This window comes from Saccharicrinis sp. 156 (assembly GCF_050589685.1).
Taxonomy (GTDB): Bacteria; Bacteroidota; Bacteroidia; order Bacteroidales; family Marinilabiliaceae; genus Saccharicrinis.
In genome coordinates this window covers 115,344-173,014 of the sequence record NZ_JBNGOS010000005.1, presented here as the reverse complement: position 1 = coordinate 173,014, position 57,671 = coordinate 115,344, and the positions used below count along the sequence as shown (strand labels likewise).

Below are 57,671 nucleotides of genomic sequence, written 5' to 3'. Positions count from 1 at the left end.
GCCACTCCTGCTGCAATGGGTGCAAATATTCCGTTTAAAATCCCCACACCTACTGCAACAAATGCACCGAGTTTTTGCAAAGCACACCACAGAATGGCAGGTTTTTGCGGGTACGGGCTATAAATGGCATGTATCATCAAGCCGCCAAACAGGGTCATAAACATGCCAACAATGGCAAAAAAATGCGACGACGCTTCTGTAATTTCTCCTTGAATGATGTTTAGAACAGTTTGGGGCGATAACATTTGCACCAAACCGGAAAGTATGGTGGCAATGGAAATTATGATAACGACAAGGTTTAAATATCTACGCATGTGTTTTAATTTATTTTCATTGATCATATTGCCTGTGCTTTATTTCTATCGCTCTTTTAGAATGATCTAAATAATTGCACCGGCCACGCCTGTTTCATGGGCTTGTTTTAATTTAATGTCTGTTCGGAAAAAGTAAATCGCCATGGTGACCCACTGTAATGTCCAAATGCTTACCCTAATTCTATTGAGATTCATCCATTGATTTAAAACTATTTTAAGCCGCACCGGATCATCAACTCCTGCTGCCATCTCTTGGTTGTATTCAAAAATAAAATAGATGGTGAGGAGTGTGGCCAGAATCACCAATGTTAAAACAATGATGGGATACCATTTCAGGCTTGTTTTCCATTCTCCAAAAATAAATATGGCACAGCACAGCATCATCAGCATGGTCATGTACGTAAAAAAATCGGTGGCGGCCTGCACCTGCGGAACAAACTGCATATAGTAATTGTCCGGGGTTAATTCCGGTGCAGCAGGAAATGAGAATAAGACCAACGACCAGCCGGTCCCAAAATACATGGAAACACAGGCAAATAATACCACTTTGTTTAATGTCAGTAACTTTTTCATACGCTTGAAATTAGATAAGAGACTGATAAATAATAGTCGCCAAACACGAATGCTCAGAATTTTTTCTTATTAAATCCCTCCATGGAGGAATGTATACTTTAATGTATTGAACGCACAATAATCATAAGGTTGCATCCGTAAAAATAGGAAAGCACTGATATCCCAGGCAGCTTATAATTAACTTCCTACTGTCGATACAGCAGACGTTGTGCTATATAATTACAGTTGTGCTCTCCCCAGTTATTGACCCACTGCCGGTTATATCTTGAAATTATTATAATCCATTGACGGCGGTTCTAGCCAATCCTCGCTTAGCCCGAGATGGAAAATGCTTTCGAGTCCCTCGGGCATGCTTTTGGGAGGTTCATCATAAGTCATAAACCAGCAATCGAAATGATCATCGAGTATGCCGTTGGCCTGAGGCATAAACATGGTAAAAAACGGATCAGGATTAACATCAATATTCCGCAGGAACGACACCTTAGGATGGTCGCCAATAAACAGGTTGGCCTTTGCTTTGCCAAATAGGTTTACGCCTGCCTTTGAATTAAAATAAATGTAGGAAGCCATCAACATATTTCTGAAACGGCAATAATTGACGGTGCCCACTTTCAGCTTTAACGAGGATGACCTGGGACGGATAATCTCAATGCGAAAGGCAAAGTGTCCATCCTTTTCGTACTGACTGCTGACCATGTGGTCATCTATCTTAAAATCGAGATTGGCTTTGTGTTTGGGCATCCCCCAGATTCCTTTGCCACCTTTTACCGATATTTCGGAGCTAACAGGTAAGTCCAATATATACTGCCCCGTGCCATAGGTTTTCATCATCATGGCATTAAGGATGGGCGGAGCTGGTTTTTTACCATGCGTGCATCCAATGGCTATGCTGTACTCGATATACTTACCGATACTGGTATCCAAATAATTGATTACAGTTATCAGGAGCGCCGCTCTTCCGTTGGGCAACTTTAGGGCATGAATTTCATTTCCGGGCAGCAAGGCATTAGCCTTTTCCCAATCACAGGAAAACCCGGCCATCAGTGCAGGAGAATTTTTTGCACTCACCGGCAACTTATATGGGATATCGTCCACCAGGGCATATCGCCCTTCGTATCGCTTTATTCGTTTTGGTACTGCCATAGTTAATTTTTATTTAGTTCCTCAATCATAAGCGGAAAAACTTCCGCGGGGGCATCCTTGCCCCAAAAAACATCCAAATGACTATACTTATCAAGTATGTACAGCTTGTGATATCCGGGATGTATTTTTTCCAGATATTTAAAAGTATTTCTTTGGCTGTCGGGCAAAAAACAAAGGTTTTGCTTTCCCCCAAAGAGTATTATCCTTGCGTCGCTTTTTATGGGCTCGTCCACGTAGGTAGTTTGCTTTTTAGCCGGATCTACCGACATGAGTGCGCCTTTGTGAATACACATTTTAATATGTTCAAAAAATGAAACGGGTACCTCGGCAAACTCATGCTGAATCCAGTCCATCGTTTTTTCATCCAGATTCTCAAGTCGCCACAAGGCAGGAAACCCGGCACCATAGGTAAAGCTCACAAACTTGCCCACCGGTGTATCTCTTTCCCAATGTGTGGCAGAAACCATGAAACGGAGAATTTTTGATTTAAAATCAGGCGCATGAAGTCCCCAGGCAGGGTTAAGATATTTGTAAAAAAGCTTTATAAACGGCAGCAAATAATTAATCTTGAAAATGGAAAATTTAGGGACAACAGGATGAAGTGAAACGGCATTGCTTATGATGGTTTTCACCTGTGGAACCAGACCCAGGGCCACCGATATCATAAAGCTGGTGCTTCCCTGACAATGAATAATGGCCTTCATTTCCTGCCTGCCCGTTAATTCCATAATCTTTTGAACTGCCGCGGGGTGATCATTCAGCGCTGCCTGATCCAAATCCCATTGGTTCGGCTGTAAGTCGATACTCGCTCGCCAATTCTCGAGCCACACATCATAGCCCTCCTGCGCCAATTGAGTAACAAGATTATCTTTGATAGGAGGATTAAAAATATCCGCACGCACACCGGCACCATGCACCAAAAGCACCGGACCTCTGGAGGTATTGTTATGAATAAGGTGTTTTAAATTGCACTTTACCCCATCGTATGCATCGAACTCTATTGTTTCAAAATGATGATTCATTGGTTATAATCTCATTAAATTGCATGAACAGTCAGCAACATAACCGTTAATGTACACGCATGATGTTGGCACACGTTATAAGCATTAACTGCTAAAGATTAAATCATCTGGGGTTTATAGGAAATGTCAGGCTCCTTCGTTTCGTAACATTCGCCACTTGAAAGAAGCAAGGAACATCCCTAAAACGAGTCTAAAACTCAACAATTTGCAGAATATAATGATTAATTGAATGAATGTCAATGATTGTATTTCGTACGTATTAAAATAATTGACCAATCAATGAAAGTTGCATATATCATCAACCAAAGAGAAATACCAATCCTTACCTATACCGGCATGTTATGTTGTCTGCAAGTTAGTTGCAAAACTTTAAATGATGAATTAGGCTCTTTTCTTTAATGGTTCATCACTTACTCAAATTTCATCCATAGAAACAAGCTATTTATGTCTATGTAAATTATGTTTACGTAATACCGTGTTGACAGATGGAATCAAACGTCGTAACTTACCATATATGGTATCCATTTATTCAGATATCATTTGTCGACCCAACTTGGTCATACGGAATGACCTAAAGCATATTACTTTTCAACTATATATGACATAACTACCTACAAATATAACTGTAAGTGGTATAATTATTTAAGCGATCCTCCAGACAAGCTTAACAAACTCACATTTACTAACTTAAAATTTAAAAGTCATGCGATTTATTTTAAGAGGAAACCTTTACGGATTGCTTTGCCGCGAAAACAGAATTCCGGTAAAGAACACTATTGTACGACTTTATCGCTACAATAACCAAGATGCAGTGGTTGCAGCTACCAATGCGCTTCCCAAGGAATTATTTCAAATTTACTCCAAAGCTGAGGTGAGCGAAAAATCGAATGATTTGCTTGCCGAAACCAAAACCGATGAAAATGGCATGTACACATTCGATCTGGATGGGAACAAACTCAAGTATGATGGGGGACCTGTTGAAATTATACTTTACTACCCCGATGTTCCTGATTATGGCCAAGCCAACCAGAAGCCTCATAAGAACTTTAAAGAATTTGGTGTCCGTCTCAACATTTTCCAGCCCGGCTGGAGACAAACCAACGACAATAACTTGTACGCCACCTTTAATTATATTATCAGCACTAAAAACTGGTGCTACATTTTGTCTCTACATGACTTATGGTTTATATTCGGACAACTCACCGTTTGCCAAACCAACACTCCCATTCCCGGCGTTACGGTAACTGCAATGGACGATGATGTGATAAGCGATGATGAACTGGGAAGTGCGGTCACCAACTCAAACGGACAATTTATTATTGTTTATACTTCAAAAAAATTTAAAAAAACTTTCCTTTCACCATTGATCAATGTAGAAACACCATTGTTCCCATGGGGCAACGGTCCAGATGTATATTTCAAATATGCGACCTCTGCAGGAGAGTTTCACAAGGAGCCCTCATCGAGGGGCAGGATGAAAGATAGGGAAAACGTTGGCAATTGTTTCTGTGTAAATCTGTGTTTGGAAGAAGGGCCGCTTGATCCTCCTGAAACTGACGTAATTCCCGGTTTTTTCAAGATTGGACAAAACAGGGCATACCATATCCTGAATAACATTGACTCTACTACAGGCAGAACCATGGGTAAAGCAGTCGCAGGATGGAACGACCTTGCGTTTTTTTCTAACCTGAGTTTACTGGGCAGTTTAAACAAAAAAATCAACAGCAAACCGCTTGAATATAAATTCCAATATGAAGAATGGAATGCTCCGGGTGGCGCTGTGGTAACCCCATGGACTGATATTATGAAGCCCGACATCGCCAATACGGTAATTGGTTACACACAAGAACTTACCGGCGACATATTTAACCCCATAAAAATCACCGATTACGCGATACACCCTCATCCAGGTGAGATGGAGGTATTTTTTGATGCTTCTGACACTTGGGTTAAGGTACCACAGCTGAGTAACTTTGTGGTAAATACGAACGGGTTGCTGATTAACCTGATTTCTTCGAAACTAATGAGCGGGACAGTGAATATGGCGGGTCTTGTTCCGGGCAATAATGCGGCAAGCGTACAACCTTTGCAAAAGAATCGCTACTTCAAATTGCGCATGATTAAACGGGAAGAAGGAAATGCAGCCACGGAAACCATTGCGGGCACTTCCAAAGAGATCGCCCTGTTTAACTTGTTATACTCAGGAGTTCCACAGCGCGGATCGTGGTTGCCAGGCACTTCAACAGAACGAGGTGTAGCCTGTTTGGACATTAAAGAAATGACCGGTAGCGGATGTGTTAAAATAACAAATTCATTAACTGTTAAATACACTGCCGCTAATCCAAACCTTGGAAATGTGAGAGTTACTATGTCAGGTCCCGGTGGCCCGCACGTATTCCCGGCAATAGCGCACGATACAGCCGGAGAAGAAGCACACGGGGAAGTGGCTTACAGCGGAAGTGTGGCAGCATTACCCAATTGTGCATACATAGTATATGTACATGCCGATCTGAAACTTACAAATGGAGAATGGACACACCATGACATTTGGGATCATATGGCGTTCTGTAAATAGGAGATTTAACCCGCAATATTATAGGCTAGAAATTAGAGGTTAATCGTTAAAGGTTAACCTCTATTGCTTTTCATAACCCCAGGTTTGTTATTCGGAAATGGCCAATCTGCCCCCAAGGGTGACGAAAGTTTAGAATTTCGATGATGGCCATGTGCTTTTTTCCATCAATTATTTTTGTTGGGTTTCGTGTGGTAAGGTATCGTGAAATTAAATATTGAGCCAATGCCTTCTTCACTTTCTACCCAAATTTTGCCGCCAAGCATTTCCACATAGGCTTTGCTAATCGATAATCCTAAACCTGCGCCTTGTCGAGCCACATTATTGGATATATCAGTTTGAATAAAACGGTCAAATATGGCTTGACACCAGTCTTTGGGGATCCCGATACCGGTATCTTTTACATAAAATTGTATTTGCTTTAGCGAACCCGTCAATTTATACCCAAATTCTATTGAGCCTGCAGATGTAAATTTAATGGCATTTTTAACGAGGTTGGTAAGAATGGCAAATATTTTTTCTCTATCGGTTGTAATGAAGGCATCTATTGTCGGCAAACTGGTTTTTAACGAAAACTCTATTTTTTTGGCTTCAACCTCTGGTTTAAAAAAAGTATAAATATATTCGCACTGCTCGTTGATATTCGTTTCTTTGATATCATATTTCATAAGTCCAGCCTCAATTTTTGAAATATCAATGATATCGTTGATGATACTTAGCATACGGACGCCACTTTGCTCAATTATACGGATGTACTCTTGCTGTTTATGTACAGTCAACTTCTGCGTTCTGAGTATTTCAGCAAAGCCAAGAATACCGTTCATTGGGGTTCTGATTTCGTGACTCATATTGGCAAGAAAAGCTGATTTTAACCTTTCGTTTTCTTCCGCTTGGAGCAATTCTTTTTCTGTCTGTTTTAGTTTGGTAAGGTCAATGTCGATGCAGAACAATTCTTGTTTCCGTCCGGGTATATTAATGATAGAGTGGTTTGAAAAAACCGATACACGTGAGCCGTCCTTTCTTAACAGTGACAATTCGGCCGCAGGAATGGGTTGTCCTGACACGGCCATCTCCTTTATCGCCTTATTTACAAAATCTTTCAATTCGGGCGGTATAATTAAATCCACCACATTCTTGCCAATCGCCTCTTGGGCACTGTATCCATATAATTTCTCAGATGCTCGATTCCAGTATTGTGTTGTGCCATCAGGGCCGTACCCTTGCACGGATATGTTTTCTATATCTTGCAATAAACACCGGAATCGTGCCTCGCTTTGCCTTAAAGCCTCTTCCATTCTATTGCGTTTGGCTATATCTTTTTGATATAAAGCCTTTAAGGCATTATTCTCTCGCTTCAATGCCTGTAACTCTTTAATTAGTTCTGGATCGCTTTTATCTAATTCAATCATGATATCTGCTATTTAATACCGATATTATTTATGGGTTTGGTTAATGAATTGGCACTTGTTCCTGTTACCTATTAAGTTGGATATGGTTTTTATCTCTCATATAATACGTTCACTTAACTTTATAAAACAACTTATACAAAGGATAACAAATCTTTTTATAATTCCTTTTTAGGGAATTGTCATAAGTTATTCTTTGTTGCTTAAATAAAATTCAAGTTTTTGATGGGTTTTAATATATTGAAATTAGAATAAATCCCCAAGTAATACGATAGCTATATATAGCTGATTACTGTGTTATTATGCAACATTTTTTACGGCATCTTTGTCGCGTTAAGCACCTCATTATTTTTTGGCAGGTTTTATCGCATACCGATTACTTCCATATACTGTCTCTGTCTTTAATCGGCTGCTTTGTTTTGATATATGACACTATTCCGTTGACATAACCCCATTTTCGTTCTTTTAACTTGTATAGATGAATGTTAAACCGAATTCTGTCATTAGGAATTTTAAAAATTCAATTGCCAGCGGGCATAAGTCATCTCCGTTGCTAGCGGGATTGAAAATCGTAGATTGCCGTATTTAACCCTCAATATGTATTAGAAAATCTGTGACACACTGAAATTGCTTCAAAACAATACACTTCGTTACCTCACTTCATGGCACCAAAACGATGCTATGCCTTATTTCAGTAAAATCCTGTTTTATTGATCCTAACACATCTGCAACAAAGTTCTATGCATAATCCGGGATTAAGTATTGCATATATTTTGTTATTCGAATTGGAATTTTTAGATAAAGTCTATTGGCCTGTTTGGGTTAAGCAAAAAAAAAAGAAGGCCAACACGACCTTCCTTTTTTTTGCCCATAAGAGAGCTATTCTAATATTGTTTTGTTTCCACTAAACTAAACCAGATAAATAATTATTTACATTTTCCGCCGCCTCTTTACCTTTTTGGATGGCTGTAACCACCAAGCTGGCACCGTTGTGCGAATCGCCCGCCGCAAATACCTTATCAACGCTTGTTTGATAATTGTTATTTATTTTCAAGTTACCTCTTTGATCGGTTTCAATAGCCAATTCTTCCACTACACCTCTGTGTATGGCATGCACAAACCCCATGGATAGGAATACCAGGTCCACATCGATGATTTGTTCCGATCCGGCCACTTCGTTCATTTTCCAGGACCCTTTCTCATCCTTGGTCCATTCTACCTCCACGAGCTCCACTTTTTTAAGGCTACCGTTTGAACCGATAAATTTTTTGGTTGACAAGCTCCATTTACGCTCACAACCTTCTTCGTGCGAAGTGGATGTTTTAAGCGTTGTAGGCCAGTAAGGCCATGGATTTCCGGCAGCCCTTTCCTCCGGTGGTTTAGGCAGAATCTCGATTTGGGTTACACTCCTGGCCTTTTGGCGGTTCGAAGTTCCTACACAATCGGAACCTGTATCACCGCCTCCAATCACCAATACATTCTTACCCTTGGCATCAATACGGTCTTTAACTGCAACTTTCGCACCCCGGTTTACCCTATTTTGTTGTGTAAGAAAATCCATCGCAAAATGAACCCCTTTTAATTCTCGCCCTTCAACAGGTAAATCACGTGGTTGCATAGCTCCAATAGCCAGTACTACCGCATCAAAATCGTTCAATAACTTCGAACCTTTCACATCAAAACCAACATATTGATTGGTTTTAAACTTGATCCCTTCCTGCTGAAACAATTCGAGACGACGATCAATAATTTTTTTGTTCAGCTTAAAGTCAGGGATACCGAAGCGTAACAGGCCACCAATGGCTTCGTCCTTCTCGAATACAGTTACCGTATGTCCCATTTGGTTTAACACATCGGCTGTAGACAAGCCTGCAGGTCCCGAACCAATTACCGCCACTTTTTTTCCGGTGCGCACCTTAGGGATACGAGGCAGAATATAACCTTCTGCAAATGCTTTTTCAACTACCGAAGCTTCGTTTTCGCGGATAGTTACCGATTCCTTGTGAATAGCTAACACACATGATTTCTCACATGGATTGGGACAAATACGTCCCGTAAACTCAGGAAAACTATTGGTTGAATGTAATATATCGCTTGCGAGTTTCCAATCTCCCTTATAAATGGCATCTTGCCATTCCGGAATTTTGCTTCCTACAGGACAAGCCCAGTGACAAAAAGGAATACCACAATCCATACATCTGGATGCCTGCAGTTTTCGATCCTGTTCGTTGAGCGTTTGTTCCACTTCACCATAATCATCAGTACGCTCAGCTACGGGGCGGTAGCCACTCTCCTTTCGTGCTACCTCAATAAAACCTTTTGGATTACCCATATTTATATTTTTTTGAAAAGTTAGTCCAACTGGCCCGCACCCATCATTGAGTACCGGCATGTTTCCGGACTTCCTTCTTTATTCAAGACTTTTGAAAAATTATTATTCGTTTACGAAAGGAGCATCCTCCGTTTCCTTAAGCTTTTGCTCAAGCTCTTTTATTTTAAGCTCCTGAAGTACTTTCTTGTACTCAAAAGGTATAACTTTAATAAACTTTGGCAAATATTTGTTCCAGTTCACCAAAATATCCTGGGCTTTTTCGCTATTGGTGTGCAGCAGGTGCTTATTCAACAAAAACTGAAGTTCTTGCACATCTGCGGCGTCTTCAACCGGCGACAACTCCACCAAGCCTTTATTACAGTAGTATTCGAAATTACCTTCTTCATCCAGCACGTACGCAATACCTCCGCTCATACCTGCGGCAAAGTTTCTACCCGTTTTACCGATAACGACTACTCTACCTCCAGTCATGTATTCACAACAGTGGTCTCCCACTCCCTCAACAACAGCAGAAGCTCCAGAGTTTCGTACACAGAATCGCTCACCGGCCACACCTCGTACATACACACTACCGGACGTGGCTCCATAAAGAACCGTGTTACCAATGATGATATTTTCTTCAGGTTTAAACGTCGATCCTGCCGGTGGAATTACCATAATCTTACCGCCTGAAAGTCCTTTACCGAGATAGTCATTGGCATCTCCTTCCAGCTTAAACGCTAATCCTTTGCTTAGGAAAGCCCCAAAGCTTTGCCCTGCTGAACCGCTAAACTTACAGTTGATGGTGTTTTTAGGCAAGCCTTCTTCACCATATCGCTTACTGACTTCGCCTGATAACATAGAACCAACAGTACGGTCCGTGTTTCCTATTTCTTTGGCAATCCACACTTTAGATTGATTCAACAATGCCGGTTGTGCCTCTTCAATCAACTGCCAATCCATCACTTCATCAATACCATGCTTTTGCACCGATGTATGATGTAAAGGATAGATCTTGGCTTCGTCAGGGAAATGAAGCAGTCTGCTCATATCAATCCCCTTGGTTTTCCAGTTTCCAACTGTCGGATCTTGCTCCATCAAGTCGGTACGTCCGATCACCTCGTCCAATGATTTGTATCCTAACTGTGCCAGATATTCACGAACCTCCTCGGCAATAAAGTTCATGTAGTTAACCACATACTTGTATTTACCTATGAATCGTTTTCTTAACTCAGTATTTTGGGTTGCGATACCCGCAGGACACGTATTCAAATGACACTTTCGCATCATTATACATCCTAAAGTTATTAATGCTGAAGTGGCAAAACCGAATTCCTCAGCGCCAAGAATAGCCATTTTAATGACATCCAATCCTGTTTTTAGCTGACCGTCGGTTTGTAATTTAACCCTACCTCTGAGGTTGTTCATTACCAAAGTCTGCTGGGTCTCAGCCAAACCTACCTCGACCGGCATACCTGCGTGTTTTACAGAACTTGTTGGGGAGGCACCTGTTCCTCCCTCGGTTCCTGCAATCACAATCAGGTCGGCATGGGCTTTGGCCACACCGGCAGCAATTGTTCCTACTCCCGTCTCCGAAACTAACTTAACGCTCACATTCGCTGATGGGTTAGTACATTTCAGGTCGAATATCAACTGGGCCAAATCCTCAATTGAATAAATATCGTGATGGGGAGGAGGCGAAATCAGTGTAATACCCGGGGTCGAATTTCTCAACTTGGCAATAATCTTGTCTACTTTAAATCCCGGCAGCTGACCGCCTTCACCTGGCTTAGCGCCCTGTGCTACTTTGATTTGAAGCTCATCGGCATTCACCAGGTAATTATTGGTTACGCCAAACCTTCCCGAAGCCACCTGTTTGATGGAACTGCGCGCATTCGACTTAAACCTTTCCGCATCTTCGCCACCTTCCCCGGTGTTACTTCTTCCACCTACTTCGTTCATGGCCTTTGCCAATGCGGTATGTGCTTCCTTAGAGATTGAACCGTAGCTCATGGCTCCTGTTACAAACCTCTTGGTTATTTTTTCAACCGACTCAACCTCACTGATATCAATTGGCTGACGGTCTTTTAGTTTTAATAAGCCACGTAAGAACAGAGGGTTTTTATTGTCCTCATCTACAATCTTACTGAACTCTTTAAATTTACTGTAGTCTCCATTAGTTGTTGACCATTGCAACAAGCCAATGGTTTCAGGGTTCCATCCGTGTTTTTCGCCATATTTGCGATAAGCGTAGCTACCTGTGCTGTTCAACAACTCATTAGCAGCTGCCTCCCCATAGGCTTTTTCGTGGAACATTTCCGCCTCACGTGCCAACTCCTCAAATCCTACACCTCCAATTTTAGACGACGTTCCGGTAAAATACTTATCAATGATTTCCTGAGAAATACCTACAGCCTCAAAGATTTGTGCTCCATGATAACTTCTCAAGGTAGAGATACCCATTTTAGAAAGGATTTTCAATAATCCTTTGTCTACCGCCTTGATATAGTTTTCCCGTGCTTCGGCATAACCCATATTAATTTCGCCCTTCTTCACCAAATCGTCAATTGCAGCAAAACTCAAATATGGGTTGATAACACTTGCCCCAAAACCCAGCAACAAGGCATAATGCATTACTTCACGGGCTTCGCCGGTTTCCACCACAAGTCCGGTCTGCATTCGTTTTTTTGTCTTAATTAAATGGTGGTGTACTGCAGCTACGGCTAGCAACGACGGTACAGGTGCCATATCTTTATCGATTTTTCTATCCGATAAAATAACAAAGTTCTTTTTATCGTCAACTGCTTTTTCAGCCGCAGAACACATGGCTTCAATCGCTTTTTTCATTCCATCCCCACCCTCTTTTACAGGGTAAAGCATTGGAATAGTCACCTGTGTAAACTCTTCTCTTCGGTAGTCCTTAATCTTACCCAAATCGGTATTGGTAACAATGGGACTTTCGAACTTGATCAGACGACAGTGCGAAGGTGTATACTCCAGAATATTTTTAGAAGCAGAGCCAATATAGTTGGTCAATGCCATTACCAATCCTTCGCGTATTGGGTCAATAGGCGGGTTGGTAACCTGCGCAAACAACTGACGGAAATAGTTGAATAACCTTTGAGGTTTTTCCGACATGGCGGCTATAGGGGTATCGTTACCCATCGAAGTAATCGGTTCCATGCCGGTTTGCGCCATGGGTGTAATCAAGGTTTCAACATCTTCCTTGGAATAACCGAATGTTTTTAAGTAGGTATTAAAATTATCGATGGATGATTTAACCCTTTGTTTAACTTCTATATCTTTAAGACGAATACGATTTTCTTTCAACCAGTTCTCAAATGGATATTTTTGAGAAATCTGTGCTTTGATTTCCTGGTCAGGAATAATGATGCCCAACTTCGTATCTACCAACAGTAGTTTTCCCGGCTTTAAGCGACCTTTTTCCTTAATTTCTTCCGCAGCAAAAGTCTGCACGCCCACTTCAGAACCCATAATAATCATATCGTTCTTTGTAATCACATAACGTGATGGGCGTAAACCGTTCCTATCCAGGGTACCTCCAATGTAACGTCCATCGGAAAAAACGATGGATGCAGGACCATCCCAAGGTTCCATAATTGTGGAATGGAACTCATAATATGCCTTTAGACTTTTGGGTATCGGGTTTTTGTCGTTCCATGACTCCGGAATAAGCATACTTAATGCTTGTGGCAAACTCCTTCCGGTCAGGAACAAGAATTCCAATACGTTATCCAGTGAGGCGGAATCACTTTTGCCCGGCTCAATTACCGGGAAAATCTTTTTCAAATCTTCTCCAAAAAGATCGGATTTCAACAGGGACTCGCGTGCTTGCATCCACAAACGGTTACCCTTAATGGTGTTAATTTCACCATTGTGCGCCATAATGCGGAAAGGTTGAGCCAAATCCCATGCCGGGAAAGTATTGGTACTAAACCTGGAGTGAACCAATGAGATGGCACTCTTCAGTTTTGGATTTTGAAGATCCAGGAAATAGGCACCTACCTGGTCAGGTGTTAACATCCCTTTATAAATAAATATCTTGCTAGATAAAGACGGAATGTAAAAGGCCTCTTTTTCTTTCAGTTCCGATTCCCTGATCTTTCTTTCAGTTACCTTACGGGCAATATAAAGCTTACGTTCCAGTTTATTCTGTTCGTAATTGCCTTTCACAAAAACCTGGCGAATTCTGGGCTCGGTTCTTTTTGCAATTTCCCCTATCACACTGCCATCTACCGGAACATCACGATATCCAATCAGCTCCAGCCCCTCTTCCAGTAAGCTGGCATTCAATATTTCCTGACAAAGTAACGCTACCCTGTTTTCTTCGGGCAAGAATAACAATCCCGTACCATACTTACCTGGTTCCGGTAATTCAAAACCTAGTGAACTACAAAATTCATGCGGCACTTGTATCAATATTCCGGCTCCATCACCGGATTTATTATCTGAACTTTCTGCACCCCTGTGCGTCATGTTAACCAACACCTCAAGACCCCTGTTGACAATATCATGCGACTGTTGTCCTTTGATATTTGCCACAAAACCTATCCCACAGTTATCATGCTCATTGGCAGGGTCGTACAACCCTATTGCCTTTGGAAATCTCTTTTGCATCATATCTACATATTAATAAAGAAGGAATAATACTGAAACCTGATCCACCAAGCGTAGCAGTCAATCTCCCATTTCAATCATCTCCCTGGCTCTTGTCAAACCATTAGACACTAACCCTTATAAGATGACAATTATAATTTTTTCAACATATTTACTTTGAAAACGAAGCAAAAATAGCATTTTCGATTATATATTCCAAGATGCGACCTATAATATACGTTAAAAGATGACTTATTTGATGCATTTTACATGACATTTGTCATGCGGTAGATAAAAAAGCTAGGCGTTAACCACTGAATTACTAGCTGTTACCAATATGTGTATAAAATACAGAATGTGTGCATATATATTCATTCTGTTTTTTGTTGGAAACGAAGATAGTTGGCAGTTCTATTCGTAATCGGGATCAATCTTACTCAGACAAACTAATTCGACATCAACTCAAAGTGTACCGTAAAGATATGAACAACCAGGAATGACAACCAATACTTTCGTAAAATCACTCCAATAATAATTAATAATAATAATAATAATAAGCGCGGCAGATTAACTTGCAGATAGATAAACATCATCACTTTTGCCCTAACAATAGACGCATCGTCCGACACGAGTGTGAAAAGGTCAAATAAAATTATTGGGATGACAAGGTTACCATTTATATCACTTTTTCTTTACCTACCTCAATTTAAAACATAAAGCTATAACTATTAATGCGTTTTTACTTTCAGATCGTTACTTTTTATAGGGTATAATTTACTTTTTTACATCTTTTAATAAAATTACCCCCTAAATTATTTGGGTAGAATTAAAAAAAACCACATTTTTGTAGCGTAACTATTGAAAAACGATACCCCAACAAGGAAAAAGTTCCTTTTATATAATGATCACCCCAACAACAACACCCCTTCGTTTTTCCAGAATTACAAATTATATGTGTAACCTATATTAATACCTATTAAAATGAAAAAAGTAATTTTATTTTTTGCCGTTGTTTTAGCTTTTGGAGCAACAACATTGAAGGCACAAGAAGAATCTTCTAAAGTAGAAATCACAGGTTCTGTAGATACTTATTTTAAGTATGACTTTTCTGGTGAAAGCCAAATTCCAACCTCTTTTGCGGACGAGCAAAATTCAATTTCAATTGGTATGATTGATTTAGGATTCGCCAAAACAGTTGGCAAAGCAAGTTTCTACGGAGAATTATCTTTTGGCCCTAGAAGCGCACAATCTATTCCAATGGACGGTGGTATCAACATCCAAAATCTTTATGTTAGTTATGCATTAAGCGATGCTGTTTCATTAACAGGGGGTTATATGGGTACTTTTGTAGGATATGAAGTTATCTCTCCTGCTGCTAACTTTAACTACTCAACTTCTTACCTGTTCTCAGCCGGACCGTTTCAAAATGCAGGTTTTAAAATGGACTGGGCTATTGCCGATGGAGTTGGTTTGATGGTAGGATTATTTAATGACTGGAACGTGTATCAGGAAATAGATGGCATTTCGGATTTTGGGGCTCAACTTTCACTTTCTCCAGTTGAAGGATGGGACGCTTACATTAACTTTTTAACTGGTCCTGATTCAGGCACTATTTTAGACCTAACTACAGGGTATCAGATTACTGACGATTTTTACCTGGGATTAAATGCTGCTGATTTTTCTGCAGCAGAAGGAGATGGCGGATATACAGGATTCGCACTATACCCACAATATAGCTTTTCAGACAAAGTTGCTTTAGGTTATAGAGCTGAGTATTTTAAGGAAAAAGAAGTGGCTGAGTCATGGATGGTAGGTACGGAAAGTGTATTTTCTAGCACGCTCACATTAAACTTCTACGAAGGACCCTTTACTTTCTCTTCTGAGATTAGATTAGATTCTGCAAAAGATGAGATCTTCAGCAAAGAAAATGGTGATCCTACCAAATCAGCTACACAATTCTTATTAGCTGCTATTTATTCATTCTAAAAAAAGACTTTAAAATTTAAAAGAAGGTGAGGTAGTTGCTTTTGCGCTCATTTCTCAATACTTGAAAACCAAGCGATTGTTCTCTCCAATATGCGTTAAATTAAAGAAAGGGTAATTTTTCCTCCTTTTGTTTCCAATGCAAAACAATTGTTTCACCTTCTTTTGTTAAAAATATAAATAGTTCAAATAACTATAATAAAATTATCATGAAAAAAATTGAAGCTATTATCAGATTAACACGATACGAAAATGTAAAAAAGGCCCTTGAGGAGCAAGACATTACTTTCTTTTCGTACTGGGATGTTAGAGGTACCGGAACCGCCAGGGAAGGTCACTTATACAGAGGTACCGTTTATGACACAAGTATTATCGAGCGTCGCCTGATTTCTATTATCGTACGCGATGAAAACCTGGACAAAACAGTACAAGCACTGATGTCTGCTGCCAGAAGCGGCGAAATAGGTGACGGTAGAATATTCGTAACCGAGGTTGAAGAAACTTACAGAATTCGCACTGGCGAATCCGGACCGGAAACACTTTATATCAAGTAAACAACCTATTATTAATCTGATTTAAAAAACATTAAAAGACAAATATTATGGATGCAAACGCAGCTTTAGATATATTATGGATACTGGTAGCTGGTATTTTAGTATTTTTTATGCAGGCAGGATTTGCCTTGGTTGAGGCAGGTTTTACAAGGGCCAAAAACGTAGGAAACATTATCATGAAAAACTTCATGGACTTTTCTTTTGGCTCATTGTTGTTCTGGATCATCGGTTACAGTATCATGTACGGTGGCGAAGGTGCTTTCTTTGGCGCTTTCGACTTGTTCTACAACGTTGATGGCGACTACCACAACCTCTTCTTTCAAACAGTTTTTGCTGCAACTGCCGCAACAATTGTATCAGGGGCCATGGCCGAACGAACAAAATTTAGTACTTACCTGATATATTCTGTTGTTATTACAGGTATCATCTATCCTATCTCAGGACACTGGGTTTGGGGAGGTGGATGGCTATCTACTTTGGAAACACCATTCCATGACTTCGCCGGTTCAACTGTTGTTCACTCTGTGGGTGGATGGATGGCCTTGGCAGGAGCCTGGACCATAGGCCCTCGTCTTGGCAAATACAATGGCGGCACGAATGCCATACCTGGTCACAACATGGTATTAGGTGCACTTGGTGTATTCATTCTTTGGTTGGGATGGTTTGGATTTAACCCCGGATCACAATTAGCTATCAGCGGTGATAATGCCAATGCAGTAGCAAAAATATTTATTACAACAAACTTAGCCGCAGCAGCTGGTGCTGTTGTTACCATGTTTGTAACTTGGTTCCGTTACGGAAAACCAGACCTTTCTATGACACTGAACGGCGCCTTAGCCGGTTTGGTTGGAATTACCGCGGGTTGTGATATTGTAAGCCCGGGTGGAGCCGCTATTATCGGTGCTCTTGCAGGTCTTATTGTAGTATTCTCTATCGAATTTCTAGATAAGAAACTAAGAGTGGATGATCCCGTAGGTGCTATTTCAGTGCACGGTGTATGTGGTGCCCTAGGTACATTACTTGTAGGCTTACTTGCTACAGACGGTGGTCTTTTGTATGGTGGCGGTGCCTCTTTATTGATAAGTCAGGCCATCGGTGTTCTTGTAATTGGCGCATGGGCCTTCGGTTTAGGTTTAATCTTATTCCAGGTACTTAAAGCAACAATTGGACTTAGAGTTTCTGAGCAAGAAGAAAGAGAAGGTCTTGATATACATGAGCACGGGCAGAGTTCTTACAATTAATCTTTGGAACAAAGCACAGTTTAAATTAGCACATAACCATAGCTTTTAAATACTTGATGTTAGCAGCCGGGAATTTTCCGGCTGCTTTTTTTATGCGCTGACTTACCATTTTTCGATTGTAATTCATACTGATTTACAACTTACAAAGCGTTAAATCCGGATTATGCATTAGAAACTTCGTCGTGAACATTGAAAGTGCAATAGAACAAGGCTTTACTGAAACGAGGCATAACTTGTCCCGATTACTTTTGGGAGCATCGTTATGGTGAGTTGAAGTGAAGCAGCGGAGTATCTTGTTTTAGGGTACTTCAATATTCATTATTCGAATCAAGGGTTAGAATAAAAGTTCCACCCATTCAGGGTTGTGATTCCATTGCCTTTTTTCCCTGGGTTTCACCCAGGGTTATTCAAGGTTTAACCACTACGTGGTTGATTTATATGAATTCTTATATCAACAAAGATATAATCAAGCCTCATAAAAAACTCCGAATGGGGTTTAATATGAATAACCGCGGGTGAAACCCGTGGATTCATAATCATGTAGACCGGGTACCCTGAAAGGGTTCAACTCTTCGAATTCATTACATATCTATATTAATTCAGGATACACCCTGTATCTTTTCCACTTTTTCGAACAGAAGCCTGCGGCAACGAAACATCAAAATTAAGATTATTGAACTTTCAAACATAATTCCCTATATTACCACTCTCTAATTAATTACGGAAAAAAATCTTTAATTTTTCTTAAATCAAAAAACAAATGTCGCTTACACTTGTTTTTTCATGACAAATAATCAAACAAGTGATGAAGAAAATTATCGACTTCTACTTAAATGGCTTTAAAAATTTACCCGATTGGGCCAGGTCCATGTGGTTTATTATTCTGATAAAACTGTTTATCATTTTTGTAGTGTTTAAGGTTTTCTTCTTTCAGAACAAGTTAAAAAAAGATTTTAACACAGACACTGAAAGGGCAGATCACGTTATTGAACAAATTACAACACCGTAAAATATTTTTAAATGTTAGAATCTGTAGACTTATCATTGGTCAATTGGTCCAGAGCTCAATTTGCATTGACGGCCATGTACCATTGGATTTTTGTGCCGTTGACACTTGGGTTGGGACTCATCATCGCTTTTATGGAGACCATCTACGTTAAAACCGGCCATCCCGAATGGAAGAGAATCACCAAATTCTGGATGAAACTGTTTGGGATCAACTTCGCTATTGGCGTGGCTACCGGAATTATCCTCGAGTTTGAGTTCGGAACCAACTGGAGTAATTACTCCTGGTTTGTGGGGGACATTTTTGGTGCGCCTCTTGCCATTGAAGGCATTATGGCTTTTTTTATGGAAAGCACCTTTATTGCCGTTATGTTTTTTGGATGGGGGAAAGTGAGCAAAAAATTCCACCTTACCGCCACATGGTTAACAGCTATCGGCGCAAACCTTTCGGCAGTGTGGATATTGGTGGCCAATGCCTGGATGCAGGATCCTCAAGGAATGAAATTTAATCCTGACACGGCGCGTAACGAGATGATTAACTTTTGGGATATTTTTCTCTCTCAAAGTGCCGTAACCAAATTTTTACATACCACAACTTCAGGTTTTGTTCTAGCCGCTATTTTTGTGGTGGGCGTTAGCGCTTGGTTTTTACTCAAAAAAAGGGAAATACTTTTTGCCAAAAGAAGCATTGTTGTTGCGGCCACCTTTGGCGTTATTTCCTCGATCATGCTGATTGCGTCAGGTGATAGCTCAGCCCGCGAAATGGCCGAAAAACAACCCATGAAATTTGCTGCCATGGAGGCACTATACGAGGGTACAACCAACGCTCCTTTGATTGCTATCGGAATTATTGGAGACCCCCAGGACGACCCGATGGACAGCACGGCAAAAGAAGATTTCAGGATCAAAATAGAAATTCCAAACATGCTTTCTTATATGGCCTTTTTAAAACCGGATGCTTATGTTGCAGGAATAAAAGACTTAATCCTGGGCAACGAATCAAGAGGCATCATGTCCTATAAAGAAAAGATCCGACGCGGTTACGAAGCGCAACAAACCCTTGTCGCCTATAAAAAGGCACAAAAGGAAAATAGCCCAACGCTGGCCGACTTAAGGGCTAAATTTGACAACGACGAATGGATTAACAATTATTTTAAATACTTCGGGTACGGAAGCTATTACGATCCAGATCCGGTTCAACTAGAGAAAAACGCTTTTAAAATGATACCTCCCATTTCGCTTACTTTTTACGCTTTTCATATAATGGTTATTTTGGGCGGGCATTTTCTTATATTATTTATTATTATCCTGTGGCTATTATTCAAAAACAAACTGGAGAGCAATAAAATAGTGCTTTGGACTGCCGTATGGACCATCCCTTTGGTTTACATCGCTTCCGAGGCGGGGTGGGTAGTTGCCGAGGTAGGCCGGCAGCCTTGGGTTATCCAGGATTTAATGACAACCGCCCAGGCAGTTTCGCAGATTGACTCAAGTTCAGTGATGATCACCTTTTTCCTGTTTGCCATCACCTTTACCGCATTGTTGATTGCCGAAATAAAAATATTGACCAAACAAATTAAATTAGGACCTAAAAAAGAAAGGAGACTTCAGTAATGTTCGAAGAATTATCGCACTTAGCACTACAGCAATATTGGTGGTTCCTGGTTTCGTTATTGGGGGCCATCCTGGTATTCCTGATGTTTGTCCAGGGTGGGCAGACTTTGATATCCGCCCTAGGTAAATCCAAGGATGAAAAAACCATTTTGGTGAACGCTCTTGGACGCAAATGGGAATTTACGTTCACCACACTCGTTACCTTCGGAGGGGCGTTTTTTGCATCCTTCCCGTTATTTTACAGCACCAGTTTTGGAGGTGCCTACTGGGTTTGGATGATCATCCTATTTGCTTTTATTATTCAGGCCATTTCATACGAGTTCCGCAACAGACCCGGCAATGTGTACGGCCCTAAAACTTATGAAACCTTTCTGTTCATCAACGGCTTGATCGGCACCATATTTATAGGAACAGCAGTATCTACGTTCTTTACCGGCTCTAATTTCTCGGTAAATGAATACAATCAATCAAAATGGGACAATGGCTTTCACGGTCTTGAGGCTGCCTTGAACCTACATAATTTATCTCTCGGGTTCACTGTTTTCTTTTTGGCCAGAGTATTGGCCATTCTTTATTTTATGAATGCTGTGGATCAGAAAGAAATATTAGAACGGGCCAAAAAGCAGCTTTTGAGCAACGGAATCCCGTTTGTGGTTTTGTTTTTAACCTTTACCGTTTGGCTGCTGGTAAGGGATGGATTTGCGGTGAACCCAGATACCAAAGAAGTATTTTTACAACCTTTTAAGTATTTCAACAACTTAATTGAGATGCCGTTCGTTGGCATTGGATTCGTGGCCGGAGTGATACTGGTATTGTATGGAATAATAACCAGCTACTTAAAACCTAACACCAATGGAATTTGGTTTAGCGGGGCAGGTACAGTTATTACCGTTTTGATGTTATTTCTGTTGGCAGGATTTAACAACACTTCGTTTTATCCATCCATTAGCAGTTTACAGAGTTCACTGACCATCGAAAATGCCAGTTCCAGTCACTTTACCTTAACTGCGATGAGTTACGTTTCGCTGATGATTCCCTTTGTAATCGCATACATCTGGTACGTGTGGAAAGCCATCAACAACCGCAAGATCGATCAGGAAGAAATCGAATCGGATGATATACATATTTACTAGTTAAGAGATTTGGTATAATAAATTTAATCACATGAAATATTTACACGAAATACTATGGTACCTAAGCTGGCCTTTACTTATAATTATCAGCTATCAGGCCGTTAAATGGGCACTTAAAAAGTTTGAAAAAACCAACCTTGAAAAGTCAAACAATGCCGACTATTTTGATATCTAGCTATTAAATAATATCAATCAACTGTTAAGCCCCAGGAAGTTCTTGGGGCTTTTTATGTTATTAACATATGCCTAGTCCTGAAATAGCGTTAAAGAATTTTTACTTACCTTGACATAAGCTTATTTCACCACCAACTTAACCATGGAAAAACTCACGTACAAAGCAATTGCAACGGCTATACCCCCCATTCCTAACCAAATAAGAAAAAACAAACTTGCCGCCAGCAAAATATATTTATCCGCATTATTAAGAAAACCGAAGTTTTTAAACTTCAGTGAGAACATGGGAATTTCAGAAATCAGCAAAAACGAAAATAGCGGAACAAAAGCCAACAGCATCCATTGGTTTTGCAATAAATCAAACAGCCATCCGCTACCACTATCAAACACAAAAGCCAGTGAAGCTAAAAACATACCTGTTGCGGTGGTTGTCAGTCCAATGAAGCTTTCCGATTGACGGGTATCCACATTAAACTTTGCCAGACGTAATCCTGAAAATACCGTAGCAACAAAAGGGGATAAAATCAAAATTTGAGTTGTTGGTAGCTGCACAAAAAAGTCGGCCTCGAAACTACCCAACATCACTTTTTTGAGCATCATATGCAGCATCACCATGGGCGCAAACCCGAAACTTACCATGTCGGCCAGCGAATCCAACTCTTTACCCATAGGAGAATAAGCTTTTAGTGCACGCGCTGCAAAACCATCCGAAAAATCGAACAACGCGCCTACAAAAAGCAAAACGGAAGCTTCCATTAACATTCCATGAAAAGCCGTAAAAACACTCAACGTACCACAAAACAAGTTGAGACTGGTTAAAAAATTAGGGACATGTTTAAATATAGTCATTAGACATTAATCGTTACACATTAGACTTTCAATAAAAGCCTAATCGTTATTTTAATATTTTTGTTCCTGCCAGGCGGGTTTTAAATGTTGTATAAGCCACCACCGTAATGGAGCTCACAGGCATTAATATCGCGGCAACTACAGGGGACATATTCCCTGTGATTGCAAATCCTAACCCTATGACATTATAAAAAAACGAAATTAAAAAACTTTGCTTAACAATGGTCAAACTTTTTTGGGCAAAACGGATATATTGATGAAAGTTCCTAAACTTAGAGGCTTCGAGGATGGCATCGCCAGCCGGGGAAAAATGATAGATATCGTCGGCCAGGGAAAGCGCCACATCACTACTCATAAAAGCCCCTGAATCGTTCAACCCATCTCCGGTCATCAAAACCGATTTACCTTTCTGTTTTAAATCCGTAATAAAATTCATCTTATCCTGTGGTTTCTGCTCAAAATACATCCTGTCATTCCCGAACATTTCCCTCAAGTTTTCTTTCTCGGCATCGTTATCCCCTGATAGCAAGTAAAGATCGTACTTACTCTTTAGGCTATCGATAACATTTTTTATTCCCTGCCTGTATTTATTCCCAATTTTAAAATACCCTTTTATTTTTCCATCGATAGATAAATACACCGAGGAAGGTGCCGGTTTAATGTTAAGGTGACTCACCTCATCAACATACTCCAATGCTCCCAGCTTTATTCGTGCATCCTCAATAGTTGCAAATATTCCCCTTCCGGCTACTTCTGAATATCCGGTTGTTTCGTGCACTTTAACATCTGTATAAAAAGAACTGATAGCATTGCTCAATGGATGTGTAGATTGCCGCGCCAACGAAACTGCTTTGGACAATTCTTCCTGCCTGAGATCCAAGCCTACAAATACAACCTTGCTTTCCTCCGGTTTGGTTAATGTACCCGTTTTATCAAAAACAATCGTATCGATATGTGTTAACCGTTCAATAACGCTTGTATTTTTAATATATAAACCTTTCTCCCCAAAAATACGCATGGCACTGCCAAAAGTAAAAGGTATGGATAGGGCCAAGGCACACGGGCAGGCTACAATAAGTACCGAGGTCAGCACCAATAAAGCGGTTTTAAAACTATCCAGATACAACCAGGTGCAAAAGCCAGCCAGTGCGATAATGATTACGGCGAGGGTGAACTTGCCGCTGATTTTATCCACGATCGAAGTAAGTGATTTTGGGCCAGACTCGTTTTTCCGGCTTTGATTCCACAATTGGGTCAGGTGACTCTGAGCTACCTCCTTGATGACCTTAACCGTTATGGCACCGCTAGTTTGGACACCTCCTGCATACAAGAAATCATCTTTCTTCTTTAAAACCGGCGCCGACTCACCGGTCACAAAACTGTAATCCACCAATGCAGTTCCATCCACCAATGTAGAATCGGCCGGAATCAGCTCCTTGTTTCTGATCAACAAACAATCCCCTACTTTAACTTCTTCCAAAAGAACACTTTCCTCTTGTCCGTTAAGGCGGGTCACCGCTACCGGAAAATACGATTTGTAATCGCGGTCAAAAGCCAGTGCCTGATAGGTTTTACTCTGATACCATCTACCCAGCAATAAAAAGAATAGAAAACCGGAGAGGCTATCGGAATATCCAGGGCCAATACCCATTACAACCTCATAACTGGTGACAAAAAACAAAGCCAAAATACCGATAGCTATGGGTAATTCAATATTAACGATTCCCTTCACCAGATTTTTTGCAGCCGAGATCAGATAATCGCTACCGCTATAAAACACCAGAGGAAAAGTGAGTACATACATCAGGTAGTACAAAAAGGTACCAAAGGTACCTTCGATAGGTTCACCGTTGAAATACTCGGGCAAGCTGTACAGCATGACGTTTCCAAACACAAAACCGGCAACGCCAATTTTATATAGCAAACTTTTATTTTGAGGCTTATCCCCTTTTTTGCTTTCCAGGTTCTGAAGTGAAATATCCGGAACATAATGGATGGAAACCAGTAATTCCACCAGTTCGCGCAATGACATTATATTTGTGTCGAAACTTACGGTATATTTCTTTTGGACAAAATTTACGGTCGCATACTTTACCCCCTCGTTTAATTTGCTCAGATGCTCCAACAACCATATGCACGAAGCGCAGTGTATCGAAGGAATATAAAACGTGACTTTGGCTATTCCGTTTTCGAAAAACTCGTATAGCTTTTCTTTTACTTCATCCTTATCCAAATAAGCATATTTGCTTAAATGCGGGGCTTCGTTCAATCGAATACCCGGCTGCTTTTGAAATTCGTAGTATTGCTGCATCTGGCTATCATTTAATAGCTGATAGACAGACCAACACCCGTTACAACAGAACTTTTTATCGTTCCATTTTACTGGATGCGCACCACAGTCGGCACCACAATGAATACACTTATTATCTGACATCGGATAACTTAAACAGAACTCAATTAAATTTTACTCTTCTTCGGCATGACAACATGCACCCTTCACCGCTTCATTGGCAACACCTTCTTCATGTTTCATGTGCACTTGGGGGTTTAGCTTTGTTTCTGGCGGACTTAAATACGGGATCCCCAAACTTAAACCTCGAAGCATAAAGATAACTCCAATTACCACAACCAGGACCGGAATTAACTTATTAATTCTTTCCCGGACTTTTAAACCCACCAAGTTACCAATCAGGGAAATTCCTAACATGAGAGGCAATGTACCTAACCCGAACAAAACCATAAACAACGTTCCGGTGGTTACATCTCCCGTACCAATAGCTCCTGCAATGGCCAGGTAAACCAGGCCGCAAGGCAAAAGACCATTCAGTAACCCAATAAAAAAAAGCCTTCCAAACGATTTCTTAACAAAGAGCTTCTGTATTCCTTTTCTTATCAAACCTGCTATTGGAATATTTGCGCCATTCACATTTTTAAACAAAGAAGGTATCAATACCGAGGCAATCATCAATGCCCCCATGATTACCGAAACCCATTGCTGAAATCCTACCAGGGAAAGGCCTTGTCCTATTATCCCAAAAAATGCGCCCATAATACCATAAGTGACAGTACGGCCAATATTGTACATTAAACCACCACTAACCTTGGCAACTGCACCTTTTCCGTACAGCGGTAAGCTAAGTGCAATGGGGCCACACATTCCTGCGCAATGCACACTCCCCATAATACCTAAAACAAAGCCTGATAATATTATTTCCATAGCTATTTATCTAACCACAAAATCTTTTGACACCTTGTATTTATTATCGCTCTCATTCCACGAAACCGACACGTTGTACCTGCCCTTTATTAATTTACTATTCGGCACAAAAAGTTCTTTTTTCCCTTGATCAAGCCATAATTTAACATCATCTTTTTTTCCTGAAGGACGATAAAAATAAACATCCTTACCTTTAGGCAAGTTGGCCACAGAAGAGGCCAGCTCAATCACTACCCCATCTTCTACATTAACAATGGAGATGCTGTCCCGATAAATGGCAGAGCGTTTGTTAATATCCATTGTTAAACTATACTCAGCTCCTTGTCGATAATAATCTTTAGTTACCAGGTCGTTATTTTCCCCCAAAGTAAAAATTACAAAAGAGATGATCCATGTAAAAAAGATGACGAAGAAAACTATAATCCCATGTCCCCAATTAAATTTCATATTCTTTCTATTCGTATTAAGATTTACCTGTTAAATCTCAAGATTAATACTGCTACCTCCCGAACTCGATTACCTTAACAATCATCCGACAACAGACCATTACAATTTACTCCGTTTGGGGGCAATAAAGGTTGCCATAGTGCTGTCCAACATTCTATCCTCTACATATAATCCTAATTCGACCGGTGTGTTCCTGGCTTTTATGTCGGTTTTGGCCTGTTTAAGAACAATAACACCATCAAAGCTACCATTTTCGCCAAGGTGAATAGGATGTTCCGACAAGAAAAACGCACTCTCTCGCGGTTTCAGAAACTTTAGTTCTATTTTTTTCAGTCCTTCCGTTTTATTTACAATTTTTAATTGATAGATATTTGAAATACTATCTGCACTCACCTCTTGGTATATTGTGCCTGGCATACGTAATAAAGATACATCCACTTCGGTTCTACCCGACAAAGCAACAACCAAAGCCGTTAAAAGAATTACCAAAACACCGCTGTAGGCATAAGTCCTCAGGTTTTTTATACTGCTCTTTCCTGTTTCTATGCTGTAATTAGATGCAAAGCGAATTAAATTAGGAGGTCGCTTCATTCTTTTCATAATAATATTGCACTCGTCGATACATGCCGTGCAATTTACACACTCCAACTGGGTACCGTTTCTAATATCGATACCTGTTGGACAAACCGCCACACATCCACCGCAATCAACGCAGTCACCTTTTACCTTACGCGGTTCTCCCCGTTTATAATCATACGCCACCGTTATCGATTTTGAATCTAGCAACACCCCTTGCATTCTACCATAAGGACAAAAAAGGGTACACACGCTTTCGCGTATATGGGAGTATATCCAATAGTAAAATACTGTTACAACCGTCATGGCTGTATATACTTGCCAATAATCTAACAACGCGCTTTTCCATATTATTATCAATCCCTGGGGGCCTGTAAACCACATGATAAACACATTGGTAAAAAACAGTACTACCAAAAAATAAATAACATGCTTTAACGCAAGTGCTATTCTGCCTGGGTTTTTAATTTTTCTACCTCTTTGATAATTTCCGTGAAAAAGATATTCGATCCTACGAAATATCATCTCCATAAAAACGGTATGCGGACAAGCCCATCCACACCAAAAACGCCCAAAAACAACGGTAAAAAGAACAATAAAAATAACCGCAGTGGCCATTACAATGGCCATTATTTCACCATCCTGTGAATACACCGTGGCACCAAACAAATGAAACTTTCTGTTGATAACATCCAACAACATAAAAGGCTTGCCCCCAATTTTTATAATGGGTGCCAGTATAAAAAACGACAAAAGTAAAAAAGCAACTATGGTTCTGCGGGTGTACCATTTCCCTTTGGGCTGTCGTGCCTTTATCCTTTTTCGCTTACCATGTTCGTCTATATTGTCGGGACGTTCACGAAATGTTTTATCTTGATGGATTGTCATAGATATTGTTGAATACAAACCCTGTTATCCAAACGTACACTTGAAAGAATAACGGGGTAATTATTTTATTTGGAACGAAAAACAATCAATCATCTACTTGCACTCTTCGCCCTGCGCTTCTTTAGGATTTGCAGGAGAAGAGCCCACCAGCTCGTTTAGTATATAATTGGCCACATATTTTATTTCCTCTTCCTGCATCATGCTTTTATAAGGTGTCATCCCCTTAGCGGGTTTGCCATTGGATATGATATTCATAAGATCGTCCACGCTGCAACCGTTTATCCAAAAATTATCCGTCAGGTTAGGACCGATATTATTGCCTTCTCCATTTGCTCCATGGCAGGCCATACAAGCATTCTTAACATATAGCGCTTTACCCTTATCCACCATCTCAGCCATGCTCAATTCCGGTAAGTTAGCTTTATTGGCCGCTTTCATAGCTGCTTGCTTTTTTTCAAACTTAGCAACCGACTTAGCATATTCACTGGCCTGGTCTCTTTCATTACCCGGGTATCCAAAGTAATGCACAAAGTAAAATAAAGAAAAACCTACGGTCACCAAAAATAAAAGTGTTATCCAAAATGGCGCAGGATTGTTTTGCTCTTTAATTCCGTCATATTCATGCGATTCGATATCGTCATGGAATTCGTCGGGCTTATTGTTTTTATCTTGGCTCATTGTTATTCGTTTGAATTATTTTGTTGGATATCAGTTACAATCTCATCCTCTAATATCGCGTTTTTATATTGCATCATTATAGATTTGGGTGTTCGTATCGTCTTGTACACTATGATGATGAACAAGATGATAAAAATGGATATCCCAATTATATAATACCATTGAATACCGCTTACATCTTTTAATACTTCACTTACAAATCCCATAACTTACTTTTCATCTTCAACACCCGAAATATCCTTGCCCAGCTTATGTAAATATGCTATTAAGGCAACCATCTCTTTGTTGGGTTCAACTTCAATTCCTGAGGCTTTCAGGTCTTCAACAATATTATTGGCCTGTTTCATGTATTCCTCAATCGCCTCATCTTCAAAACCATCTCGATAAGGAACGCCCAGGGTTTTCATCACCTTTATTTTTTTAGGGACCAAATCCAATACCACGTCATTTTCGGCCAGCCAAGGATAAGCCGGCATAATGGTCTGCGGGTTCATTTCCAACGGTTTCATAAAGTGATTGTAATGCCAAACGGCGGTTTTGTAGGTGGTTGACCCACCAATCGACACATCACCCAGATAACCTGCCCTGGCCAAATCCGGCCCTGTCCTGCGCGAGCCCCACTGGAAAGGATAATCGTAAACAAACTCTCCGATTTTAGAATATTCTCCATAACGGTCGGTTTCCCATCGCAACGGACGTATTTGCTGCGAATGACAGTTATAACAACCATTAGACAGATATATGTCCCTGCCCGTAAGTTCAAGCGGAGTATAAGGTTTTACCGCCGCTATTTTAGGGATATTGGATTCAACGCTTAGCAATGGGATAATTTCTACCGCACCTCCGATAGCAACCGCAATAAATACGAATACAGAAAATCGTACACCTCTGCGCTCTAACCATCTGTGCACTGTTTCCCCTGCCACATTTCTCTTTTTTGTATTCACCAAAGCCGGAGCTTCCGATTCCTCATTCGCTTCCATTTTTCCAACAGCCATTGTCTTCGCTATATTGAATAAGAACAACACGAAACCAACGAAAAACAACACGCCACCCACTACCCTAAAGGCGTACAGTGGTAAAATTTGAATGGTTGTTTCCAAAAAATTAGGATAGGCAAGTGAACCTGTTGGTGTGTATTCTTTTAACATTAACCATTGTGTAATGGCCGCCCAATACAAAGGTATGGCAAACAACAAAATCCCCAGTGTAGCTACCCAGAAATGGGCGTTTGCCAACTTGCTGGAATATAATTTTGTTTTAAACAACTTTGGCACCAACCAATACAACATTCCAAAGATGAGTCCACCGTTCCATCCCATTCCGGCAATATGCGTATGCGCTACGGTCCAATCGGTAAAGTGGCTGATGGAGTTCACTGTTTTCAGCGCCATCATTGGCCCTTCGAATGTGGCCATTCCGTAGGCAATTAAGGCCACTACAATAAACTTAAGGTCGGCTCTGTCTCTTACTGAATCCCAAGCACCACGAAGTGTTAACAATCCGTTTATCATCCCCCCCCATGAAGGAGCAATCAGCATCACCGAGAAAGTAACCCCCAGTGCCTGAAGCCAATCTGGCAAAGCATTATACAACAGGTGATGTGGGCCTGTCCACATATATAAAAATATCAATGTCCAGAAGTGAATGATAGACAATTGGTAAGAATATATGGGGCGATTAGAAGCCTTAGGCAAATAATAGTACATCAGTCCCAACCATGGAGTGGTTAAGAAAAAAGCCACGGCATTGTGCCCATACCACCATTGCACCAACGCATCCTGTGCACCCGCATATACCGGATAACTCTTGAACAAAGAAACAGGTATTTCAATCGAGTTAACGATGTGCAAAACAGCTACACCCAAGAAGGTAGCCAGGTACCACCATACCGCTGCATAAATATGCTTAACGCGACGTTTGATAATGGTACCAATCATGTTCCATCCAAACAACACCCATGAAACAGCGATTAATATATCGATAGGCCATTCCAGTTCGGCATATTCCTTTCCGGTAGTGAAACCGAGGAATAGAGTAATGGCTGCTAAAACAATGATCAACTGCCAACTCCAAAAGTGAACCTTGCTAATGATATCATTAAATAAACGGGCCTTCAGAACACGTTGCAACGAATAGTAAATACCGGCGAACATGGCGTTGCCAATAAAGGCAAATATGACCGCGTTGGTATGTATGGGTCTCACCCTTCCAAAGGATGTATACTCCAGTCCCAGATTAAGAACCGGCCAGGCCAGCTGTGATGCCGCCAATAGCCCAACTATTAAAGCCACGACCCCCCAAACTATTGTTGCAACCGTAAAGTTTCTTACAATTGCATTATCGTATTTAAATTTTTGAATTTCCATTATTATATGCGATAGGGTTTACATTTCATTTTTTTCAATTTCATTTTCCTCATCCTCTTCTGCCTCGTTTTTGGTGTTCTCTTCATCATCAAACAAAATACGAACCGATGGTGAAAACATATCTTCATACTGGCCCGATTTAACAGCCCATATAAACAAGGCCAGAAAAAACAGTGCAGCCAATAAACTTACCCCAACTAACAGATAAAGTATGTTCATGGCTGATTCATTTTAAACTAGTTTTTCTTCTTCTGCGATAGGCTCGTTACCCAAAGCAAACACTTTTTTCATGGTAAAAAGCACATAAAAAATAAAGAACCAAACCGTTACAACAGCTCCCGTAAATCCAACGAGAATCCATATAGGTGCCTTTTTAACCGTGTTCCACATGGCTCTATCCTTATTTAAAGGAGGGTTGTTGTTGACCTTACCAATTTGCATAGTCGCTTCGGTTTTCACATCACCATACACTTCTGCCTGGTCTACCTGTGCTATTAACTGTACATTACCCAATGAATCTCCCGGTAAGGAATCATCCCATGAAAAATAGGTTAAACCGGCCTTGTTCGTATTCTTAACTTCACCAATGGTTAAGTTTCCAAAATACCTCTTGGCCATTAATTTTATTCCTACTCCACCAATATCACTTTCTTCACCATTTAAAGAACCGGTTAGTTTTACCGCTACCGCTTTTTTTGTTTCATCAAATGTTACATTTAAAGCCAGTTCCGTTCCTTCCGGAATATTTGTCTCTATTTTTTCTGCTGTTTCCTGAACGTATGTTGGGTTGAAACTGCGAATGTAAGCGATCACATTCCAAATGTCGGCTTTACTTAATGCGCTTTTAAACGAAGGCATGGTTACACGTCCTTCACTAATCTTGTAAAAAAGCGCTCCATCGGTATTCATCTGAAACTTTTCCGAGGCCGGGTCACCCGGCGAAGGATTAAGCAATGCATTATAATTGCCTTGCCCGGGAGTTCCATGACAAGCCGTACATTTGGCCGAGAATACCTCTTTGCCGGAAGTCCTCATCGCATCGGTAAACTCCACCAGACTTAACTTTTCTCTCTGGTCCTGAGGAACTAACCAGGACGTTTGCGCTGACAGTTTTAATCCAGCACAAACACAAATAACTACCATTAAATACTTGTTCATTGTACTGCTATTAAATTATTTTTGACTTAGTTTCTTCATCCTCTTCGGCCATTTCCCATATTGGAATTACAGGAAAAAGTTTAGCCAGTACCGAAATAATCATGATACCCATAATGATTGAACCAATCGTTACAGCACTTTCAATTACTGTTGGCTGGTAGACAACCCACTCGTTTGGCAAATTTTGCACGGGTAAAAACGGATGTTCCATGGTTGGGATTACGATAATGTATCGCTTAAACCATGCCCCCACCAATACAAACAATGATATTATAAAGAGGGGTACCGGTTTTCGGAAAGGTTTCCATAGCAGCACTATCATGGGCACAATCAAGCCAAATATTTGGCAAAACCAGAACATGATGGCATGCTTACCTAAAAACAATTCATGAATATGAATGGCATCAAACTCCTTCATTTTATATGCAGGAACTACAAACTCGTTTAGGTTGAAATAAAAATATACCACGCAAACAAACTCCAAAAGCTTACCCATTTTATCAAACAATGGTTCATCTAAGTAAGTCCTCAGTTTGTAATTGTTCCTGAAAAAGAATACGGCAATAATAACTGCTGCCATACCGGTTACAAAAGCACCCGTTAAAAAGTAAGGGCCAAATATGGTACTGTCCCAACCACTGCGCGAATTCACCGCCAGCAACCAGGATGTTACGGTATGGATGGCGAATGCTGTAGGTATTACCAGGATAATCAACAGACGAATGGCCTTAAACAACAGTTGATATTGTTTGGGGTGATGGGTCCAATTAAAAGATAAAATCTCATATAGTTTCATCATCCATTTGGGCGCATTTTGCATCCTGCCTCTGGCAATGGCCAGATCAGGAATCAAAGGAAGCAGATATAACAATGTGCTTATCACCAGGTAAGTCGTCACCACAGTAACGTCCCATAAAATAGGCGATTGCACCCTTCCGTATAAAAACACATGGTGCAACCTTTCCGGTCGTCCCATATCTGAAACAATAACCAAACCAGCTACCGCAGCAAAAGCAACGGCAATAATTTCAGCAATTCGGGAGATCGGCTTAATCCACTTATATCCCAACAAGCCAATTACCCCACTTATTAACATGCCTACCAAAGCAGTAGCTACAAAAAACACAAAGTTGGCAATATACATCCCCCAACTTACCATATCGCGCATGCCTGTCACGATTAATCCCTCCCTATACTGTATAGCATAGGCATAGATACAGGCCAATAAAGCCACGGTCAAAAACAACATCCAATTGACGTACGCACTGTTAAAACCCACAGGTCTAAGCACGTCATCTGCTATCTTATCAAGCTTTTCCTTATTAATTTTAATATTATGTTCGGACATATTCTGGGTTTAATAGATTAGCGATGATGATGATCTGGTTTCTCAGGGGCGTCAAATACCCTGTCCTTGGGAGGCAGGTAGTATACACGAGGTTTCGTTCCCAGCTCTTCCATCAATCTGTACCCGGCATTTTTCTCGAGTAATTTACTTAACACAACAGTTTCGCGGGTAGTACCGTTAGTTACCGCATCTTCGTTTTCATCCCCAAAATAAAACACTTCGTTAGGACAGGCACGAACACAAGTTGGAAGTTCGCCATCACGCAGACAGTCGGCACTAAACAAACATTTTGTAATGGTTCCTTTTTTCTGTGGGATATTTGCTTCTACATCATACTCCATTGGCTGCTCCTTGTAAAGTTGTGCCTGAAAAGGTTCTTCCCAATTGAATACCCTAACCGAATACGGACATGCTGCCATACAAAACCTACAACCTATGCAACGTTCATTATCTATGAGCACCACTCCATCCTGACGCTTAAAAGTGGCATCTACCGGACAAACCGAAACACATGGAGGGTTATCGCAATGCATGCATGGCTTGGGCATATTGTACGGTGCCGATTGCGGATTGTCCTGCATCACCAGAGTATTAATATGATATTGGTAAGGATGCAAATGATGATGTTCCTGGCAACCTTTAATACATTCCCTGGCATTTCTGCATTTAGCCAGATCTATTACCATCACCCATCGTTTTCCCGCAATCCCGAGCCTACCACGGGATTGCAAAGCCTCCGTGTCCAACTTCACTTCTTTAACCTGGGACTTTGGAATCTCGACCAGCTTATTGTCGGATGTCATTACCTTAACGTACTCTTCGCCCGAAACATCCGAAGATGTAAACCCGGAAGCCACCGCACCCGTTGAAGCCGCAGCACCTATCAATCCAAGTTTGCGCATAAAATCCCTTCTGGATCTTTTGCCGCTTGAATTTGTGGCCTCATTTTTTTTCATATGATCAGAACTCATGATATAAGTTTATTTTTTTTAAAACTATCGCTTAATTAAGTAATTCATTGCCGAATATATAAATTTCAAGTTTCAAAATAGTTGAATATCTTTTAACATTTAACATCATCGGGTAATTTATAGAGAGTCTGAATAAGCACAGCATGGCTCACAATTGTAAATTAACATTTATTACCCCTTTTATATTTGGAATTTAAAATATTACATTTACTTTTGTATCGATTCAATAATAAACCATGACAAATTTCACACATCATCACGGACATCATTTTAATCTACCATAGGTGGTCCGAGATTGTTGTGTTTAATAATATAGGAGGGCTTACCGTATGGGAAGCCCTCTTTTTTTTTGTCATTAATTAAAAACAAAAATTCATTTTTAGATTTGAGCTAGGTTAGCATCACAATTATAATGTCTCTTATCTCTCATCTATTATCTAAAAGTCTAAATTAAAATGGAGAAATTAAGAATTGCTTTACAGAAGAAAGGAAGATTACACGACGATTCGATGAAGCTTTTAAAAGAAGCTGGAATAAAATTTAATATTGGAAGTGGGAAACTGGTTGCACAATCTCCCAACTTCCCGATAGAAGTATTGTTTTTACGTGACGATGACATACCACAAACCATAGCAAATAAAGTGGCCGATATAGGTGTTGTTGGCGAAAACGAGGTTGAAGAAAAAGATTTTAAACTGACTATCGCCAAAAGACTGGGGTTTAGCAAGTGCAGAATTTCTTTGGCTATCCCCAAAGCAGATGAATACACCAGTTTAGAATATTTTCAGGGCAAAAAAGTAGCTACTTCCTATCCGGTGATCCTTAAAAAATACTTTGCCGAGAAAAAAATCGATGCCGATATACATGAAATCGCAGGATCTGTTGAAATAGCACCAGGCATTGGATTGGCCGATGCCATTTTTGACATTGTGAGTTCGGGTAGTACTTTAGTTGCAAACCGACTAAAAGAAGTTGAGGTGGTTATGAAATCCGAAGCTTTATTGGTGCAAGCAGAAGGTCTTTCTAATGAGAAAAAGGCTTTACTCGATGAGTTACTGTTTCGCATAAATTCAGTAATGGCAGCTAACTCTAACAAGTACATCTTATTGAATGCTCCAAACGACAAAGTTAGCGAAATTGTTCAGGTACTGCCTGGCATGAAGAGTCCTACGGTGTTGCCATTGGCCGAGGAAGGGTGGAGCTCCATTCACTCGGTGATATCCGAAAAGCAGTTTTGGGAAATCATTGGTAAGCTAAAAGAAAACGGTGCTGAGGGAATATTAACCTTCCCGATTGAAAAAATGATTCTGTAAAACGAATCAGGATACAATATTTTAGATAATAGAAATTGGACTGGACATTTCTTTTGTCCAGTCTGCACTAATTAAATCAAATGCAGGTATTTGAATATCCACAAAAGAGCGATTGGGCTCACCTACTTCAACGCCCGGAAAATGACTTGAGCGCTTTGTTCGAAACTGTTCAAGGAATTTTGAACGACATAAAAGAAAATGGTGAAAACGCGGCAAGGGCCTACTCGGAAAAATTCGATGGCTTTGCTCCCGAAAATCTATTGGTTTCGAAGGAAGAAACTGACGAGGCTTGTATGCAGGTTTCTTCGGAATTAAAAGAAGCTATATACATGGCCAAGCTAAACATTGAAAAGTTCCATCAGGCTCAAATCTCACCCGAAAAGGTTGTAGAAACCATGCCTGGCGTAGTTTGTCGTCAAAAAAGTGTAGCTATCGAAAAAGTTGGACTCTACATTCCGGGAGGTACGGCACCGCTTTTCTCAACGGTATTGATGTTGGCGCTACCTGCCATTATTGCCGGATGCAAAGAAATTGTGTTGTGCACTCCCCCTAACAAAGAAGGCAAAATTAATCCTGCCATTTTGTATACCGCATCGTTGATAGGCGTTACCAATGTTTTTAAACTAGGTGGAGTCCAAGCCATTGGTTCAATGGCCTATGGAACAGAGAGCATTCCAAAGGTGGATAAAATTTTTGGCCCCGGCAACAGTTATGTCACGGCTGCCAAACAATTGGTCAGTTTAAAAGATGTGGCTATTGACATGCCCGCCGGACCATCGGAAGTTGAAGTACTGGCCGACGAATCTGCCAATGCCGCTTTTATTGCTTCCGACCTTTTAAGCCAAGCAGAACATGGTATTGACAGCCAGGTGATTTTAATCACTAACTGTAAAGACCTCATCCCGAAGGTACAGGAAGAAATGGCCAATCAGCTCAAGGAATTATCCAGAAAAGAAATAGCGGAGAAAGCATTGGAAAACAGCCGTATCATACTTTTGAAAAACAAGCAGGAGATGATTGAGATGACTAACCGGTATGCACCGGAGCACTTAATCATTGCTATGCGCGACGATGATGAAATAGCAGATCTCATTACCAATGCAGGCTCCGTATTTATTGGTAATTACACACCCGAAAGCGCCGGTGATTACGCTTCAGGCACCAACCACACCCTCCCAACCCACGGTTATGCCAGGGCATATAGCGGGGTAAACCTGGACAGCTACGTTAAAAAAATTACCTTCCAAAAAATCACACCGGAAGGATTGCAAAATATAGGTCCGGCTATCGAGAAAATGGCAGCTACCGAACAACTGGATGCCCATAAAAATGCGGTTACTATCCGGTTAAACACTTTGAAATAAAACCACTGTAAATCGTCTAACATCTTGATAATTGAACCCTGATACTTCATACATGAAATCAATAGAACAACTTATTCGCCCCAACATAAAGTCCCTTAAACCATATTCATCCGCAAGAGATGAGTTTTCGGGGGAGGAAGCCATCTTTTTGGATGCCAACGAAAATCCATTTAACGCGCCATATAATCGTTATCCTGATCCTTATCAGCGTAAGCTCAAGAAAAAAATAGCTGAGTTAAAAGGTATTGAAGACCGACACATCTTTCTGGGCAACGGAAGTGATGAGGCCATCGACCTGGCTTTTAGGGCTTTTTGCGAACCAGGAACAGACAATGTAATATCGATAGATCCTACCTATGGCATGTACCAGGTAGCTGCCGATATTAATAATATTGAAATTCGAAAAGTAAAGCTAACCCCTGATTTTGGATTAGATATAAATGGATTGTTGGCTGCTGCCGATCAAAATTCGAAATTGCTGTTTATATGCTCTCCCAACAACCCTACAGGCAATTGTTTTAAAAAGGAGGATATTGTTAGCATAGTTGAAAATTTTGATGGCATTGTTGTTTTAGATGAAGCATACATTGATTTTGCGCCGGAGAAGAGTTTTTTGCCTGAATTAGATAGGTATCCAAACCTGATTATCCTCCAAACATTTAGCAAAGCCTGGGGAATGGCGGGAATCCGTTTGGGAATGGCATTTACATCTCCTGAGGTGGTCACGATTTTTAATCACATTAAATATCCTTACAATATTAATATTCTCACGCAGAAAACGGCGTTGGAATTATTGCAAAAAGTAGCGGATAAAAATGCCTGGGTTCAAGAGCTTCTGAAACAAAAAGAAAGAATGGCTCTAAAAATGAAAGTGTATCCTTTTGTAAAGAGAATATATCCGTCAGATGCCAATTATCTTTTATTAAAAACCGACGCCCCAAAAGAGATATACAACTTTTTGGTAGATCAGGGCGTTATTATCAGAGACCGTTCAACCGTTTCGCTTTGCGAAGGCTGTTTGAGAATAACGATTGGTTCCGAAGAAGAAAACAACGCGCTGTATGCGGGGTTGGATAAATATCAACATAGATCATAAACATCGATTCAAAATACATCATAATAAATGCAACGAGTACTTTTTATTGACCGCGACGGAACTATCATAAAAGAGCCGCCTATAGATTTTCAGGTGGACAGCCTGGAGAAACTGGAGTTTTATCCCAAGGCTATAACTAACCTTCAGAAGATTGCCTCAAAGCTTGATTTTGAATTGGCCATGGTGACCAACCAGGACGGCCTGGGTACTGACTCGTTTCCCGAAAATACATTTTGGCCGGCACAAAACATGATGATGAGCACCCTTCAAGGCGAAGGCATTGTATTCGACGAGGTTTTCATTGACCCATCGTTGCCCGAAGAAAATTCTCCTGGAAGAAAACCGGGCACCGCCATGCTTACCCAGTATTTTGATGACAAATACGATCTGGCAAAATCATTTGTGATTGGAGATAGGGTCACAGATGTTCAATTGGCAAAAAACATGGGTTGCAAAGCTATTTTTATGGCCGACAAAGATGAAGCCAACGAGGAACTTCATAAGCAAGAATTAACTGATGTTTGCGCTTTGGTAACAACAGACTGGGATAAAATATGCGAATTCCTGTTCTCCAAAGAAAGAACTGCACAAGTGGTCCGTAAAACATCCGAAACCGACATAAATATAAAACTAAACCTCGACGGGACCGGCAAGTGTGACATATCAACCGGTTTACATTTCTTTGATCATATGCTGGAACAAATCGGTAAGCACTCAGGGTGCGACCTGAGTATCCAGGTCAATGGTGACTTACATGTAGACGAACACCATACAATTGAGGACACCGCCCTGGCACTCGGTCAGGCTTTTAAGGAAGCCCTTGGCGACAAACGCGGGATAGAACGTTATGGGTATTGCCTGCCCATGGACGATTGCATGGCCTTGGTGGCTCTTGATTTCGGCGGAAGGCCCTGGCTGGTGTGGGAAGCCGATTTTAAACGCGAAAAAGTGGGAGACATGCCCACCGAAATGTTTTTACATTTTTTCAAGAGCTTTTCCGACGCTTCGTTGAGCAATCTTCAAATTCAGGCTAAAGGTGACAATGAACACCATAAAATAGAAGGAATATTTAAAGCCCTGGCCAGAGCATTAAAAATGGCTATCAGAAAAGACGTGTTTAACAATACGCTCCCGAGCACAAAAGGTGCGCTTTAATGCCTTGTTCCCCTTATTTGCCACAGCAGGATTGACCGTACTTTTTATGGCAGAATTTTCGGGTTTCAGTATGGAAGCCATACTTTAAAATGATTGCGGCTAAGCATTTAACAGCATAGTTTCGATAACGGTAAATATTTCAAAGCTGTGGCAAGTGAAGTCAGGGCCAGGCGTGACTGAGCAATGCCGAGAAACAAAAATTATATAGTAATTTTACCATCTAACCTGAACAAGCCAAAAGCATTTTGATTTATGGCTTGTTCAGGTTAGATGGATATACTATTTTTTTACCTATTATTTTAAGGAAATAATTATTAACTTTCCGATTGAATGTTGTTCTGATTAATTGGTGTAAATGGCAGGTATAGGTGACAAGTCAAATTTTCCGCTTTACAGCACAGGTTTGATGCCGCAGGCGGAGATGTTAGAGGTAAAAAAATCGGAAAAAAAACTGACCATAGGGATACCTAAGGAAAAGTCAAAATTCGAAAATCGTCTCGCATTGACCCCGCAGGGAATTGAATTGTTGGTGGAGAACGGACATACCGTATTGTTTGAATCGGGTGCTGGCATACCCGCTAACTTATCCGATCAGGACTTTTCGGAATGCGGAGCTACCATCGTCAAAAATAATAGCGAAATTTTTAAGGCGGAAATAGTTTTAAAAATATCTCCTTTTACCAACGAGGAGCTGGACTTATTATCTCCCGGCCAAACTATTATTTCACTGGTTCAACTCCATCAGCAATCGCGCGAGCTCATCAAAAAAATGATGAGCAAAAAAGTAAATGCCATTGCTTTCGAACTTATTAAGGACAATAACGGTTTTTATCCGGTAACCCGTAGTATGAGCGAAATAGAGGGAGCCGCTTCCATCATGATTGCCAGCGAATATTTAAGTAAGGCACATAACGGGAAAGGTGTATTATTGGGGGGAATTACCGGAGTATCTCCTGCCGAAGTGGTCATTTTAGGAGCCGGAACAGCCGGAGAAAGCGCTGCTCGTGCAGCCCTGGGGTTAGGTGCTACCGTTAAAATATTTGACAACTCATTCAAGAACCTGAGAGACCTGGAGCTACACATCGGGCAACGTGTTTTTACATCGGTACTATACCCTAAAGCCCTTACCAAAGCATTAAAATCGGCGGATGCCGTTATTGGCAACTTACGATATCTGCAATCAGGCCTGAGTTACATGGTAACAGAAGATCAGGTGTCGCAAATGAAACAGGGTTCTATTTTAATTGACCTAAGCATGGGACAGGGAGGATGTTTCGAATCTTCTATCTGTACCGACTTTGCCCATCCTGTATTTATAAAACACGGCGTAATCCATTATTGCGTCCCCAATGTGGCCTCTCACGTGGCCAGAACCGCTACCATTGCCCTAAGTAACATTTTTGCGCCAATGGTTTTACAGATGGCGGAGGCAGGAAGTATCAATAATATGATTAAGGAAGATCCGGGATTTAGCCATGGAATATATGTGTACAAAGGTATTCTTACCAACCATTACATAGGGGAAACATTTTCATTGCCATCCAAAGACATAGGCCTGCTGATGGCTGCTTTTTAACGGGCGTGTTGTTCACTTATTCCGGGTGATTCAAAATCGCAAACGGGAAAACTGCATCCCCGGCATCTCCCACTCTCTTATTTTACGGTATTCGGTATAAAACTTTACATATCTTCCCTTTATATGTTTAGAATAACGAAAAGACAGAATACCGCTTCTTTGCCCATTCCTCCCCTGTGACTCCAAAAGACCAATAACCGGCGACCAATTTTCTGTTTAACCCGGATTATGCATTGGAGGTTCGTCATGAGCATTGCAAGTACAATAAAACAAGGCATTACTTGAAACGAGGCATCACTTGTCCCGATTACTTTCGGGAGCATCGTTCTGGTGAGTTGAAGTGATGCAAAGAAGTGTCTTGTTTTAAAGTAATTTCAATGGGTAATAGAATTTCTAATGCATATTGCGGGTTTAACGGCAAGGTATCGTAAACTTAAACAAGGTGCCTTCTTTTTGGTCGCGTTCTGCCCAAACTTTGCCGCCCATTATTTCTACATATTTTTTCACAATAGACAAGCCGATTCCATTTCCGCCAAACTCCCTTGATTTTTTAAGATCCCCTTGTCTGAATAAATCAAAAATGCTCTTTTCCTGGCCTTCCTCAATACCTACCCCGGTATCCTTAACAAAAAACTCGAAGAAATCATCGCCAAGTGTGTACCCTATGTATATATTTCCTTGAGGGGTAAATTTGATGGCATTATCTAACATGTGATCAAATATTTTATACAATGCTTCTTTGTGTGCGATTAGGATATCCGCACCGTTTTCGGCTCCCAAGAGTATATTTAGTTTTATGGGTTTTTTCATCGCCTCCAACTCTTGACAATAACTCTGGTATAATTCGGTAATAATATGATTTACCCGCACCTTTTGTTTTGGCTCCACATAAACTTTTGCCTGCAGCTTTGAGATATCAATTAATGCATCCATTACACGCATCATTTGATTTCCGTTTTGATGTATGATATTCAAATATTCGTCTTTTTCTTCTATGCTCAGGTGATTCGATTTTAAAAGTTCGGTAAAACCAATGATGGCATTCATGGGGGTTCGCACCTCGTGACTTAGGTTGGCCAAAAAGGAAGATTTAAGTTTATTGCTTTCTTCGGCTTTTAGCGTGGCTTCTTTAAGTTCATTGTTCATTTGGTCCAATTCCATGTTTTTTCTGATGAGCTCCTCTTTAAAAACCAACAACTCCATATTCCTCCTGGTCAGCTCCTGCTGCCTATCCACATGTTCCAACTCCGACCCGATCCGGGAAGAATACATAAACATCAAGGCTTCCACTTTTTCTACGTCCGGTATTCTATCGCAGAATAAGGCAACCAAAACACCGATCGGTTTTCGCGAAGAACCGTACAAGGGGATACCACTGTACGCTTCCACTTTATATTCCGCCAACATGTTGCTATTGGGAAACTCTTTTCTCACCTTTTCCTGATAGGTAACCGCTTTATCTGCAACTACCGGGTCGCATGGCGTATCTTTATAGGGAAAGGACTGCTGTGGCAGTATTTTATTATTATGGCAGTGAGTCACCGTATCCAACATCCCCTCTTTTTTGTTCAGGCGAGCTACAAAAACATAATCAGCTTTCAAATAATTACTTAAAGACAATATGGCAGATTCGAAAAACCCTTCACCCATCATCGGATTGTTTGGATTGAACAACGTATAGATACATGATTCCAAATCACTATCCTGCCGTAATTGTTGACTTATGAATTCCTTATGCCTATGCTCTGCCATACCATTAATTACTAATTCCTACTAAAATGGTTACCCAAAGAAATGAAAAGCTTAACCAATTATTAGTTTTTTTTGATAAATACACCTTTTCACGTGTTCAATGCCCAATAATAAAAAAACTCTTTATGCCCTTACATAAACAGCTGACTATCTGAACTTACAACTCCCATCGTTAATATATTAACTACTATTTGAATTCAAACTAGTACTTTTTTGTAATTTTGAGCACCATAAATGTAATCATTATTAAAATGAAGAACCAATTATATATTTACAACACGCTCTCCAGAGAGAAGGAACTATTTGAACCCCTAATTCCTCAGAGAGTCGGGTTATATGTATGTGGCCCTACCGTATATGGCGACCCCCATCTCGGACATGCCCGTCCCGCCATTACTTTTGACCTTTTAACCAGGGTACTGACACATTTGGAATACCAGGTTAGATATGTAAGGAACATTACCGACGTAGGACATCTTGAGAATGACGCGGACGAAGGGGAAGACAAAATTGCGAAAAAAGCCAAGCTCGATGAATTGGAACCTATGGAGGTGGTACAATTTTACACCAACAGGTATCATGACTTTATGAAACTTTTGAACGTAAAAAGTCCAAGTATCGAACCGCATGCATCCGGTCATATCATCGAACAGATCCAGGTGATCAAATCAATTATCGACAAAGGATATGCCTACGTAAGCAATGGTTCTGTTTATTTTGATGTAAAAAAGTATAACGAAAAACATTTATACGGAATTCTTTCGGGCAGAAAGGTGGAAGACCTGTTAAGTAACACCAGGAGCCTTGACGGACAAAGCGAAAAGCGTGACAGCCTTGATTTTGCGCTTTGGAAAAAAGCTGCCCCCGAGCATATCATGAGATGGCCTTCAGAATGGAGCGACGGATTTCCCGGTTGGCATCTGGAATGTTCTGCCATGAGTAAAAAATATTTAGGCGAGCAATTCGACATTCACGGAGGCGGTATGGATCTCCTGTTTCCGCACCACGAGTGTGAAATAGCCCAAAGCACTGTCGACAACGGAAAGGTCCCAGCGAAATACTGGATGCACAACAATATGATTACCATCGGCGGTCAGAAAATGGGTAAATCGCTGGGCAACTTTATAACATTGGAACAGTTTTTTACTGGCGAACATGAGAAACTGGAAAAAGCGTACAGCCCAATGACCATTCGTTTTTTTATATTACAGGCCCATTACAGAAGTACGCTTGATTTTGGAAACGAAGCCCTGCAAGCAGCAGAAAAGGGACTCAACCGGTTGTCGGAAGCCATGAGCAATATAAACAAAATATCTGTTTCCAAGGAATCTGATGTGGATGTTGCTTCCCTAAAAGAAAAATGTTATGCCGCAATACTGGATGATTTAAACAGTCCTGTTTTATTGGCACATCTTTTCGATGGCGTTAAAATGATTAACAGCTTGATTGCAGGTAATTATAAGATTTCGCAAACCGATTTAGACGAACTAGATTCTTTGATGCACTTGTTTGTGACAGAAATACTTGGGCTGGAATTATCATCCGGGCAAGGTGCGGACAATACCCAAAAGCTCGACGACGTTATGCAATTGTTGATGAACGTGCGTAACGATGCCAAAGCAAACAAAGATTGGGCAACGGCCGACAAGATACGTAATGAGTTAAGCAACCTGGGGTTTGTGATTAAAGACGGTAGCGATGGAGCTACCTGGGAACTAAAATAAATTATCAACCTAATTAATCAGAGTACATGATAAAGCATCTAATCCTTATATTATTGGTGATTTTGGCAAGCTGCGATTTCACGCCTGCCAAGAACAGCACAGCCGAAAAAAAGAAAAAAAAGGAGGTTGTTTCAACCCCATCTTTTAATGCTGATTCCGCCTATTTGTATGTCCAGCAACAGGTTGATTTTGGACCAAGAGTCCCGAACACGGAAGCCCATGGTTTGTGCGCCGAATATCTTGCCCAAAAATTGAAGGATTTTGGAGCGGACGTAATTGTGCAGGATGCCGAGGTGACTGCATTCGACAACACTTTATTGCATGCAAAAAACATTATCGGTCAGTATAAGCCGGAGATCAGGGACCGGATATTACTGTTTGCACACTGGGATTCCAGGCCCTTTGCGGATCACTGTCCGGACGGGAGCAGACAGAACGAACCTATTCTAGGCGCTAATGATGGTGGCAGCGGCGTGGGCGTATTGCTTGAAATTGCACGCCAACTTAACACGACCCCGTTACCATTTGGGGTGGACATCATCTTTTTTGATGCGGAAGATTATGGGAACCCTGACCACATTGAGATTCAGAATCCAAAACAAGATACCTGGTGTTTGGGTTCCCAGTATTGGGGAAAAAACCCTCACGTAAAAAATTATTATGCCCGCTTTGGTATTCTGCTAGATATGGTTGGCGCTCCTAATGCAACATTCTATAAAGAGATGAATTCTAAATACTTTGCTCCCCGAATCCTTAAAAAAGTATGGAACACGGGTCACAAACTGGGATATGGTAATTATTTTATTTTTGAAGATGGAGGTGGAATAACAGATGACCATGTGTACGTAAACAAACATCTTAACATCCCATGTATCAATATCATCCAGTACGACCCGACTACCGATTCCAGTTTTGGAAGCTACTGGCACACGCATGATGACGACATGGATGTAATCGACAAAAATACACTGAAAGCAGTTGGGCAAACCGTGCTTGAATTTGTGTACAGCGAACAGTGATTTTAATGGCCAATAGTCACAGGTCATTTATCATTAGCCCTATGGTCAATACCCATTAATGCAACGGAGCGTTGGAAATAGTAATACTGCATTTTTAAACCCGGATTATATACTTTAGTACTTTGTCATGAAATCAAAGCTTGAACTATTTTTACATAAAGATAAAATTGAGGCCGGGTGCGACGAGGCAGGCAGAGGCTGTTTGGCGGGGCCGGTGGTGGCTGCGGCGGTCATTCTCCCCAAAGACTTTGAGAATCCCTTACTCAACGACTCCAAACAACTTACAGAAAAACAGAGAGAAAAACTACGTCCAATCATCGAAAAAGAAGCGGTTGCCTGGGCCGTTTCCATTGTGGACAACAACGAAGTGGACGAAATAAACGTGCTCAACGCATCCATTACAGGCATGCAAAGGGCTGTTGAACAGCTGCACACCACCCCTGAGCACTTGCTCATCGATGGCAACAAATTTAAACCTTTCAAAAACATTCCGCATACCTGCATTGTTAAAGGAGATGGTAAATTTTTGCCCATTGCAGCGGCCAGTATACTGGCCAAAACACACAGAGACGAATTGATGATGAAGTTGGATAAGGCGTATCCCGGTTACCAATGGGATAAGAACAAAGGGTATCCTACCAAAGCACACAGGGCTGGAATCGTGAAGTTGGGCACAACCCCTTTTCACAGACAAACCTTTAAATTATTGGATACACAATTAAAGCTTGACTTCTAACGAAACAGATGTAATAATTATCATTGTTTCAATTATGATTTAATTATTATATTCGCCCTGCTGTGGTAAACTGCAGTATTGTCTTGTAAACTAAAATTATATTAAAATATATCGAATGAAAAAACTAACGGTTTTATTCATTGCCATTGTTATGGTTTTCGCGGGAACCGCTAAGGCAGATGAAGGGATGTGGCTTCTTCCATTAATCACGAAGCTAAACATGGACAAGATGAACGAGATGGGGCTGAAGCTTACCGCCGAAGACATCTACAGCGTAAACAATTCGAGCTTAAAAGATGCCATCGTGATTTTTGGCAGAGGCTGCACCGGGGAAATTATCTCTGATCAGGGCCTGATTTTAACCAATCACCATTGCGGGTACGGAAATATTCAGGCATTAAGTTCGGTCGAGAACAACTACCTAAAAGATGGTTTCTGGGCCAGCTCGTTTGACCAGGAACTTCCTGCAGAAGGATTATCAGTTACCTTCCTGAAAAGGATGGAGGATGTAACCGATAAAGTTTTTGAAGGGGTAGACGAGAACACCGAAACCGAAAAGCGTAGGGAATTAATGGGCAAGAATATCAGTGCCATTAAAAAAGAGGCTTCGGAAGGCAATGATTACACTATTGACGTTAAAAGCTATTTTGAAGGCAACCAATACTTTTTGATCATATCCGAAAAGTATTCCGATGTCCGCTTTGTGGGCGCTCCCCCATCATCTATCGGAAAATTCGGTTTCGACACCGACAACTGGATGTGGCCCCGCCATACAGGAGACTTTAGTATGTTTAGGGTTTATGGCGACAAAGAGGGTAAGCCTGCCGCCTATTCAAAAGACAATGTTCCTTTAAAGCCTAAGCACCACCTACCTATTTCTTTAAAAGGGGTTCAGCCTGACGATTTTGCCATGACGCTTGGATATCCCGGAAGCACAAACCGATATTTAACTTCCTGGGGCATCCAAGAAAGAATGAATATTGTCAACGATGCGCGTATTGTTCCTCGCGGATTGAAACAAGACATTTGGCAAGAGGACATGTTAGCCGACGAAAAAATTAACATTCAATATGCCTCTAAGTTCAGCCGCAGTTCAAATTACTGGAAAAACAGTATCGGTATGAACCGCGGCCTTAAAAAGTTGAATGTTGTAGCCCAGAAACAGGAAATTGAAAAAGATTTTGCCGAGTGGGTCGCTTCTTCACCTGAAAGAGCCAGGACATATGGTAATGTATTGGGTAATTTGGAAAAAGCCTACACCGGCAGGTCAGATGATTTAAAAGCCCAAAGTTATTTGGTTGAGTGTATGCTCCGAGGAACTGAAATTATTTCATTGGGCACCAAAGCACTTAAACTGGAAAAAGATTTGGAAGACGATGATCGGGAAAAAGCTATAGCAACAGCCAACGGCATTGCTGCTGACTTAGATGCTTTTTTCAAGGATTATAGCGCATCTACCGACCATAAAGTTTTTTCTGCCTTGTTAGAATTATACCATGACGAAATCAGCAAAAAATACCACCCGGGTTTTTTTAACGATGTCGTTGTAAAAAAATTCAATGGCGACTTTGAAAAGTATGGCGATTTTGTTTTTTCCAAATCGGTATTTGCCGATCAGAAAAACCTGGAGGCATTTTTGGAAGAACCAAACCTAAAAAAACTTCGGAAAGACCCGGTATTTATAGCGGCGAAATCGACTGTTGATACCTACCGCAATCTTTACGAAAAAGTTATGGCGGCAAATGCATTGGAGGCTGAAAACAACAGGTTGTTCTTAAAAGGCCTAATGGAAATGAAATCGGACAACGTATTTTATCCGGATGCAAACTTCACCATGCGATTGAGCTATGGAAAAGTAGGCAACTACGAACCACGCGATGCAGTTATTTACAAACATTATACAACACTCGCGGGAGTGATGGAAAAACATCAACCAGGAAACTTTGAATTTGAAGTGCCGGACAAGCTTATTGAATTGTACCAAAACAAAGACTACGGCCAGTATGCCCATACCGACGGAACGATGCGAGTTTGCTTTACAACGGACAACGACATCACAGGAGGAAACTCGGGCAGCCCTGTTATCAACGCCAATGGCGAATTGTTTGGTTTGGCCTTTGACGGCAACTGGGAAGCTATGAGCGGAGATATTGCTTTTGAAACAGAATTACAAAAGTGTATCAACGTAGACATTCGATATGTTCTTTTTATTGTAGACAAGTATGCCGGGGCAACCCATTTAATAAATGAAATGACACTGGTTAAATAATCCCGCTCGACAAAAATATTAAAGGGGATGTGAAGGCATCCCCTTTTTTATGTACCATTCACACCTATCAAACATGAAGTACCATGCAATAGTCTAAATTGAAAATCAACACGGCCAAATGCGGCAACAACACAAAAATGCATGGTCGGAATAACAATACTTATTTTTACCTCTAATTTAAACCTTAATAAGTACGCATTATGAATATCCAGTTTTTACAAATTGTTTCGGCATTTATCGTGCTTTTTGCCGTAATCGACATTTTGGGCTCCATCCCTTTAATTATCAACTTAGAAAAGAAAGGAAATAAAATCAATGCGTTTCAAGCTGCATCAATATCTTTAATCATTTTGTTGGCATTCTTCTTTATGGGAGAACCGTTACTCGGACTTTTTGGTGTAGATATTTCTTCTTTTGCAATTGCGGGCTCCTTTGTGCTGTTGGTAATAGCCTTTGAAATGATATTCGGTATTCATATTTTCAAGCACGATTCTCCAGTTGGAGCAAGCATCGTACCCATCGCCTTTCCATTAATTGCAGGTGCCGGTTCTTTTACCACTATACTTTCACTGAGGGCAGAATTTGATTCGATAAATATTATAATTGCGTTGGTTTTAAACATTATTATTGTATTTTTCGTTCTTAGGTCAACAGATAGGGTTGAAAAGATAATAGGAGAGGGCGGTGTGTATGTTCTTCAAAAGTTCTTTGGAATTATACTCCTGGCTATGGCCATACGATTGTTCCTTTCAAATTTTGCAAATCTGCTAACACAATTCCTTCCGGCTTTAAAAGGTTAATCAATGGCCAAAAAAAACAAATACTATGTAGTGTGGAACGGACACAGTCCGGGCATATATACCAGCTGGGTCGAATGCCAAAAAAACATCAGGGGCGTTAGTAACGTTCGCTATAAAGGCTTCCCTACTTTGGCGGAAGCCGAAGAAGCCTATGAAGAAGCTCCCGAAAAACACTGGGGCAATAAGAAAGAAGCTGATTCGGAGAAACGGTTTGCATCCATCGACGAGAATCCCGACATCATTAGCAACAGCCTTTCGGTGGATGCGGCTTGCAGCGGCAATCCCGGAATAATGGAGTATCAAGGCGTATATACCGTTTCGGGAACACAGGTATTTGTTCAGAAATTTCCGATGGGCACCAATAACATTGGCGAATTTTTGGCGATTGTTCATGGTTTGGCCTATCAGGAAAAACACCAGTTAAACATCCCGATATATACGGATTCCAAAATAGCTATGAGCTGGATCAAAGCTAAAAAGTGCCGATCCAAACTTCCCTTGAACGATAAAACACAAGAGTTGTTTGCAGTGATAAGAAGAGCTGAAGATTGGCTCAAAAGCCATAATTACTCGCAACCCATTTTAAAATGGGACACCAAAAACTGGGGAGAGATACCTGCCGATTTCGGACGTAAGTAGCACCTATTGTTTAAACCCGCAATATGCATTAGAAATTCTATTACACATTGAAATTACTTTAAAACAAGACACTTCGTTGCATCACTTCAACTCACCAGAACGATGCTCCCGAAAGTAATCGGGACAAGTTATGCCTCGTTTCAGCAACGTCTTGTTTTATGGTATTTTAAATGCTCATTACGTATCTCAAATACGACAACCCGGGTTAAACCCGCCTGAATCTTTATCCTACATAAACTCAACTTCATCAACACATTACTAGCGTCATGTATGAAATGACGGTTGAGTTGAACCTATTTTGATTTTTGCTCATGAAAAATAATCTGCGCCTAGCAGCGTTCTGTAAACGTTTTTTTAACGTAGTCAAAAGTTAAAAGAACAATATTGGGGCTGTCAGATCAGGCGTGACGGGACCTAGTTTAACACCTGAAGAGGAATCGTAAATTCAACACGCGTTCCGTTTTCACCGTATTTAATCCTGTCTTCCACCAACAATGCCACACGTGCACCTGTATGATTATTATTGATCAGCTTAAGTCTTTCTTTAGTAATTTTTAGTGCCAGCGACTTGTGTTTTTTGGAGGAAGGACTGCTGCTTTCCCTCCTTTTTGAGGATATCCCCACACCATTGTCTTCTATCATGTACGACAGATTCTTGCCTTTCTTTTTAAACTTTACCGAGATATGTCCGTCGTCTTTTTTATAAAGTTCCCCGTGTTCAAAGGAATTTTCAATAAACGGTTGTGCGAGCATAGGAGGTATCATAATCTTGGTGTTCTCCAATTCTTCATCAATCTGAATCTCATACTTCACTTTATCGCCAAAGCGTTTGTTTTGCAGGTCGATATAAAAATCCAATATCTCTCTTTCCTGCTCCAAACTAATATATTCCTCCTTTGAATAATGCAGGACCATCCGCATCAGGCTGGCAAAATCAGCTAAAAAATCAACCGCATCCATTGTTTTATTTTCAAGAATATAACATTGGATGGCCGACAAGGAGTTGAAAATAAAATGAGGATTCATTTGTGTACGAAGCACTTTTTGTTCCAGACTGAGAAGACGCTGTTTTTCCTTCATGCTCCTATCCCTGGTATAAAAAAACATAAAAATCCCACCACTTATCACCAAAAAAGAAACCCCCAACGAAATGATGGTATATAACCTGTTCCTGGCTTTTAATTCCGACACCTGGCTTTGGCTTTTCTGTAAAACATATTTGTTTTCAAGTTCCAGAATTTTTTCGAATTGTTCCAAATTAAAAATACTATCCTTGATCAGCTGATGTTGTTCAAACACACGTAGGGCGTTTTCCACATCGCCCATGCTTTTGTATGCTTCGTATAAGCTAAATAAGTTTTCCCCCCGCGTATCTAACAAGCCCACTTTTTGGTTTATCAACTCGCATTTCTGATAAATGTCAACGGCTTTTCTTCTTTGCCCCATGGCAACGTACAAATCACCCAAGCCTGTGTAAGATTGAATGAGTCCGCTTTTCTTATCCAACGTTTTAAAAATACCGATGCCTTTGTTAAAATAACCTAAAGCCTCGCCATATTCCTTAACCCTGATTTTATAGTATCCTAAATTGGTATATACCGAAGCAATTCTATCACTATCATTTAGCTCTTCGTAGGTATGTAAGGCTTTTTTGTAATAATTATAGCCCTCATCTAATTCGTCCTGAAAAATTAACGAAACACCAAGATTTAATGCCATATCTGCCATCGACTTCTTATCATCCAGCTCCTCATATAGTGCTATGGCTTGTTTGTAATAGTCGTTTTGCATTTCGTATTTGCCCCAATGCCCTACTATCAAACCCATGTTTTGCAGACTTTTTGCCATACCAAGGGTGTCGCTTATCAATTTTTCAAGCTCAAAACTTCTCTCGTAATATAAAAGCGATTTTTTATAGTTAGCCTTATACAAGTACATTAAGCCTAAGTTGCTGAAGTTGGCGGCCATTTTAACACTATCACTGTTCATTTCCAGATAGGGTTCGGCTTTCCTATAATATTTTAAAGCGAGGTTGTAATGCTCTCGGTAATATTCTGCTTCTCCTAGAATATAATACCCTAAAGCTTTGTAACGAATTTGCGACTTTTTTGATTTCGACAATATTTCCCTGGCAATGCTATCCGCTTTATCCGTTTGTGTAGAAACTATCTCTAGTGCCAACTCTTGCATTTGCTCAAGCCTATCGTCAATTACATCTTTAAAAATATGCTCAGCCCCGGGATTCTGTTTCGAGTACAAATTAAAAAAAGGTGTTGGCAACAAAACAATCAGGAGAATAATACGGAAGTGCATTGGCTTACATTTAAAACTTTACCCCGGAAAATTGGACTTAGCTATGTTGGGGTAACCCACTATTGTATTCACCTTACTGCAATATGGTGAATAAAGCAGGTTAAAAGTAAGCCAATTAAATGAATAAAAAAAAGGCCGTTCAAACTTTTTGAACGGCCTTTTTCAATATTAAATAATGTCTTTTATTTTTTCTTACTGCATTCTTTTTTGCATTCAGCTTTCTTTTCACCGCTACACTCTTTTTCAGCACAGCATTCTTTTTTGCAGTCTTCGCCACATTTTTTAACTTTTTTCTCCGTTTTTTGCGGCTCTTGGATAGTATCGGTTGCCATTACAGGAGAAGCGATGGCCAACATAAACATAAAAAGAAACGATACAGCAACTGTCTTTTTCATAACGATAAATTTTGTATTATTAATAATTGATTTTGTTGTCATTGCAAATATTCAATGATTCATTCGCAATATATGTTATTTACTTGTTATAGCATGTTAACGAAACGTTAATAAAGTACGCCATTGCTTTTTTATTGATAAATTTGCCTAATATTTTGAAGCCCGGGGGAATATTTTTATTTTTAAATGATTATGGCAAAAAAAATTGACAAGCAATCGCTTTTGGCGGGAATTACCTTTGGTACCCTAATTTGCCTAATGGCAATTCAATTTCTTTTTTTGGCCAGATCGGCCAAATTAGAGGAGAAGCATTTTAACCACAGGGTTGTACTTGCCTTGAGTGAGGCCAGAAACGAAATTGCCCGTGAAGCCAACGCTTGCAATCACATGCGCAACTATGTCTGTGGTAATCATTGCCCCAGCGATCTTCAATCTATCAATTTTCAGAAAGCTGACAGCATTATTAGCTCCAATCTTGCCATACACAAAATTGAACTGGACTATACCTTTGAATTTATTAACGAAGAAAAAGGTGAGGAGAAACAACTTTGCGTTACCTGTTACGAACAGTCGTTAAATGGATTGTTGGCTCAAAGCGGCATCAAACTGCTTATTCAGTTTCCGGAGCACAAGCAGTTTTTATTGGCACAAGTTGGTATACTGTTCTATATATCCATGGGGGCCATCGTTTTTGTAATGATATCCTTCATCTTTACCTCCAGGTTATTCCGTAAGAAAAAACACATCCTTACCAACACCAAGGATTTCATCGACAATATGGTTCATGAATTCCAAACACCTATTGCCAATATAAAACTAGCCTCCAATCTTATTCAAAAAAACGCCGGCAACGGAATAAGCAGCGAAAAGGTAACCAACTATACGTCTCTAATTCAAATCGAAAACAATAAAATAGAGAATCATGTGAAAGACATTCTTAGTGTTGCCGCTATGACAACCTGCAAAACACAATTGACCAATGTTGACATGCACAAAGTAATTTACAGGAATGTAAAATCATATAAAGACTCGCTGAATGAATTAGGTGGCAGCTTTGAACTGAATCTGGGGGCAAACCATTATTTTGTAAAGGGCGAGGAACAATACCTTAACCATGCCATCAGCAACCTAATAGACAATGCTTTAAAGTACACTCCAACCCATCCTAAAATTAAAATAAGCACCTACAACAAGAATAATAAATTTTATTTTTCTATTACAGACAATGGAATTGGCATTGCTCCCAAAGATTATCAAAGTATATTTGAAAAATATTACCGGGTCACCAATGGAAACATTCACGACACCAAAGGTTTTGGGCTAGGGTTAGATTTCGTTAAAACTGTTGTAGAAAACCATAAAGGCAGTATAAGCATTAGTAGTAAACTGAATACAGGGAGTACATTTACATTGGCATTTAAATATATTAAGGATTAATGAGTTCAAAAACTAAAATATTACTGGTGGAAGATGACACCACTATGGGGTTTCTGCTTGTGGACTTTTTGGAATCGAATGGTTTTGATGTTAAATTATACAATGACGGGCTACAAGGTATCAATGCCTTTAATCAGTCTTCTTACGAATTTTGCATATTGGATGTTATGCTTCCCGGACTTGACGGATTCTCCTTAGCGAAGCGCATCCGCGAGAAAAACAAAAGCGTACCCATTGTATTTTTAACGGCCAAAACCCTTAAGCAAGACAAGCTACAAGGGTTTAATATAGGAGTTGACGATTATATTGTTAAACCATTTGATGAGGACGAATTACTATGCCGGATTAAAGCCATCTTAAGCAGATGTTCGCCCAATACCGAAGATATTAAAACTTTTAAGATTGGGGAATACGTTTTCGACCCACAAAATTTATTGCTGACCTATGATTCAGAACAAAAACGATTAACGCAAAAAGAAAATGAAGTGTTAAAAATGCTAGCTTCTTCAAAAAATTCAGTGGTTAAGCGGAATGATATTTTACTTTCCCTTTGGGGTGATAACGATTACTTTAACAGCAGAAGTCTGGATGTTTTTATCGCCAAACTAAGAAAATACCTAAAACGAGACGAGCATATTGCAATTGAAAACGTACCCACGGTTGGTTACGTGCTGAAAGACATATAAATCTCCTTATCAACTGTACTACATATTATTACATCAGCAAAAACGTTGAATTCACTGAAATAAAACAAACATTTTCGTGAAAATATAGTATACTCGCATATGGTAACATACCGAACCATAATTTAAATCCACCTATATTTAAGTTATTAATTTAATTACCAACTGCTTAAATCTATTCAATGAACAAGACAATTTTAAAGGCTCTTTTCTCATTACTATATATAATTGTTAGTTACTTTGCCTTAACCGGCCAAAACCTTCCGGAACAAAGAAGTTCAAAAAATAAAAAGTTATTTAAAAAGGCTATGGCGTTGACTTATCAAGACAACTACAAGCAAGCTATTGAGCTCTTCAAACTCGTTGTAAAAGATAACCCGAAAGACCTGGACGCATTGTTCAACATGGGGCTTTCATATCTGAACACATCCAACGGCGCTGATACTGCCATTATTTGTTTTAACCAAGGATTAAATGCCCTTAACCAAGATGAAAAAGAAGGCTATTTAGGAACCGAATTTGGACTTTCATTGGGTAAGGCATACCAGGTATCTCTGCAACCTTTAAAGGCCGTATCCATATACGAGGAGGTCTTAAAAAATACCCCCACAGAGGATACCGCTCTTATTCAGCAAATTGAAAGAGAGATTCAGGTATGTCACCATGCCGATTTCTTAATCAAAAACCCGATTAACCTAACCGTTAAAAACATGGGCAGCCGTGTAAACTCTATGTACGACGATCACAGTCCGTTGATCGCAGTGAGCGAAAATCAATTATTTTTCACTTCCCGCAGAAACTGGATCAAGCTCAGCCTTCTTTCTGATGGCCAGTACGCCGAGAAAATATATACCGTACCTTTACTGGCCAACAACTATGAATCTGCCCGACTGCTAAAAGTATTTTTTAAACAAAATGAACACGAAGCAGCGGCATCTTTGTCTCCTGATGGGAACCAACTGGTTTTGTTCCGAAATGACGAACATGGCAAAAGCCTTTATCTAAGTGACTATAGCAACAATAGCTGGTCTAGCCCCGTAAAACTGCCCTTCCCCATCAACAGTTATTCCGAGGAAACACACGGCTGCATATCGGCCGATAAAAGCACCTTCTTTTTTACAAGTGACAGAGAAGGCGGTTTTGGAGGACTTGACATTTATATGGTAAAAAAACTGCCTGATGGAAAATGGGGACACCCCAGAAACCTGGGCTCAAATATCAACACCGAATTCGATGAGGAAACACCTATGATCCATTACGATGGCAAAACACTCTATTTTTCGTCGGAAGGACATAACACCATGGGCAGGCTCGACGTGTTTTACAGTCAGATGGCACCTGATTCCTCATGGGCCTTTCCGGTTAACATGGGGTACCCTATTAACACACCTGGCGACGACTTTTTCTTTGTTCCTACTATTAATAAAAGTCATGCATATTACGCGTCAGCCAAATTTGATGATACTTATGGCGGATCCGACATATATAAGGTCGAATTCGACGCAGAATCCAATACCGAACTGGCCGTAATCGAAGGAGAAATAGACCCTAATTTCGGTAGTGACTTCAGCAAAATGCGCATATTGGTTACCCGAACCAACGATAACAGTTTGGTCGGTGATTATCGTCCGAATCCTAAGGATGGGAAATATATGATGTTCCTGGAGAACGGCTACGAATACCAGGTGAGACAATTACATATCGAAAACAAAGAAAAGATTTCGTATGTGAATGTCACCAGCAACATGAACTATTTAGAAACCAAAATGCCCGTCACTTTTAAAGATGTGGCCATGGATGTTCCTTTGATAAACACACCCAAAATTACTTCGATAAGCACCCGGAATAAATGGCCCATTGTCGAGAATGAAACCAAACAAAAGATTGAGACCAAGCACAAAATATTCGTGAATTTGCCGCAAAAAACAAATCTTGCTGACTTGCACAAAGAGGCAACCGAGCATATTGTTAAAAAATCCGACACTTTGCTCAGAAGCATAAAATACTTTTCCCCCAACGATTTTGTGTCTATCTCCTTCTTGCCTGAAGAGTGCGGAATTTTAGAAAAAATAAGCAACCAATCAGATAAGAAAAACATCGAGTTAAATTTGCGGGCAATGGGTGTGGATACCATTAACCATCCCAATATATATGCCGACAAAAAAAATTATTACTCTAAAAAACAACTCAAGCTATATAAAAATTCACGACGGGTTGAAATTGAAATTGTGGAGTTCCCGGAAATGTATAAATTAAGTATTTCTGGTTATACCGATGCAGGAAATACCAGATTAATGAATTTACCAGTGGAGCTAAGGCATCAAATTGCTAAAATAGGAAACAAAGAACAGTCGCTAAATCCTGCACTTAGTGCATTAAGAGTCAAATATGCATTCGAGGAAATAATAAAACTGATTAATTATGGTGTTGAAAATACTGAAATCAATATTATTCCGCTGGGAGTTTCTTATGAATTGAAGATGTTTGAGAAGTAATGATTACTTGTACAGCAGAAGATGAGATGTTCATATTGAAATAAGAATATATCCGAAGAAGACAACCACAGCATATCTGCTGTTGTGTGTGCGTGTGTGTTGAAAGATAAATAATGACGAAACATTTATCCTAACAACTCGTATCAATAACATTATCAATACGAAAACCACAATACTCATTACATTTTTTTCATGAGTTTTGAATGTCATTCCATTTTTTGGACAGACAGTATACTGCTGAATATATGCCAATTACCAATATCCAGTGTTTTTTATTAGTACTTTTTATTTTTTGAAACCTTTAAATTTGGCCAACATTCCCCTTCAAGGTATATGTGCATTTATAAACGTCGTATTTTTACATTACATTGCACTTAATACCAATTGCTTAAATCATATCTAATGAAGAAGACAATCCTAAAATTGCTTTTGTCTTTACCGTGCATCTTATTGTTGACAAATGCCTTACACGCGCAATCTTCAAGCCAATCGAGAAGCAACCGAAATACCAAGCTGTTTAAAAATGCAATGTCCTTGGCAGCTCAAGACAATTACAAGGAGGCCATCGAAGTTTTCAAAATAATTGTAAAAGATGACCCAAAAGATTTGGATGCGTTATTTAACATGGGCCTATCGTATTTGAACACTTCTAACGGTGCCGACACAGCTGTAATTTGCTTCAACAAAGGTATCGACATGCTCACCGAAGAGGAAAAGGAAGGTTATTTGGGAACCGAGCTGG

At 40.3% G+C, this 57,671-nt stretch carries 45 protein-coding genes (2 of these 45 cut by a window edge); 23 read left to right on the top strand and 22 right to left on the bottom strand.

What is annotated here, in order from left to right; translation table 11 throughout:
• The 4 genes from ACRD64_RS04400 to ACRD64_RS04385 all read right to left on the bottom strand — a co-directional run.
• Positions 1-314, bottom strand: partial view of a hypothetical protein gene (locus tag ACRD64_RS04400; RefSeq protein ID WP_430932001.1) — the 5' portion only. 61 nt of this gene lie to the left of the window's left edge; only the first 314 of its 375 coding nucleotides appear in the window; the start codon lies at positions 312-314; its stop codon lies off the left edge, out of view.
• A gap of 66 nt (positions 315-380) precedes the next feature.
• Positions 381-887 (bottom strand): hypothetical protein, encoded by a 507-nt coding sequence (locus ACRD64_RS04395; protein WP_430931999.1) that lies wholly within the window; start codon positions 885-887, stop codon positions 381-383.
• A 258-nt stretch (positions 888-1,145) separates the two neighbouring features.
• Positions 1,146-2,030 carry an acetoacetate decarboxylase family protein gene (locus tag ACRD64_RS04390; RefSeq protein WP_430931997.1) on the bottom strand — a complete coding sequence of 295 codons (885 nt, stop codon included), beginning with the start codon at positions 2,028-2,030 and terminating at the stop codon, positions 1,146-1,148.
• A gap of 2 nt (positions 2,031-2,032) precedes the next feature.
• Positions 2,033-3,052, bottom strand: a complete 1,020-nt coding sequence (locus ACRD64_RS04385; RefSeq protein WP_430931996.1) for a hypothetical protein — start codon at positions 3,050-3,052, stop codon at positions 2,033-2,035.
• A 703-nt stretch (positions 3,053-3,755) separates the two neighbouring features.
• On the opposite strand from ACRD64_RS04385, the gene ACRD64_RS04380 reads away from it, so the two are divergent.
• Positions 3,756-5,627 (top strand): hypothetical protein, encoded by a 1,872-nt coding sequence (locus ACRD64_RS04380; protein ID WP_430931995.1) that lies wholly within the window; start codon positions 3,756-3,758, stop codon positions 5,625-5,627.
• 164 nt (positions 5,628-5,791) lie between these two features.
• Here the strand turns inward: ACRD64_RS04380 and ACRD64_RS04375 are convergent, their stop codons facing one another.
• The 3 genes from ACRD64_RS04375 to gltB all read right to left on the bottom strand — a co-directional run bounded on the left by ACRD64_RS04375 (position 5,792) and on the right by gltB (position 13,982).
• Complete coding sequence (locus tag ACRD64_RS04375) at positions 5,792-7,033, bottom strand: PAS domain-containing sensor histidine kinase (RefSeq protein ID WP_430931994.1); 1,242 nt, start codon at positions 7,031-7,033, stop codon at positions 5,792-5,794.
• A gap of 901 nt (positions 7,034-7,934) precedes the next feature.
• A complete protein-coding gene (locus ACRD64_RS04370) occupies positions 7,935-9,362 on the bottom strand; it encodes a glutamate synthase subunit beta (RefSeq protein ID WP_430931993.1) in 1,428 nt (475 codons plus the stop codon).
• 102 nt (positions 9,363-9,464) lie between these two features.
• Positions 9,465-13,982, bottom strand: a complete 4,518-nt coding sequence (gene gltB, locus ACRD64_RS04365; protein WP_430931991.1) for a glutamate synthase large subunit — start codon at positions 13,980-13,982, stop codon at positions 9,465-9,467.
• A 957-nt stretch (positions 13,983-14,939) separates the two neighbouring features.
• Between gltB and ACRD64_RS04360 the strand changes: the two genes are divergently transcribed.
• The 7 genes from ACRD64_RS04360 (at position 14,940) to ACRD64_RS04330 (ending at position 21,663) form a co-directional block, all read left to right on the top strand.
• Complete coding sequence (locus tag ACRD64_RS04360; RefSeq protein ID WP_430931990.1) at positions 14,940-15,944, top strand: outer membrane beta-barrel protein; 1,005 nt, start codon at positions 14,940-14,942, stop codon at positions 15,942-15,944.
• Positions 15,945-16,150: 206 nt separating this feature from the next.
• Positions 16,151-16,495, top strand: a complete 345-nt coding sequence (locus ACRD64_RS04355) for a P-II family nitrogen regulator (protein ID WP_430931989.1) — start codon at positions 16,151-16,153, stop codon at positions 16,493-16,495.
• Positions 16,496-16,542: 47 nt separating this feature from the next.
• Positions 16,543-17,736 carry an ammonium transporter gene (locus ACRD64_RS04350; protein ID WP_430931988.1) on the top strand — a complete coding sequence of 398 codons (1,194 nt, stop codon included), beginning with the start codon at positions 16,543-16,545 and terminating at the stop codon, positions 17,734-17,736.
• Positions 17,737-18,541: 805 nt separating this feature from the next.
• Entirely contained in the window at positions 18,542-18,745 is a 204-nt protein-coding gene (locus tag ACRD64_RS04345) for a DUF4492 domain-containing protein (RefSeq protein ID WP_430931986.1), read from the top strand.
• An 11-nt stretch (positions 18,746-18,756) separates the two neighbouring features.
• Entirely contained in the window at positions 18,757-20,355 is a 1,599-nt protein-coding gene (locus ACRD64_RS04340) for a cytochrome ubiquinol oxidase subunit I (protein ID WP_430931985.1), read from the top strand.
• Entirely contained in the window at positions 20,355-21,488 is a 1,134-nt protein-coding gene (cydB, locus tag ACRD64_RS04335; protein WP_430931984.1) for a cytochrome d ubiquinol oxidase subunit II, read from the top strand. The genes ACRD64_RS04340 and cydB overlap by 1 nt, the downstream gene beginning before the upstream one ends.
• A gap of 31 nt (positions 21,489-21,519) precedes the next feature.
• The gene (locus ACRD64_RS04330; protein ID WP_430931983.1) at positions 21,520-21,663 is read left to right on the top strand and encodes a hypothetical protein; all 144 of its coding nucleotides are present in this window, start codon (positions 21,520-21,522) and stop codon (positions 21,661-21,663) included.
• 119 nt (positions 21,664-21,782) lie between these two features.
• On the opposite strand, the gene ACRD64_RS04325 is transcribed toward ACRD64_RS04330, so the two are convergent.
• The 12 genes from ACRD64_RS04325 to ACRD64_RS04270 form a co-directional block, all read right to left on the bottom strand.
• The gene (locus tag ACRD64_RS04325; protein ID WP_430931982.1) at positions 21,783-22,511 is read right to left on the bottom strand and encodes a CDP-alcohol phosphatidyltransferase family protein; all 729 of its coding nucleotides are present in this window, start codon (positions 22,509-22,511) and stop codon (positions 21,783-21,785) included.
• Positions 22,512-22,557: 46 nt separating this feature from the next.
• Complete coding sequence (locus tag ACRD64_RS04320; protein ID WP_430931981.1) at positions 22,558-24,945, bottom strand: heavy metal translocating P-type ATPase; 2,388 nt, start codon at positions 24,943-24,945, stop codon at positions 22,558-22,560.
• A 30-nt stretch (positions 24,946-24,975) separates the two neighbouring features.
• A complete protein-coding gene (locus ACRD64_RS04315; RefSeq protein ID WP_430931980.1) occupies positions 24,976-25,728 on the bottom strand; it encodes a sulfite exporter TauE/SafE family protein in 753 nt (250 codons plus the stop codon).
• A 6-nt stretch (positions 25,729-25,734) separates the two neighbouring features.
• On the bottom strand, positions 25,735-26,175 hold the full coding sequence (locus ACRD64_RS04310; protein WP_430931979.1) for a FixH family protein: 441 nt from the start codon (positions 26,173-26,175) through the stop codon (positions 25,735-25,737).
• A 99-nt stretch (positions 26,176-26,274) separates the two neighbouring features.
• The gene (gene ccoG / locus ACRD64_RS04305) at positions 26,275-27,639 is read right to left on the bottom strand and encodes a cytochrome c oxidase accessory protein CcoG (RefSeq protein WP_430931978.1); all 1,365 of its coding nucleotides are present in this window, start codon (positions 27,637-27,639) and stop codon (positions 26,275-26,277) included.
• Positions 27,640-27,732: 93 nt separating this feature from the next.
• Complete coding sequence (locus tag ACRD64_RS04300; protein ID WP_430931977.1) at positions 27,733-28,317, bottom strand: cbb3-type cytochrome c oxidase N-terminal domain-containing protein; 585 nt, start codon at positions 28,315-28,317, stop codon at positions 27,733-27,735.
• A gap of 2 nt (positions 28,318-28,319) precedes the next feature.
• Positions 28,320-28,523 (bottom strand): hypothetical protein, encoded by a 204-nt coding sequence (locus ACRD64_RS04295; protein ID WP_430931976.1) that lies wholly within the window; start codon positions 28,521-28,523, stop codon positions 28,320-28,322.
• A gap of 3 nt (positions 28,524-28,526) precedes the next feature.
• Positions 28,527-30,686, bottom strand: a complete 2,160-nt coding sequence (ccoN, locus tag ACRD64_RS04290) for a cytochrome-c oxidase, cbb3-type subunit I (protein ID WP_430931975.1) — start codon at positions 30,684-30,686, stop codon at positions 28,527-28,529.
• An 18-nt stretch (positions 30,687-30,704) separates the two neighbouring features.
• On the bottom strand, positions 30,705-30,905 hold the full coding sequence (ccoS, locus tag ACRD64_RS04285) for a cbb3-type cytochrome oxidase assembly protein CcoS (protein WP_430931974.1): 201 nt from the start codon (positions 30,903-30,905) through the stop codon (positions 30,705-30,707).
• 12 nt (positions 30,906-30,917) lie between these two features.
• Entirely contained in the window at positions 30,918-31,844 is a 927-nt protein-coding gene (locus ACRD64_RS04280) for a c-type cytochrome (protein ID WP_430931973.1), read from the bottom strand.
• A 10-nt stretch (positions 31,845-31,854) separates the two neighbouring features.
• The gene (gene nrfD / locus ACRD64_RS04275) at positions 31,855-33,192 is read right to left on the bottom strand and encodes an NrfD/PsrC family molybdoenzyme membrane anchor subunit (RefSeq protein ID WP_430931972.1); all 1,338 of its coding nucleotides are present in this window, start codon (positions 33,190-33,192) and stop codon (positions 31,855-31,857) included.
• Positions 33,193-33,209: 17 nt separating this feature from the next.
• Positions 33,210-34,163, bottom strand: a complete 954-nt coding sequence (locus ACRD64_RS04270; RefSeq protein WP_430931971.1) for a 4Fe-4S dicluster domain-containing protein — start codon at positions 34,161-34,163, stop codon at positions 33,210-33,212.
• A 455-nt stretch (positions 34,164-34,618) separates the two neighbouring features.
• Between ACRD64_RS04270 and hisG the strand changes: the two genes are divergently transcribed.
• The 5 genes from hisG to ACRD64_RS04245 all read left to right on the top strand — a co-directional run bounded on the left by hisG (position 34,619) and on the right by ACRD64_RS04245 (position 40,667).
• Complete coding sequence (gene hisG / locus ACRD64_RS04265) at positions 34,619-35,476, top strand: ATP phosphoribosyltransferase (RefSeq protein WP_430931970.1); 858 nt, start codon at positions 34,619-34,621, stop codon at positions 35,474-35,476.
• An 80-nt stretch (positions 35,477-35,556) separates the two neighbouring features.
• Positions 35,557-36,840 (top strand): histidinol dehydrogenase, encoded by a 1,284-nt coding sequence (hisD, locus tag ACRD64_RS04260; protein WP_430931969.1) that lies wholly within the window; start codon positions 35,557-35,559, stop codon positions 36,838-36,840.
• A 52-nt stretch (positions 36,841-36,892) separates the two neighbouring features.
• The gene (gene hisC / locus ACRD64_RS04255) at positions 36,893-37,936 is read left to right on the top strand and encodes a histidinol-phosphate transaminase (RefSeq protein ID WP_430931968.1); all 1,044 of its coding nucleotides are present in this window, start codon (positions 36,893-36,895) and stop codon (positions 37,934-37,936) included.
• Positions 37,937-37,963: 27 nt separating this feature from the next.
• The gene (gene hisB, locus ACRD64_RS04250) at positions 37,964-39,091 is read left to right on the top strand and encodes a bifunctional histidinol-phosphatase/imidazoleglycerol-phosphate dehydratase HisB (RefSeq protein ID WP_430931967.1); all 1,128 of its coding nucleotides are present in this window, start codon (positions 37,964-37,966) and stop codon (positions 39,089-39,091) included.
• A 355-nt stretch (positions 39,092-39,446) separates the two neighbouring features.
• A complete protein-coding gene (locus ACRD64_RS04245) occupies positions 39,447-40,667 on the top strand; it encodes an alanine dehydrogenase (protein WP_430931966.1) in 1,221 nt (406 codons plus the stop codon).
• 411 nt (positions 40,668-41,078) lie between these two features.
• On the opposite strand, the gene ACRD64_RS04240 is transcribed toward ACRD64_RS04245, so the two are convergent.
• Positions 41,079-42,419 (bottom strand): sensor histidine kinase, encoded by a 1,341-nt coding sequence (locus tag ACRD64_RS04240; protein ID WP_430931965.1) that lies wholly within the window; start codon positions 42,417-42,419, stop codon positions 41,079-41,081.
• 251 nt (positions 42,420-42,670) lie between these two features.
• On the opposite strand from ACRD64_RS04240, the gene cysS reads away from it, so the two are divergent.
• The 6 genes from cysS (at position 42,671) to ACRD64_RS04210 (ending at position 49,606) form a co-directional block, all read left to right on the top strand.
• A complete protein-coding gene (gene cysS / locus ACRD64_RS04235; protein ID WP_430931964.1) occupies positions 42,671-44,143 on the top strand; it encodes a cysteine--tRNA ligase in 1,473 nt (490 codons plus the stop codon).
• 26 nt (positions 44,144-44,169) lie between these two features.
• On the top strand, positions 44,170-45,162 hold the full coding sequence (locus ACRD64_RS04230; RefSeq protein WP_430931963.1) for a M28 family peptidase: 993 nt from the start codon (positions 44,170-44,172) through the stop codon (positions 45,160-45,162).
• Between the two features lie 127 nt (positions 45,163-45,289).
• Positions 45,290-45,898, top strand: coding sequence for a ribonuclease HII (locus ACRD64_RS04225; protein WP_430931962.1), 609 nt, complete (start codon positions 45,290-45,292; stop codon positions 45,896-45,898).
• A gap of 115 nt (positions 45,899-46,013) precedes the next feature.
• Positions 46,014-48,167 carry a S46 family peptidase gene (locus ACRD64_RS04220; protein WP_430931961.1) on the top strand — a complete coding sequence of 718 codons (2,154 nt, stop codon included), beginning with the start codon at positions 46,014-46,016 and terminating at the stop codon, positions 48,165-48,167.
• Between the two features lie 200 nt (positions 48,168-48,367).
• Complete coding sequence (locus ACRD64_RS04215) at positions 48,368-48,967, top strand: MarC family protein (protein ID WP_430931960.1); 600 nt, start codon at positions 48,368-48,370, stop codon at positions 48,965-48,967.
• A 3-nt stretch (positions 48,968-48,970) separates the two neighbouring features.
• Complete coding sequence (locus ACRD64_RS04210; protein ID WP_430931959.1) at positions 48,971-49,606, top strand: viroplasmin family protein; 636 nt, start codon at positions 48,971-48,973, stop codon at positions 49,604-49,606.
• Between the two features lie 414 nt (positions 49,607-50,020).
• Here the strand turns inward: ACRD64_RS04210 and ACRD64_RS04205 are convergent, their stop codons facing one another.
• Positions 50,021-51,919 carry a tetratricopeptide repeat protein gene (locus ACRD64_RS04205; RefSeq protein WP_430931958.1) on the bottom strand — a complete coding sequence of 633 codons (1,899 nt, stop codon included), beginning with the start codon at positions 51,917-51,919 and terminating at the stop codon, positions 50,021-50,023.
• 182 nt (positions 51,920-52,101) lie between these two features.
• Positions 52,102-52,314 (bottom strand): hypothetical protein, encoded by a 213-nt coding sequence (locus ACRD64_RS04200; protein WP_430931957.1) that lies wholly within the window; start codon positions 52,312-52,314, stop codon positions 52,102-52,104.
• 192 nt (positions 52,315-52,506) lie between these two features.
• Between ACRD64_RS04200 and ACRD64_RS04195 the strand changes: the two genes are divergently transcribed.
• The 4 genes from ACRD64_RS04195 to ACRD64_RS04180 form a co-directional block, all read left to right on the top strand.
• Positions 52,507-53,751, top strand: a complete 1,245-nt coding sequence (locus ACRD64_RS04195) for a sensor histidine kinase (protein ID WP_430931956.1) — start codon at positions 52,507-52,509, stop codon at positions 53,749-53,751.
• Positions 53,751-54,437, top strand: a complete 687-nt coding sequence (locus ACRD64_RS04190; protein ID WP_430931955.1) for a response regulator transcription factor — start codon at positions 53,751-53,753, stop codon at positions 54,435-54,437. Before ACRD64_RS04195 ends, ACRD64_RS04190 begins: the two co-directional genes overlap by 1 nt.
• Before the next feature lie 179 nt (positions 54,438-54,616).
• On the top strand, positions 54,617-56,929 hold the full coding sequence (locus ACRD64_RS04185) for a tetratricopeptide repeat protein (RefSeq protein WP_430931954.1): 2,313 nt from the start codon (positions 54,617-54,619) through the stop codon (positions 56,927-56,929).
• Positions 56,930-57,331: 402 nt separating this feature from the next.
• On the top strand, positions 57,332-57,671 hold the 5' end (the start) of the coding sequence (locus ACRD64_RS04180; RefSeq protein ID WP_430931953.1) for a hypothetical protein. 1,865 nt of this gene lie beyond the right edge of the window; only the first 340 of its 2,205 coding nucleotides appear in the window; its start codon is at positions 57,332-57,334; its stop codon lies off the right edge, out of view.

Excerpts from the sequence above, each read along its gene's own strand:
- ACRD64_RS04240 (WP_430931965.1), bottom strand. The coding sequence starts at position 42,419 with ATGGCAGAGCATAGGCATAAGGAATTCATAAGTCAACAATTACGGCAG.
- ACRD64_RS04340 (WP_430931985.1), top strand. The coding sequence starts at position 18,757 with ATGTTAGAATCTGTAGACTTATCATTGGTCAATTGGTCCAGAGCTCAA.
- ACRD64_RS04355 (WP_430931989.1), top strand. The coding sequence starts at position 16,151 with ATGAAAAAAATTGAAGCTATTATCAGATTAACACGATACGAAAATGTA.
- ACRD64_RS04225 (WP_430931962.1), top strand. The coding sequence starts at position 45,290 with ATGAAATCAAAGCTTGAACTATTTTTACATAAAGATAAAATTGAGGCC.
- ACRD64_RS04195 (WP_430931956.1), top strand. The coding sequence starts at position 52,507 with ATGGCAAAAAAAATTGACAAGCAATCGCTTTTGGCGGGAATTACCTTT.
- cydB (WP_430931984.1), top strand. The coding sequence starts at position 20,355 with ATGTTCGAAGAATTATCGCACTTAGCACTACAGCAATATTGGTGGTTC.
- hisC (WP_430931968.1), top strand. The coding sequence starts at position 36,893 with ATGAAATCAATAGAACAACTTATTCGCCCCAACATAAAGTCCCTTAAA.
- ACRD64_RS04295 (WP_430931976.1), bottom strand. The coding sequence starts at position 28,523 with ATGGGATTTGTAAGTGAAGTATTAAAAGATGTAAGCGGTATTCAATGG.
- ACRD64_RS04220 (WP_430931961.1), top strand. The coding sequence starts at position 46,014 with ATGAAAAAACTAACGGTTTTATTCATTGCCATTGTTATGGTTTTCGCG.
- ACRD64_RS04200 (WP_430931957.1), bottom strand. The coding sequence starts at position 52,314 with ATGAAAAAGACAGTTGCTGTATCGTTTCTTTTTATGTTTATGTTGGCC.
- ACRD64_RS04315 (WP_430931980.1), bottom strand. The coding sequence starts at position 25,728 with ATGGAAATAATATTATCAGGCTTTGTTTTAGGTATTATGGGGAGTGTG.
- ACRD64_RS04205 (WP_430931958.1), bottom strand. The coding sequence starts at position 51,919 with ATGCACTTCCGTATTATTCTCCTGATTGTTTTGTTGCCAACACCTTTT.
- ACRD64_RS04325 (WP_430931982.1), bottom strand. The coding sequence starts at position 22,511 with ATGACTATATTTAAACATGTCCCTAATTTTTTAACCAGTCTCAACTTG.
- ACRD64_RS04350 (WP_430931988.1), top strand. The coding sequence starts at position 16,543 with ATGGATGCAAACGCAGCTTTAGATATATTATGGATACTGGTAGCTGGT.
- gltB (WP_430931991.1), bottom strand. The coding sequence starts at position 13,982 with ATGATGCAAAAGAGATTTCCAAAGGCAATAGGGTTGTACGACCCTGCC.
- ccoN (WP_430931975.1), bottom strand. The coding sequence starts at position 30,686 with ATGGAAATTCAAAAATTTAAATACGATAATGCAATTGTAAGAAACTTT.
- ACRD64_RS04390 (WP_430931997.1), bottom strand. The coding sequence starts at position 2,030 with ATGGCAGTACCAAAACGAATAAAGCGATACGAAGGGCGATATGCCCTG.
- ACRD64_RS04245 (WP_430931966.1), top strand. The coding sequence starts at position 39,447 with ATGGCAGGTATAGGTGACAAGTCAAATTTTCCGCTTTACAGCACAGGT.
- ccoS (WP_430931974.1), bottom strand. The coding sequence starts at position 30,905 with ATGAACATACTTTATCTGTTAGTTGGGGTAAGTTTATTGGCTGCACTG.
- ACRD64_RS04270 (WP_430931971.1), bottom strand. The coding sequence starts at position 34,163 with ATGAGTTCTGATCATATGAAAAAAAATGAGGCCACAAATTCAAGCGGC.
- hisG (WP_430931970.1), top strand. The coding sequence starts at position 34,619 with ATGGAGAAATTAAGAATTGCTTTACAGAAGAAAGGAAGATTACACGAC.
- ACRD64_RS04190 (WP_430931955.1), top strand. The coding sequence starts at position 53,751 with ATGAGTTCAAAAACTAAAATATTACTGGTGGAAGATGACACCACTATG.
- ACRD64_RS04320 (WP_430931981.1), bottom strand. The coding sequence starts at position 24,945 with ATGTCAGATAATAAGTGTATTCATTGTGGTGCCGACTGTGGTGCGCAT.
- ACRD64_RS04380 (WP_430931995.1), top strand. The coding sequence starts at position 3,756 with ATGCGATTTATTTTAAGAGGAAACCTTTACGGATTGCTTTGCCGCGAA.
- hisB (WP_430931967.1), top strand. The coding sequence starts at position 37,964 with ATGCAACGAGTACTTTTTATTGACCGCGACGGAACTATCATAAAAGAG.
- ACRD64_RS04370 (WP_430931993.1), bottom strand. The coding sequence starts at position 9,362 with ATGGGTAATCCAAAAGGTTTTATTGAGGTAGCACGAAAGGAGAGTGGC.
- cysS (WP_430931964.1), top strand. The coding sequence starts at position 42,671 with ATGAAGAACCAATTATATATTTACAACACGCTCTCCAGAGAGAAGGAA.
- nrfD (WP_430931972.1), bottom strand. The coding sequence starts at position 33,192 with ATGTCCGAACATAATATTAAAATTAATAAGGAAAAGCTTGATAAGATA.
- ACRD64_RS04330 (WP_430931983.1), top strand. The coding sequence starts at position 21,520 with ATGAAATATTTACACGAAATACTATGGTACCTAAGCTGGCCTTTACTT.
- ACRD64_RS04185 (WP_430931954.1), top strand. The coding sequence starts at position 54,617 with ATGAACAAGACAATTTTAAAGGCTCTTTTCTCATTACTATATATAATT.
- ACRD64_RS04280 (WP_430931973.1), bottom strand. The coding sequence starts at position 31,844 with ATGAACAAGTATTTAATGGTAGTTATTTGTGTTTGTGCTGGATTAAAA.
- ccoG (WP_430931978.1), bottom strand. The coding sequence starts at position 27,639 with ATGACAATCCATCAAGATAAAACATTTCGTGAACGTCCCGACAATATA.
- ACRD64_RS04210 (WP_430931959.1), top strand. The coding sequence starts at position 48,971 with ATGGCCAAAAAAAACAAATACTATGTAGTGTGGAACGGACACAGTCCG.
- ACRD64_RS04385 (WP_430931996.1), bottom strand. The coding sequence starts at position 3,052 with ATGAATCATCATTTTGAAACAATAGAGTTCGATGCATACGATGGGGTA.
- ACRD64_RS04375 (WP_430931994.1), bottom strand. The coding sequence starts at position 7,033 with ATGATTGAATTAGATAAAAGCGATCCAGAACTAATTAAAGAGTTACAG.
- hisD (WP_430931969.1), top strand. The coding sequence starts at position 35,557 with ATGCAGGTATTTGAATATCCACAAAAGAGCGATTGGGCTCACCTACTT.
- ACRD64_RS04215 (WP_430931960.1), top strand. The coding sequence starts at position 48,368 with ATGAATATCCAGTTTTTACAAATTGTTTCGGCATTTATCGTGCTTTTT.
- ACRD64_RS04395 (WP_430931999.1), bottom strand. The coding sequence starts at position 887 with ATGAAAAAGTTACTGACATTAAACAAAGTGGTATTATTTGCCTGTGTT.
- ACRD64_RS04300 (WP_430931977.1), bottom strand. The coding sequence starts at position 28,317 with ATGAGCCAAGATAAAAACAATAAGCCCGACGAATTCCATGACGATATC.
- ACRD64_RS04310 (WP_430931979.1), bottom strand. The coding sequence starts at position 26,175 with ATGAAATTTAATTGGGGACATGGGATTATAGTTTTCTTCGTCATCTTT.
- ACRD64_RS04345 (WP_430931986.1), top strand. The coding sequence starts at position 18,542 with ATGAAGAAAATTATCGACTTCTACTTAAATGGCTTTAAAAATTTACCC.
- ACRD64_RS04360 (WP_430931990.1), top strand. The coding sequence starts at position 14,940 with ATGAAAAAAGTAATTTTATTTTTTGCCGTTGTTTTAGCTTTTGGAGCA.
- ACRD64_RS04230 (WP_430931963.1), top strand. The coding sequence starts at position 44,170 with ATGATAAAGCATCTAATCCTTATATTATTGGTGATTTTGGCAAGCTGC.